The sequence below is a fragment of the Marinobacter manganoxydans MnI7-9 genome (assembly GCF_000235625.1).
Lineage (GTDB): Bacteria > Pseudomonadota > Gammaproteobacteria > Pseudomonadales > Oleiphilaceae > Marinobacter > Marinobacter manganoxydans.
On the sequence record NZ_AGTR01000065.1, the window covers coordinates 1 to 50644 of the forward strand.

46 protein-coding genes are annotated in these 50644 nt (G+C 57.0%); 35 read left to right on the plus strand and 11 right to left on the minus strand.

The window, feature by feature from the left end:
* Nucleotides 1-69 precede the first annotated feature (69 nt).
* Entirely contained in the window at nucleotides 70-1395 is a 1326-nt protein-coding gene (locus KYE_RS14930; protein ID WP_008174938.1) for an IS1182 family transposase, read from the plus strand.
* A 191-nt stretch (nucleotides 1396-1586) separates the two neighbouring features.
* Here the strand turns inward: KYE_RS14930 and KYE_RS14935 are convergent, their stop codons facing one another.
* Nucleotides 1587-2402, minus strand: a complete 816-nt coding sequence (locus KYE_RS14935; protein WP_008174940.1) for a pyruvate, water dikinase regulatory protein — start codon at nucleotides 2400-2402, stop codon at nucleotides 1587-1589.
* Between the two features lie 215 nt (nucleotides 2403-2617).
* On the opposite strand from KYE_RS14935, the gene ppsA reads away from it, so the two are divergent.
* Nucleotides 2618-4954: a phosphoenolpyruvate synthase gene (gene ppsA, locus KYE_RS14940; RefSeq protein WP_410796000.1), complete on the plus strand. Its 2337-nt coding sequence runs from the start codon at nucleotides 2618-2620 to the stop codon at nucleotides 4952-4954.
* A 30-nt stretch (nucleotides 4955-4984) separates the two neighbouring features.
* Nucleotides 4985-5464 (plus strand): ribonuclease E activity regulator RraA, encoded by a 480-nt coding sequence (gene rraA / locus KYE_RS14945; protein ID WP_008174943.1) that lies wholly within the window; start codon nucleotides 4985-4987, stop codon nucleotides 5462-5464.
* A gap of 51 nt (nucleotides 5465-5515) precedes the next feature.
* Here rraA and KYE_RS14950 read toward each other — a convergent pair whose 3' ends face one another.
* The 3 genes from KYE_RS14950 to KYE_RS14960 all read right to left on the minus strand — a co-directional run bounded on the left by KYE_RS14950 (nucleotide 5516) and on the right by KYE_RS14960 (nucleotide 6907).
* A complete protein-coding gene (locus KYE_RS14950) occupies nucleotides 5516-5806 on the minus strand; it encodes a PilZ domain-containing protein (RefSeq protein ID WP_008174945.1) in 291 nt (96 codons plus the stop codon).
* A gap of 4 nt (nucleotides 5807-5810) precedes the next feature.
* Entirely contained in the window at nucleotides 5811-6482 is a 672-nt protein-coding gene (locus tag KYE_RS14955; RefSeq protein WP_039882073.1) for a TIGR04211 family SH3 domain-containing protein, read from the minus strand.
* A gap of 125 nt (nucleotides 6483-6607) precedes the next feature.
* Nucleotides 6608-6907 (minus strand): YciI family protein, encoded by a 300-nt coding sequence (locus KYE_RS14960; protein ID WP_008174948.1) that lies wholly within the window; start codon nucleotides 6905-6907, stop codon nucleotides 6608-6610.
* Between the two features lie 131 nt (nucleotides 6908-7038).
* On the opposite strand from KYE_RS14960, the gene KYE_RS14965 reads away from it, so the two are divergent.
* On the plus strand, nucleotides 7039-7917 hold the full coding sequence (locus KYE_RS14965; protein ID WP_039882074.1) for a PHP domain-containing protein: 879 nt from the start codon (nucleotides 7039-7041) through the stop codon (nucleotides 7915-7917).
* Here the strand turns inward: KYE_RS14965 and KYE_RS14970 are convergent.
* Entirely contained in the window at nucleotides 7914-8456 is a 543-nt protein-coding gene (locus KYE_RS14970) for a YecA family protein (protein WP_008174953.1), read from the minus strand. The two genes, KYE_RS14965 and KYE_RS14970, sit on opposite strands and share 4 nt — an antisense overlap.
* A gap of 3 nt (nucleotides 8457-8459) precedes the next feature.
* Complete coding sequence (rne, locus tag KYE_RS14975; RefSeq protein WP_008174954.1) at nucleotides 8460-11681, minus strand: ribonuclease E; 3222 nt, start codon at nucleotides 11679-11681, stop codon at nucleotides 8460-8462.
* 595 nt (nucleotides 11682-12276) lie between these two features.
* Here rne and rluC point away from each other — a divergent pair.
* Genes rluC through KYE_RS14990 form a run of 3 tightly spaced genes read left to right on the plus strand, consistent with a single transcriptional unit; the run spans nucleotide 12277 to nucleotide 15062 of the window.
* Nucleotides 12277-13335, plus strand: a complete 1059-nt coding sequence (rluC, locus tag KYE_RS14980) for a 23S rRNA pseudouridine(955/2504/2580) synthase RluC (RefSeq protein ID WP_008174956.1) — start codon at nucleotides 12277-12279, stop codon at nucleotides 13333-13335.
* Nucleotides 13332-13979, plus strand: a complete 648-nt coding sequence (locus KYE_RS14985) for an HAD family hydrolase (RefSeq protein ID WP_008174958.1) — start codon at nucleotides 13332-13334, stop codon at nucleotides 13977-13979. The genes rluC and KYE_RS14985 overlap by 4 nt, the downstream gene beginning before the upstream one ends.
* A gap of 39 nt (nucleotides 13980-14018) precedes the next feature.
* Nucleotides 14019-15062: a S49 family peptidase gene (locus tag KYE_RS14990; protein WP_008174961.1), complete on the plus strand. Its 1044-nt coding sequence runs from the start codon at nucleotides 14019-14021 to the stop codon at nucleotides 15060-15062.
* 4 nt (nucleotides 15063-15066) lie between these two features.
* Here KYE_RS14990 and KYE_RS14995 read toward each other — a convergent pair whose 3' ends face one another.
* Nucleotides 15067-15675, minus strand: a complete 609-nt coding sequence (locus KYE_RS14995) for a Maf family protein (RefSeq protein ID WP_008174963.1) — start codon at nucleotides 15673-15675, stop codon at nucleotides 15067-15069.
* Nucleotides 15676-15813: 138 nt separating this feature from the next.
* Here KYE_RS14995 and KYE_RS15000 point away from each other — a divergent pair, with 138 nt between their 5' ends.
* The 16 genes from KYE_RS15000 (at nucleotide 15814) to KYE_RS15075 (ending at nucleotide 31625) form a co-directional block, all read left to right on the plus strand.
* Entirely contained in the window at nucleotides 15814-16368 is a 555-nt protein-coding gene (locus KYE_RS15000; protein ID WP_008174965.1) for a YceD family protein, read from the plus strand.
* 100 nt (nucleotides 16369-16468) lie between these two features.
* Entirely contained in the window at nucleotides 16469-16648 is a 180-nt protein-coding gene (rpmF, locus tag KYE_RS15005; protein WP_008174968.1) for a 50S ribosomal protein L32, read from the plus strand.
* 43 nt (nucleotides 16649-16691) lie between these two features.
* Complete coding sequence (gene plsX, locus KYE_RS15010; RefSeq protein ID WP_014577545.1) at nucleotides 16692-17693, plus strand: phosphate acyltransferase PlsX; 1002 nt, start codon at nucleotides 16692-16694, stop codon at nucleotides 17691-17693.
* 112 nt (nucleotides 17694-17805) lie between these two features.
* Nucleotides 17806-18744, plus strand: coding sequence for an ACP S-malonyltransferase (fabD, locus tag KYE_RS15015; RefSeq protein WP_039882075.1), 939 nt, complete (start codon nucleotides 17806-17808; stop codon nucleotides 18742-18744).
* An 18-nt stretch (nucleotides 18745-18762) separates the two neighbouring features.
* On the plus strand, nucleotides 18763-19506 hold the full coding sequence (gene fabG / locus KYE_RS15020; RefSeq protein WP_008174974.1) for a 3-oxoacyl-ACP reductase FabG: 744 nt from the start codon (nucleotides 18763-18765) through the stop codon (nucleotides 19504-19506).
* Nucleotides 19507-19639: 133 nt separating this feature from the next.
* Nucleotides 19640-19873: an acyl carrier protein gene (gene acpP, locus KYE_RS15025; RefSeq protein WP_008174976.1), complete on the plus strand. Its 234-nt coding sequence runs from the start codon at nucleotides 19640-19642 to the stop codon at nucleotides 19871-19873.
* 130 nt (nucleotides 19874-20003) lie between these two features.
* Entirely contained in the window at nucleotides 20004-21251 is a 1248-nt protein-coding gene (gene fabF, locus KYE_RS15030; RefSeq protein ID WP_008174978.1) for a beta-ketoacyl-ACP synthase II, read from the plus strand.
* A gap of 8 nt (nucleotides 21252-21259) precedes the next feature.
* Nucleotides 21260-22078, plus strand: coding sequence for an aminotransferase class IV (locus KYE_RS15035; RefSeq protein ID WP_008174980.1), 819 nt, complete (start codon nucleotides 21260-21262; stop codon nucleotides 22076-22078).
* Nucleotides 22079-22083: 5 nt separating this feature from the next.
* Nucleotides 22084-23127, plus strand: a complete 1044-nt coding sequence (mltG, locus tag KYE_RS15040) for an endolytic transglycosylase MltG (protein WP_008174981.1) — start codon at nucleotides 22084-22086, stop codon at nucleotides 23125-23127.
* Nucleotides 23124-23765, plus strand: coding sequence for a dTMP kinase (gene tmk, locus KYE_RS15045; protein ID WP_039882076.1), 642 nt, complete (start codon nucleotides 23124-23126; stop codon nucleotides 23763-23765). Before mltG ends, tmk begins: the two co-directional genes overlap by 4 nt.
* A 101-nt stretch (nucleotides 23766-23866) precedes the next feature.
* Nucleotides 23867-24646, plus strand: a complete 780-nt coding sequence (locus KYE_RS21210) for a helix-turn-helix domain-containing protein (protein ID WP_008174983.1) — start codon at nucleotides 23867-23869, stop codon at nucleotides 24644-24646.
* A gap of 300 nt (nucleotides 24647-24946) precedes the next feature.
* Nucleotides 24947-26437, plus strand: a complete 1491-nt coding sequence (gene putP, locus KYE_RS15055) for a sodium/proline symporter PutP (protein WP_008174984.1) — start codon at nucleotides 24947-24949, stop codon at nucleotides 26435-26437.
* Between the two features lie 251 nt (nucleotides 26438-26688).
* A complete protein-coding gene (locus KYE_RS15060; protein WP_008174985.1) occupies nucleotides 26689-27696 on the plus strand; it encodes a TAXI family TRAP transporter solute-binding subunit in 1008 nt (335 codons plus the stop codon).
* Between the two features lie 2 nt (nucleotides 27697-27698).
* Nucleotides 27699-29846 (plus strand): TRAP transporter permease, encoded by a 2148-nt coding sequence (locus KYE_RS15065; protein WP_008174987.1) that lies wholly within the window; start codon nucleotides 27699-27701, stop codon nucleotides 29844-29846.
* Between the two features lie 13 nt (nucleotides 29847-29859).
* Entirely contained in the window at nucleotides 29860-30606 is a 747-nt protein-coding gene (locus tag KYE_RS15070) for a sulfite exporter TauE/SafE family protein (protein ID WP_008174989.1), read from the plus strand.
* Nucleotides 30607-30632: 26 nt separating this feature from the next.
* Nucleotides 30633-31625 carry a zinc-dependent alcohol dehydrogenase family protein gene (locus KYE_RS15075; RefSeq protein WP_008174991.1) on the plus strand — a complete coding sequence of 331 codons (993 nt, stop codon included), beginning with the start codon at nucleotides 30633-30635 and terminating at the stop codon, nucleotides 31623-31625.
* Between the two features lie 74 nt (nucleotides 31626-31699).
* Here KYE_RS15075 and KYE_RS15080 read toward each other — a convergent pair whose 3' ends face one another.
* Nucleotides 31700-34294, minus strand: a complete 2595-nt coding sequence (locus KYE_RS15080) for a bifunctional aconitate hydratase 2/2-methylisocitrate dehydratase (protein WP_008174993.1) — start codon at nucleotides 34292-34294, stop codon at nucleotides 31700-31702.
* A gap of 256 nt (nucleotides 34295-34550) precedes the next feature.
* Between KYE_RS15080 and KYE_RS15085 the strand changes: the two genes are divergently transcribed.
* Nucleotides 34551-35159 carry a tRNA-(ms[2]io[6]A)-hydroxylase gene (locus KYE_RS15085; RefSeq protein WP_008174995.1) on the plus strand — a complete coding sequence of 203 codons (609 nt, stop codon included), beginning with the start codon at nucleotides 34551-34553 and terminating at the stop codon, nucleotides 35157-35159.
* On the opposite strand, the gene KYE_RS15090 is transcribed toward KYE_RS15085, so the two are convergent.
* Complete coding sequence (locus KYE_RS15090; RefSeq protein ID WP_008174997.1) at nucleotides 35151-36035, minus strand: LysR family transcriptional regulator; 885 nt, start codon at nucleotides 36033-36035, stop codon at nucleotides 35151-35153. The two genes, KYE_RS15085 and KYE_RS15090, sit on opposite strands and share 9 nt — an antisense overlap.
* Nucleotides 36036-36180: 145 nt before the next feature.
* Between KYE_RS15090 and KYE_RS15095 the strand changes: the two genes are divergently transcribed.
* The 8 genes from KYE_RS15095 (at nucleotide 36181) to KYE_RS15130 (ending at nucleotide 44487) form a co-directional block, all read left to right on the plus strand.
* Entirely contained in the window at nucleotides 36181-36951 is a 771-nt protein-coding gene (locus KYE_RS15095) for a ferredoxin--NADP reductase (protein WP_008174999.1), read from the plus strand.
* A 114-nt stretch (nucleotides 36952-37065) separates the two neighbouring features.
* Complete coding sequence (locus KYE_RS15100; protein ID WP_008175002.1) at nucleotides 37066-38646, plus strand: PQQ-dependent sugar dehydrogenase; 1581 nt, start codon at nucleotides 37066-37068, stop codon at nucleotides 38644-38646.
* Between the two features lie 68 nt (nucleotides 38647-38714).
* The gene (locus tag KYE_RS15105) at nucleotides 38715-39107 is read left to right on the plus strand and encodes an acyl-CoA thioesterase (protein ID WP_008175004.1); all 393 of its coding nucleotides are present in this window, start codon (nucleotides 38715-38717) and stop codon (nucleotides 39105-39107) included.
* Nucleotides 39108-39140: 33 nt separating this feature from the next.
* The gene (locus tag KYE_RS15110; protein ID WP_008175005.1) at nucleotides 39141-40028 is read left to right on the plus strand and encodes a hypothetical protein; all 888 of its coding nucleotides are present in this window, start codon (nucleotides 39141-39143) and stop codon (nucleotides 40026-40028) included.
* A gap of 261 nt (nucleotides 40029-40289) precedes the next feature.
* Entirely contained in the window at nucleotides 40290-41315 is a 1026-nt protein-coding gene (locus tag KYE_RS15115) for an amino acid ABC transporter substrate-binding protein (protein WP_008175006.1), read from the plus strand.
* Between the two features lie 90 nt (nucleotides 41316-41405).
* Nucleotides 41406-42593: an amino acid ABC transporter permease gene (locus KYE_RS15120; RefSeq protein WP_008175007.1), complete on the plus strand. Its 1188-nt coding sequence runs from the start codon at nucleotides 41406-41408 to the stop codon at nucleotides 42591-42593.
* Nucleotides 42593-43678, plus strand: a complete 1086-nt coding sequence (locus KYE_RS15125; RefSeq protein ID WP_008175008.1) for an amino acid ABC transporter permease — start codon at nucleotides 42593-42595, stop codon at nucleotides 43676-43678. Before KYE_RS15120 ends, KYE_RS15125 begins: the two co-directional genes overlap by 1 nt.
* A gap of 38 nt (nucleotides 43679-43716) precedes the next feature.
* Entirely contained in the window at nucleotides 43717-44487 is a 771-nt protein-coding gene (locus KYE_RS15130; RefSeq protein WP_014577526.1) for an amino acid ABC transporter ATP-binding protein, read from the plus strand.
* A gap of 38 nt (nucleotides 44488-44525) precedes the next feature.
* Here the strand turns inward: KYE_RS15130 and KYE_RS15135 are convergent, their stop codons facing one another.
* Complete coding sequence (locus KYE_RS15135) at nucleotides 44526-45251, minus strand: UDP-2,3-diacylglucosamine diphosphatase (RefSeq protein ID WP_008175010.1); 726 nt, start codon at nucleotides 45249-45251, stop codon at nucleotides 44526-44528.
* Entirely contained in the window at nucleotides 45248-45748 is a 501-nt protein-coding gene (locus KYE_RS15140; protein ID WP_008175011.1) for a peptidylprolyl isomerase, read from the minus strand. Before KYE_RS15140 ends, KYE_RS15135 begins: the two co-directional genes overlap by 4 nt.
* Nucleotides 45749-45886: 138 nt before the next feature.
* Here KYE_RS15140 and KYE_RS15145 point away from each other — a divergent pair, with 138 nt between their 5' ends.
* From KYE_RS15145 to KYE_RS15155, 3 genes are all read left to right on the plus strand, one after another.
* On the plus strand, nucleotides 45887-47566 hold the full coding sequence (locus KYE_RS15145; RefSeq protein WP_008175012.1) for a glutamine--tRNA ligase/YqeY domain fusion protein: 1680 nt from the start codon (nucleotides 45887-45889) through the stop codon (nucleotides 47564-47566).
* The gene (gene cysS, locus KYE_RS15150) at nucleotides 47563-48951 is read left to right on the plus strand and encodes a cysteine--tRNA ligase (protein WP_008175013.1); all 1389 of its coding nucleotides are present in this window, start codon (nucleotides 47563-47565) and stop codon (nucleotides 48949-48951) included. The genes KYE_RS15145 and cysS overlap by 4 nt, the downstream gene beginning before the upstream one ends.
* 150 nt (nucleotides 48952-49101) lie before the next feature.
* The coding region (locus tag KYE_RS15155; RefSeq protein ID WP_008175014.1) for a malate synthase G at nucleotides 49102-50644 on the plus strand (1543 nt) is incomplete at its 3' end.

Sequence of the window (50644 nt, forward strand, 5' to 3'; positions counted from 1 at the left end):
TAGGAGTCTGCGCGGCAGAAGCTACATTCTGGCACAATAGATCAAAATTCTTCAGCAACAGGATGACTGATGGGAACCACTTTCCGCCCGTATTCGCCTGGCCAGGAACTGCTTCTTCCCCCGAGCCTGAACGAGTGGCTGCCTGAGGGGCATCTGGCCTATTTTGTCAGTGATGTCGTCGAGGAGCTGGATTTAAGCGCGTTTTATGCCCGCTACGAAGGCAACGGCCGACGCAACTCGCCCTTCGATCCACGAATGATGCTGAAGGTTCTGATCTACGCCTACGCCACCGGCGTTTTCTCTTCACGCAAGATCGCCCGGAAGCTGGAAGAAGACGTGGCCTTCCGGGTTCTGGCGGCAGGCAACTTCCCCAGGCATCGCACGATCTGTGATTTCCGCAAACACCATTTGGTTGCCTTCAAGGCCGTGTTTATTCAGGTGGTCCGGATTGCCCGGGAAGCGGAGCTGATCACGCTGGGAACACTGGCGATTGATGGCACCAAGGTTCGGGCTAATGCCAGCAAGCACAAGGCCATGAGCTATGGCCGCATGGGCGAGGAAGACGATCGTTTATCGAAAGAGATCGATGCACTTTGTCGTCAGGCGCGTCAGACAGACCAGTCGGAAGACCGACAGTTCGGCCCGGATAACCGGGGTGATGAACTGCCTGAAGAGCTTCAGTACCGGCAGGCGCGGCTGGACAAGATTCGTGCCGCCAAAGAGAAATTGGAAGCAGACCAGAAAGAGCGGGACAAGGCCCGGGGTCGGTCCCCGGACGATGATCGGCGCTCACCTCGCGGGGGCCCGAACTTCAAGCGGGATTATGGGGTTCCGGATGACAAGGATCAGAGCAATTTTACCGATCCGCAAAGCCGGATTATGAAAATGGCGGACGGGTTCCAGCAATGCTACAACGGCCAGTTGGCCGTGGATGGTGAATTCCAGCTGATTGTCGCCAACCACCTGGGCAATAATCCCAGTGACAATGGCTGTCTGATACCACTGCTGGATCAGGCAAAAGACACTCTGGAAACCTATCCGGATCAGTGTCTGGCTGACGCGGGTTACCGTAAAGAAGAAGATCTACAGACCCTGGAAGACAAAAGCATCGACGGCTATGTCTCGCTGCGCCGGGAGGGCAAGAAGAGTTCAGAGATAGACGCGAGCCGTTATCCGGCCAGCGCCCGGATGGCCGGGAAGCTGGCCACGGCAACCGGGCGATCGGTTTACGCTCAGCGCAAGCATCTGGTTGAGGCGGTCAACGGCTGGATCAAGCATGTTCTGGGCTTCCGACAGTTCAGTCTGCGGGGCCTTCACGCCGTGCAGGGTGAATGGGATCTGGTCTGTCTGTCGCTTAATCTCAGGCGGATGAGTTCACTGATGAGGCTGAAATAGAGGGTCCGAGGGATCCTTGGGCGTACTGAGTGATCGGACTACGATAACGCATTCGCTGATAACCGTCTTGACTGACTGAATAGAGAGAATCGAGACTCTATTCGGCTGGATATTGTGGATACGTTCTCGGGCCGAACTGTGATTCGACGCGGCGGGGTCACTTGCTCAAAATACTTCTGCCGCGCAGACCCCTAGCGTTGGCGCTTCAGACCGGTTGTCACCATGATTCGGGTGGAGATCTCCTCAACCGAATAGGCGGTGGTATTCAGGTACGGAATCCGCTCACGCCGATACATCAACTCGATTTCCTCGATCTCGTGCATGCACTGCTTGATGGATGAGTAGCGAGAGTTTGGCTTGCGTTCGTTGCGGATGGTTGCCAGCCGCTCCGGCTCGATAGTCAGCCCGAAAATTTTCTCTTTATAGGGTTTCAGGGCTTTCGGGATCTGCTGGTCTGCCAGGTCTTCTTCGGTAATCGGATAGTTTGCCGCTTTCACGCCATACTGCAGCGCCAGATAGAGACAGGTGGGGGTTTTCCCGCTTCGGGAGGCGCCAACGAGGATCAGGTCTGCTTCGTCGTAATGCCGGGTGCGTGCGCCATCGTCATTATCCAGCGCGAAATTGACGGCATTGATCCGGCGTTCATAGCTGCCTTCATTGTTGATGGCATGGGATTTACCGACGGTATAGGAAGAGGAAGACTGGAGTTCCTGTTCCAGGGGGCTGAGAAACGTACCGAAGATGTCCACCATGAAACCCTCGGCGGTGGCGATGATTTCCCGGATATCGCTGTTTACAATGGTGTCGAACACCAGCGGCCGTGCGCCGTCTGTCTCGGCCGCCTTGTTGATCCGTTTGACCATTTCCCGGGCTTTTTCTTCGTCCGCAATGTAGGGAACAGTAACCCGTTCAAACTCGATCTTTTCGAACTGGGCCAGAAGGCTGTGCCCGAGAGCCTCGGCTGTCAGGCCGGTGCCATCAGAAATGAAAAAAGCAGTGCGTTTCATGCTGTATTGTCCGGTTCCTTGGTTCTTGATTCCTGGCTCGGTGGCCTAGGTAATTTCCGCAGGTTACAGTATCATACACGCCAAGTTCGAGACTCCGCAGTGGATATTGTCTGCTTTTACCGCTTGATACCGCTGGCCCGATTTTGCTCTTAGCTTCACAGACTCAAGGGAGACATGCTTTGGAAGATTACATTATCTGGTTTGATCACCTGGGAATGTCCGATGTCGATCGGGTAGGCGGCAAGAACGCCTCACTCGGCGAAATGATCAGTAATCTCGCCAACGCAGGTGTTACCGTTCCAGGTGGCTTTGCCACAACAGCGCACGCCTATCGCGAATTCCTCGCTACTGACGGACTGAAAGAGCGTATCGACAACGCTCTCGATGCTCTGGACATCAACGACGTCAACGAACTGGCCCGGGTTGGTGCCCAGATCCGTCAATGGATCATTGAAACGCCATTTCCGGATGTCCTGGAGAACGCCTTGAAGGAATCGTTCGCCACCCTGCAGGATGGCAACGAACACATGGCGGTTGCGGTACGTTCCTCTGCAACGGCGGAAGATCTCCCGGATGCCTCCTTTGCAGGCCAGCAGGAAACCTTCCTGAACGTGGTGGGGCTGCAACAGGTGCGCACCTCGGTCAAGGAAGTGTTTGCGTCGCTGTTCAATGACCGCGCTATTTCCTACCGCGTCCACCACGGCTTTGACCACAAGATGGTCGCGCTCTCAGCTGGTATCCAGAAAATGGTGCGCAGTGAGACGGCGGCCAGTGGCGTTATGTTCACCCTCGACACAGAATCCGGCTTCCGTGACGTGGTATTTGTAACTGCCTCTTACGGTCTGGGTGAGACCGTCGTTCAGGGTGCTGTAAACCCTGATGAATTCTACGTACACAAGCCTACTCTCGAAGCCAGTCGGCCGGCCGTCCTGCGTCGCAATCTGGGCAGCAAGGCCATCAAGATGGTCTACCACACCAAGCCCGGTGAAGGTGAATTCGTTGAAACAGTGAAGGTGGAGCAGGAAGACCGCAACCGCTTCTGCATCACTGACGCCGAGGTGGAAGACCTGGCACGTCAGGCGATGATTATCGAGAAGCACTACCAGCGACCGATGGACATCGAGTGGGCGAAGGACGGCGACGACGGCAAGATCTACATCGTTCAGGCGCGCCCTGAGACGGTGAAAAGCCGTGCGTCTGCCAATGTGATGGAGCGCTACCTGCTTAAAGAAACCGGCAAGGTGCTGGTGGAAGGCCGGAGCATCGGCCACAAGATCGGCAGTGGCCCGGTGAAGATCATCACCAGCATCAAGGAAATGGACCGGGTGCAGGCCGGCGATGTGTTGGTTACCGACATGACCGACCCGGATTGGGAGCCGGTGATGAAAAGGGCTTCCGCCATTGTTACCGACCGCGGTGGTCGTACCTGCCACGCGGCCATTATTGCCCGCGAGCTGGGCATTCCGGCCGTGGTCGGATGCGGCGATGCCACGGAGTTGCTGACCGACGCACAGGAAGTGACCGTCTCCTGCGCCGAGGGCGATACCGGCATGATCTACGAGGGCTCCCTGGATTTCGAGCTGCGGGAAAATACCGTGGACTCCATGCCGAACATCCCGTTCAAGATCATGATGAACGTCGGCAACCCAGACCGGGCTTTTGATTTCCAGGCGTTGCCGAATGAAGGTGTTGGTTTGGCACGGCTTGAGTTCATTATTAACCGGATGATCGGTGTTCATCCCAAGGCACTGCTGAACTTTGATGGACTGCCCCGGGATATCAAGCAGACCGTTGAGAAACGCATCTCCGGTTACAGCTCGCCGGTGGATTTCTATGTCGACAAGCTGGTTGAGGGCATCTCTACCCTGGCAGCGGCGTTCGCGCCCAAGAAAGTGATCGTGCGGTTGTCGGACTTCAAATCCAACGAATACGCCAACCTGATCGGCGGCACTCTGTACGAGCCGGATGAAGAAAACCCGATGCTCGGTTTCCGGGGTGCATCGCGCTATATCTCCGATACCTTCCGGGACTGCTTCGAGCTGGAATGCCGTGCCCTGAAAAAGGTGCGTAACGAGATGGGGCTGACCAATGTGGAAGTGATGGTCCCGTTCGTGCGTACCGTGGGTGAAGCGGAACAGGTAGTGAACCTGCTGGCGGAGAACGGGCTCAAGCGTGGTGACAACGGTCTTCGGGTCATCATGATGTGTGAGTTGCCGGCCAATGCCCTGCTGGCGGATCAGTTCCTGGAGCACTTTGACGGCTTCTCCATCGGCTCCAACGATCTGACTCAGCTGACCCTGGGTCTGGACCGGGATTCGGGCATCATCGCGCACCTCTTCGATGAGCGGAACGATGCGGTCAAGGCGCTGCTTTCCAACGCCATTCAGGCGTGCAAGAAGGCCGGCAAATACATCGGTATCTGTGGGCAGGGGCCATCGGATCATCCGGATCTCGCCAAGTGGCTGATGGATCAGGGCATTGATACGGTGTCACTGAACCCCGATTCGGTACTGGACACCTGGTTCTTCCTGGCCGACGAAAAAATCGACTGAGTTTATTTCCAGGATAAGGAGAGCGACAACGTGACGACGATAATTACCCCGGACCTGTGTGACGAATTTCCGGAAGTGCTGGTTGTAGAGCCCGGCTTCAATAACTACGGTGGCAACAAGGCATTTGGCGGTGAGATTGTGACCGTGAAGTGTTTTGAAGATAACTCTGTGGTGAAAGAGCAGGTTGGCCAGCCCGGGAACGGTCGCGTGATGGTCGTGGATGGTGGCGCTTCAAAGCGCCATGCGCTATTGGGCGACATGCTCGCGGAGAAGGCTGCGAGCAACGGCTGGGCGGGCCTGATCATCTATGGTTGCGTGCGCGACGTGGATGAGATTGGCAACACCGCCCTGGGTGTGCAGGCCCTTGGCACCCATCCGAGAAAGAGTGAAAAGCGTGGCCTGGGCGACCTGAATGTGCCGGTCACCTTCCACGGCGTTACCTTCCATCCCGGACACTACGTCTACGCCGACAACAACGGCATCATTGTTTCTGAGAAGCCTCTGGTTTGAGGCTTTTCGAGGCAGAGACAAAAACGGCGGCCAATGGCCGCCGTTTTTCGTTCAGCGAGTGACTTCGCTGATATTCGTTCCAAGGAGGAACCCGTCTCCTTCCGGTTCGCAGCGAATGACTTCGCAGACAGTCTCCAGCGGCGGAAACTGATCACTGCTGGAGTGAAGAACCGTGTGAAGTTCCTCGCCAACGTTCACGGCCTGCTCAACGTAGAGTTGCATGCCGGTCGCGCTCAGATCACGGCAGATCCCTTTGAAGCGGTTGCCCTGGCTGTCGCTGATCTCAATCTCCGAGTTCACCTGCATACGGTGGAAATCGCGTTTCTCCGAATAATCCTTCATGGCATCAGGCCCAGTTGTCGGTTTTTCTTGTTGGTTTGAGCATTGGAATGATCAGTGCCAGCAAAACGCCACCGAGAACGAGGCCCGCGCCCAGCAACATGAAATCGTATTCCTTGCTGGCTTCCAGACGTTCGTTTTCAGCCGTGAGCACTTCAAGGTCGTTGCGAATCTTCTGGTTCTCTTCCCGCAGCTCGCGGTTTCGACGTTCCAGATTGATGGAATCGGCGGCGATACTCTTGATCCGCTGAAGCTCTTCCTGGAGCTCCTGTGAACGGTCAGAAAGCGAGGCTTCGGAGCTTTCCAGCGCGTTGCGCTCAGTGACGACGTTAGACAGCTGCTCTTTTACCTGGGCGAGTTCAGCGCGCGTTTCTTCCAACTGACGGTTGGCCGTACGCAGGCGATCTGCAGCAATGGGTGTCTCGCTCAGGTATTGACTGGAAACCCAGCCCTCGGTGCCCTTGGGAGTGCGAACGAGGGTGTATCCGGAATCGGAGGCCTCGATGACTTCCAGCGGCGTGCCACTGGGAACCGCGTTTTCAATGATGCGGAACTGGGAACCTGCGCCTGACCTCACTGGCAGGTACAACTGGTCGTCAACCCAGACAGTCTTTGCCTGGGCAACAGCAATGGAGGACACTGCGAACAACACACTGATTGCTAGACGAAAAAGCGTCACTGGTTACGTTCCCTGAAATTCTGCGGTTGAAATCTGAGTCTGATTAAAAGCGCAATTTTGTCACAGATGCCCCGCCGTGCAAGCGTGCCATCATTACAATAAACTCATGGGCCCCCAAGGCCCGCTCACGGGAGGACGGCTTTGAAAGGCTTTACCACAACCTTGTCATAAACGCCTGCCTCCACATAAGGGTCGGCATCCGCCCAGGCCTGGGCCGCTTCCAGAGAGTCAAATTCCGCGATTACCAGACTACCGGTAAAGCCGGCATCGCCGGGCTCTGGAGTATCCAGCGCCGGATGAGGGCCAGCGACAAGTAATCGGCCCTCGGCTTTCAGGGCCTGAAGCCGGTCGATGTGAGCCGGACGCGCAGACTGGCGCAACGGCAGGCTGTTCTCGACATCTTCACTGATAATGGCGTAGTACATTCAGCTCTCCGAACAGGTTTTCAAAGACAGGATAGTTGATCAGACAATCAGCGGTCGTGTCGTGCAAGGGTTGGCTGGTACACTGTTAAACCCTGGCAAGCCGCCAGTTATCTGAAGATTCAGGATATTTTGTGACTATACCGCAAGACCCGCATTTGTGCATTGATCTGCATTGCCACAGCACGGCTTCCGATGGCGCGCTATCACCGGCGGCACTGGTCGAGCGCGCTGCCGGTCGGGGGGTTACCCACCTGGCCCTTACTGACCACGACACGATCGCTGGCCTTGCCGAAGCCGAGGCGGCTGCGCAGGCGCAGGGTATCATCCTGATTCCCGGGGTTGAGCTTTCCTGCCTCTGGAAAAGCCGGACCATCCACATCGTCGGTCTGGATTTTGATCCCGGGCAGGCCGGTTTCAGGCAGGCGCTGGAGCAGCAGAACGAGAATCGCTGGGCTCGTGCCCGCATGATCGCGGACCGCCTGGGTAAGCTTGGTGTTGATGGCCTTCTCGATAAGGCCTCCGAGGCTGCCGGTGGCGACGTGCCTGGACGGCCACATTTTGCACAGGTTCTGACAGAGGCTGGCGTTGTTCGTAATGCTGCCCAGGCATTCAAGCGATATCTGGGTAACGGTAAGCCCGGTGATGTAAAAGCTTTCTGGCCGGAGCTTCCAGAAGTCGTGCGCTGGATCACCGAGGCAGGTGGCGTTGCGGTTCTTGCCCATCCCCGAAAATACCAGCTTACGGCAACCAAACTCAGGGAGCTGACCGCGGATTTCCGAAGGGCAGGGGGGCAGGCAATTGAAGTGTCCACTTCAGGTCAATCCAGTGGTGATCTGGGGTTTCTTGCAGAGCTTTGTCGGAAAGAGAAATTGCTGGCATCCCAGGGCAGTGATTTTCACTTTCCCGGCGCTCCCTGGTGTGAGCTTGGCCGCATCATGAAAATGCCAGACGGGCTTGAGCCGGTCTGGCATTCGTTCAGACAACCTGTTCCGGGTGCGGCGCCGCCTTAATCCGGCGCATGGAACAGCAGGTACAGATCCGTCAGTGAGTCCGGGATGGCGTCGGCCATCTGCCGGGATAGCTTTTCACTGTTGCGAACCTTCTGGAAGTCCTCGTCATCGAACAGTCCTGAGAGTGTCAGCATAGGCACCATCAGGTCCGCCGCTTCTTCTTCGCTGGCTGCTTCGAGCCACTCTTCTTCGTGTTCCAGAAAGGTGTCCACGAACCCGGCGCACCAGTTTTCCAGCGCGTTCATGGGGTCGCCATCCTCCGGCTCCGGCAGTTCCAGAGACTGCCCCATGTCCAGGGAGTGGGCCATGTCATTGGCCAGCTGGGTCGAGCAGCGCCTGAACACCTCGGGAATCCCGGTGTCGGGCACCTGATCGGTGCCCGTGGCGAGGCGGAAGATTTCTTCCGCGCTCAGTTCAGCCGGGCCGACGACGCTGGCGCAGACCACCCCATGGAAACCGAAGAAATCCAGGGCTTCATCGCCCCAGGGCTCGGCAAAGAGGATGTCTTCCAGCGCTTCTATGTCGGAGTTCGATAGCATCAGTTAGTTACTCCCGGCCTTTTTGGCCTCTTCCGCGGCCTTCTGGCGCTTGCGGACTTCTCTTGGATCATTGTAAGCGCGGCCCGGTGTTACAGGAACGTCGACTGCCGGGGCATCGGCAGGCGTGTCCTTGGCTGTTGCCTCCGGAGCGGAAGGCGTCTCTTCCTTCACTGGCTCTGCGGTTTTGGGCTCAACTTTTTCGGGCTCGGCTTTCTTGGGCTCGGCCTTTTCGGGGCTGGCCTGCGCTGCTTCAGGCTGCTTTGGCTCCGGTTGAGCCTCGGGAGCCTTACGCTCTGGTGCTACCTTCTCCTCCGCTGGCTTTTCAGCCTTCTCGGGTTGTGGTGCCTCCTCCGGTTCTGCCTTGGCGGCTGGCGCTTCCTTGGGCTTCGCCGGCTGCTTCTTCGCCCGCGGCGCTTGTTCACCGTCGGCCGTGGCCCTGGACTCCGGCTTTGACCTCGGAGCTGCCTCTTTTTTCTCGGTAGCCTGGTCAGTCACCGGCTTTGGCTCATCAGTGGCCGCGGTGCTCTTGGCAGGCTCTTTGTCTGTGGCTGCGCCTTGCGCCTGCTCGGTAACGTTTTCGCTCTTTTCCTCAGGCTTCTCAAGGGGTTCGGAGCTTTGTTCAGCCTTGGCGGGCTCGGCTTTTTCAGGTTTCGCTTGAACAGCTTCCTGCTTTTCAACCGGGCTCTCTGCAACGGGTTTTGTTTCCGCTGCCGGTTTCGCTTCCGGCTTGCTCTCCGACGGCGCTTTGTCTGCGGATGCCTTCTCGGGCTTCTGCTCTTTCACTGGCTCTTTCTGAGCAGCTTCCGGTTTCGGTGTTTCGCTGGCCGCCGGCGCAGTCTCGGCCCTTGTTTCAGGCTTGTCAGACGCTTTGTTGACGGTTTCCTTTACCTGCTCGGTTTTCACCTCGGGCTTGGCATCGTCACGACCGTTTTCGGGCTGCGTGTCCTTCTGATGCTTCTCGCTACGAGCGGCTTTTCGATCAGCCGGAGCAGAGGCCGGTGCTTCAGACGGAGAGCCGTCGCGGTTGCGCTGGCGACGTGGCTTTCTGCGTTTCTCTTCTGAACCGGTCTTGTCCGCTGGACCGGACTTGGCTGCATTATCCTGCTGGCCCTGATCCTTCTGGTCCTTCTGCTCGCGATTATCCTTCGGGTCGCGCTGGGGCCTGTTGCGGCCGCGGCCCTGGTTGTCGCGACGGTTGTCACGACGATTTTCAGAGCCTTTGTTGTCGGCGCTCTTGTTGTCGCCTCCGCGATTATCCTGGCCTTTGTTTTCGGATGCCTGGCGATTCTGGTTGCCACGGTTCTGGTCGTCGTTGCGGTTGCGGCCGCGGCCACGGTTGTCGTCACCACGGCCCTGCTGGCCCCCCTGGCGACGTTCGTTGCCACCTGCACGCTGGTCATCGCTGCGGGCCACCCGGGATTTGCGACGGTCCTGACGGCCCTGGTTGCGACGATCTTCGCGCTGGCTCTGGCTCTGCTCGCGATTCTCGACTTTCTGTTCTTCCTCGCCACTAAAGAAGCCAGCGATCTTGCGTCCCAGCCGGCGGAAGAGGCCTTCTTCCTGCTCAGTGGTTTCATCAGCCTTCGGTGCGGCCGGGGCAGGCGCGGGTGCGGGTGCGCTCGGCCGGATTGCTTTTACCGCAGCCTGTTCGCGTACCGGCTTCTCAGGGGTCGGCGCCTCGAAGATTTCTTCTTCACGCTCGCTGTACTCCTGGGCCACCTGATGGCTGGAAATGTGCTCGGGCGTTGTTTCATCCTGACGCATCCGGATGATTTCGAAATGCGGTGTCTCCATATGCGGAACCGGCACCACGACAACGCTCACTTCCTGGCGGGCTTCAATGTCGGCCAGCTGCTTGCGCTTCTCGTTGAGCAGGAAAGTGGCGACGGAAACCGGCACAACGGCTCGTACTTCGCCGGTCTTATCCTTTGACGATTCCTCGTAGATCAGGCGCATGATGCTCAGGGCGAGGGACTCGATGCCACGAATAGTGCCCTGACCTTCACATCGGGGGCACACTTCGCTGCGTGTCTCTCCCAGGGAGGGGCGCAGGCGCTGACGGGACATTTCCAGCAGGCCGAAGCGGGAGATTTTGCCCACCTGAACCCGGGCCCGGTCGATTTCCAGGGCCTCACGAATCTTCTGTTCAACTTCCCGCTGATGCTTCGCAGGCGTCATGTCGATAAAGTCGATGACAATCAGACCGCCCATGTCACGCAGGCGCAGCTGGCGGGCGATTTCCTCTGCCGCTTCCAGGTTGGTCTGGAGCGCGGTTTCCTCGATATCCTGGCCTTTCGTGGCGCGGGAAGAGTTGATGTCGATGGAAACCAGGGCCTCGGTCGGGTCAATCACGATGGAGCCGCCGGAGGGCAGTTTCACTTCCCGCTGGAAGGCGGTCTCGATCTGGCCTTCGATCTGGTACCGGCTGAACAGCGGGATTTCATCCTTGTACAGCTTGATCTTGTTTTCGAAGGTGGGCATGACCGCACGAACGAAATTCAGGACGTCCTCATAGACGCCATTAGCGTCAATCAGAACCTCGCCGATGTCCTGGCGAAGGTAGTCACGGACCGCACGGATGATAACGTTGCTTTCCTGGTGAATCAGGAAGGGGGCCTTGCGCTCGCCGGCGGCCTGAGTGATGGCCTCCCAGAATTGCACCAGGTAGTCCAGATCCCACTGGAGTTCTTCAGTGGTACGGCCGATGCCGGCGGTACGAACGATGATGCCCATGGATTTCGGCACCTGAACATCGTTCATCGCTTCTTTGAGCTGCGCCCGCTCATCGCCCTCAATGCGACGGGAGATGCCGCCAGCACGGGGGTTGTTGGGCATGAGTACCAGATAGCGACCTGCCAGGGAGATAAACGTGGTCAGGGCTGCGCCCTTATTGCCACGCTCTTCCTTATCGACCTGCACGATGACTTCCTGGCCTTCGGAAACAACGTCCTTGATGTTGATTTTGCCTTCGATCTGGCCGGGCGACTTCTTGAAGTATTCCTTGGAAATTTCCTTCAACGGCAGAAAGCCGTGTCGCTCGGCGCCGAAATCCACAAATGCGGCCTCGAGACTGGGCTCGACCCGGGTAATGCGGCCCTTGTAGATATTGGCTTTCTTCTGCTCGCGGGAGCTGGATTCGATATCAAGGTCGAATAGACGCTGGCCGTCAACCAGGGCGACGCGCAACTCTTCGGGATGAGTTGCATTGATAAGCATTCTTTTCATGGAAAGAAAGAGTTCCTGTCGTTTAATTTGACAGAAAACCGGAGGGGATCGCATCAGCGAAGCAGGATGTGCGTGCCGCGGGCCCTGTTACATCAAGGGCGGACCGGCGGCCAGACGAATCAGACCCTTCTGGGGTTTGATCCTTTCGGTCTGAGACCAACGCCGACGATCCGGCTGCCTGTGGGCAGGGAGAGGTCGTGTAAGGTTCGTGTCTGTTGACGCATGTTATCCGTTTTCAGGTTCACTCAGGTGCCTGGGTCTCACGTCGTATTCGTATGCTGGACGGCCCGGCCCTGGGTGGCAGTGATTCTTCGCGATGTCGCCCGCGGTTTTCCGCGCGGTTTTTCTCTCTCCCGGGTACAGGATGCAGCCTTTCGAAGATCTGTCCTGGTCCTCCGGGAGCATTTCTCTCGCCGTTCCCGGTAGTGATTGGGTGCACGGCGTTCAAACTCTCGAATAGTGTCGGTATACTTCTGCCGCTCCGGCTTCTGACTTGAGTTGGTCAGGCCGTAGACAAACGGCAAAGCACGCCGGAATATAACAGTATTCATGCAGCCGTTCAATCCTGCAGTCACTCCAGTAGCCAAGGAACTTCATGTCTCGAAAGTCTGCGAGCAGAAAGCCAGCCCAACCGCGGCCCGAGAGGGCAAAAAAAACCAGCAGGGCCGGCAGTGAGAGTCAGGCTGTTCGTGGAGAAGTCCGTCAGGGCGTCCAGTGGGTTACCGTGGACGAAGACAACGATGGTCAGAGGGTGGACAACTTCCTTCTTGCCCAGCTTCGCGGTGTGCCCAAGAGCATTATTTATCGTGTCATCCGCAAGGGCGAGGTTCGGGTCAATAAAGGGCGGGTCAAGCCGGATTCCCGGGTGAGAACCGGTGATCAGGTGCGTATCCCACCGATCACCCGAAAGGAAAAGCCTGATCAGGTGGCGCCCGGCTCCCGGGTGCAGGGCGTGATGGAATCCGCGGTTGTTTTCGAGAACGAGCAGATGCTGGTGGTCAACAAACCGTCCGGTATCGCCGTACACGGCGGCAGCGGCCTGAGTTTCGGGTTGATCGAGGTGCTTCGTTCCGCACGCCCGGCGGCAAAGTTTCTGGAGCTCGTTCACCGTCTGGATCGGGATACGTCCGGACTGATCATGGTGGCCAAGAAGCGGTCGGCGCTTCGGTACCTGCAGGATGAGCTGCGCCAGAAACGAATCCGCAAGCATTACCATGCGCTGGTCGCCGGCGACTGGCCGGCCAGCGTTGACCGGGTGGATGTGCCTCTGCTGCGCTACGAGATGCCCAATGGCGAGCGTCGGGTGAAGGTTGACGCTGCCGGCAAGGCCTCGCTGACGACATTCCGCTGCCTCGAGCATTACGCGGGCTACAGCCTTGTCGAGGCGTCGCCAATTACCGGTCGTACGCACCAGATCCGCGTGCACAGCGCCTGGGCCGGTCATCCGATTGCGGGTGACGACAAGTATATGGATGATGTCAGCCTCAAGGCGTTCCGGTCCATTGGCGGGCAACGGCTGATGCTGCATGCGCGGGCCCTGGAGTTTACCTTGCCGGTCTCGGGTGAGGCTATGCGCCTTGAGGCGCCTTACGACGATGCATTCAATGACGTGCTCAGGAAACTTTCCGGGCGTCTTAAAGGAAACGATCAATGAACGTCAGAGTAGTAATTTTTGACTGGGACGGGACCCTGGTGGACTCGGTTGAGCATATTGCTGACAGCCTGCATCAGGCGGCAACCGAGCTGGGCTTTCCGGCCCTGGAGCGTGAGGCGTACCGGGATATTATCGGGCTTGGCATGGTCGAGGCGTTGGAGAAGCTTTATCCCGGTATCAGTCGGGAAGAAATGAACAGGATTCGCGACGGGTACGGGCGCTATTTCTTCAGCAAGGTGACAACGCCGCAAAACGTGTTTGACGGTATGGCCGATGTGGTCGCAGATCTGCGAGGATCCGGTCGCAGTTGTTCTGTGGCAACCGGCAAGAGTCGGCGCGGCCTGGACTTTGCGCTGGCTTCCAGCGGTCTTGGCGACCACTTCGAGATCACCCGTTGTGCCGATGAGACGCGCTCCAAGCCCGACCCGGCCATGCTTGAGGAGATTCTTCGTTTCTATCGCATTGAGCCCGAAGAGGCGGTGATGATTGGCGATACCCGATACGATCTTGATATGGCCCGGCGTATCGGCATGCCCTCCATCGGCGTTGAATGGGGTGTGCACAAGCGGGATGTGTTGGGTGATTATTCGCCCCATGCCATTGTTGAATCCGTGCCAGACCTCCGGCGGGTGCTGGGGCTGTAAACAGACCGAATTCATTGACGTTGCTGACAGGATGCGCACATGAGTGACTGGGAATCTGACAAGTCTGCCGATTGGGGTGACCAACCGGTGGAGCCTGAAAAAGAAAGTAAGCCGTTTTTCGGGCGAAAGTCGCCGAAGCTTCCGCCCGAGTCCGGACGTGACTGGAAGCTCATCGAAAAACTCGTCATGTCACTGCAGTCTGAGCAGCGCAAGAGCCGGCGCTGGGGTATCTTTTTCAAGTTCCTGACGTTTGGTTATCTGATTGCCTTGCTGTTTTTGATCAAGTTTCCCCTGGGCGATTCACTGGAGGGTGTAACCGGCAAGCACACGGCTCTGGTAGAAATAAACGGTCCGATCGCTGCCGACGAACTGGCCAGTGCAGACAATATTGTAGGTTCTCTGCGAACAGCCTTCGAAGAGCCAAACTCGGTAGCTGTGATTCTGCGCATCAACAGCCCGGGTGGCAGCCCGGTGCAGTCCGGGTATGTCTACGATGAGATCAAGCGCCTGCGGGAGGAATATCCCGAGAAAAAGGTCTACGCCGTGATCTCGGACATCGGCGCTTCCGGAGCCTATTACATTGCGGCGGCCGCGGATGAGATCTATGCCAACCGGGCCAGCCTTGTCGGCTCGATTGGGGTGGTGGCTGGCGGGTTCGGCTTTACCGAGGTTATGGAGAAGATCGGCGTGGATCGCCGTCTCTACACGGCCGGTGAGAACAAGGCGTTCCTTGATCCGTTTTCGCCGGAGCAGGAAGAGGAAGTCACTTTCTGGCAGAGTGTCCTGGAAAACACCCACCAACAGTTTATCGAAGCGGTCAAGCAAGGGCGTGGTGATCGCCTGGCGGATGATGAGCGCCTGTTCAGCGGGCTGGTCTGGAGTGGCGAGCAGGCCGTTGAGCTTGGCCTGGCTGATGGGCTCGGCAGCGCATCACACGTTGCTCGGCAGATCATAGGTCAGGAGGAACTGGTGGACTACAGCCGTCGCAAATCACCGTTCCAGGATATTGTTGATCAGCTTGGTGTCGCCTTTGGCGAGGGTTTCGCCAGTCAACTGGTCGAGTCCCGGCTCGAGCTTCGGTAATGCCTTATGAGGCAGGCCGGTTTTCCAGCAGGGGATTCCGGCCCCATTGCCTCAGCAGAGCGTTCAGGGCAATAAGGGGGAGGCCCACCAGGCTGTTCGGGTCCCGGCCCTCAAGGGCCTCGAACAGAGTAATGCCGAGGCCTTCCATCTTGAAGCTGCCGGCGCAGTCGTAAGGTTTCTCCCGCAATAGGTAGGCCTCTATCTCCTCATCAGCCAGTTCCCGGAACCTGACGTTAAACGGCTCGCAAAGGCTGTCGATTTTGCCGGAATCGGAGTCGAGCAGCGCCAGGCCTGTAAGAAACAGTACCCTGTGACCACTGCTCTGGCGTAACTGCTCTGTCGCCATTTCGTGGTTGCCGGGCTTGCTCAGTACCGAGCCGTCGGGCAGGCAGGCGACCTGGTCCGAGCCGATGATCCAGTGGCCGGGGAACCGGTCCGCCAATTCGCGGGCCTTGCTCTCGGCCAGACGTGTCGCCAGGGCCTCGCCGGTCTCGCCTTCATGGGGTGATTCGTCGATATCCGGGCTTGCGCAGGTGAACGGCAAGCCAAGCCGCTCCAGGAGCTCTCTCCGGTACGGTGATGAAGACGCCAGTAAAAGCGGTTTTGGGGGCATTGATCGAGTCCTTTAAGTACCTGGCCGGTGCATCTGCTGTGCGATTATCGTAAATTACACCTATCTGCACTGGAACCCCCGTGAAAAAGCAACGAAGTCTTTGACAGCGGCCGGCTGCGCCCCTAAAATTGCGCGCCTATGTCAAACGCGTCCAACGCCGAGTTGCCCAAATCTGTTGATCCTTACCGGTTAGCGGAACATAACAGCACACTGGAGGGAGTGATTCCCATCAGCGGGCTTGGCCGTTTTCGGGAATCCGTTCTCGGGTTTTCGGAAGGCGCTGCGTGCCGGGTCAAACTGTCTTTTTTTATGGATGGTGAGCGTCGTCGAGTTGTTTCGGGCGAGCTGGCGGCCCCGGTTGATCTGGAGTGTCAGCGGTGCATGGGCGCCATGAGCGTGACTCTGGTCTCCGAGTTCAAGCTGGGTCTTGTTACCAGTGACGAGCAGGCGCAACAGCTGCCGAAAGAACTCGAGCCGTTTTTGACCGATGATTTTACGGCGGACCTCTGGTCGATGGTGGAAGACGAGCTGTTGCTGGTTTTGCCACCTTTTCCGCTTCACGAACGGGACCAGTGTCCTGCCCGGGAAGATCTGGAAGCCTACGAGCCTGACAGCTCCGGGGCAGAGCCGGTGAGAAAGTCGGGTGAGAATCCGTTCAGTGTCCTGGCGGATCTCAAGAAGACAAAGCATTAACCGGGCGTGGGTCGTCCCTCGGGAGACCGGCGCACATTTAACGAACAGACGTTACTTATTCAGCAATTCAAGTTTACGTTAACAGGTCAGGAGCATAATCATGGCTGTACAGCAAAACCGTAAGACCCGTTCCAAGCGTGGCATGCGCCGTTCACACGACGCCCTGAGCGCCGCTGCTCTGAGCACCGATGCGACTACTGGTGAAGTTCATCGTCGTCACCACGTGTCTCCGGACGGCTTCTACCGCGGCAAGCAGGTAATCGAAGCACGCGACGAGTAATCTCGTTGCCGCTATGCACCGTCCCGAATCGGATGGCAGAACGGTGAAGCCGGTCACCATCACGATTGATGCAATGAGTGGCGACCGCGGGGCTGCCGTCGTGGTTGCCGCATCGCTGCGGGCGGTGCGTGAAAACGAAGCCTTGAGCATCGTTCTGGTGGGAATCCGGAGCGAGCTCGAGGCTTTGTTGCGTGAGGGGCACGCCCGAATTCGCATTGTCGAGGCGGCAGACGTTGTTCGGATGAACGAGCGCCCCTCCCACGCTCTCCGCCACAAGAAAAACTCTTCCATGGCCATCGCCCTGAGTCTTGTTCGCGATGGCGAGGCCCAGGGCTGTGTCAGTGCCGGTAACACCGGTGCATTGATGGCATTTGGGCGCACCATTATCCGCATGTATCCGGGTATCGAGCGCCCGGCTATTGCCAAACTGATTCCCTCGCTCAGGGGGCGCTGTCACGTCCTTGATCTCGGCGCCAATGTCGACTCAACCGCCGAAAATCTCTATCAGTATGCCCTGATGGGGTCCCTGATGGCCTCTGCGATCTGCAGCCAGGCGGAACCAAGGGTCGCTCTTCTGAACGTCGGTGAGGAAGAGATAAAGGGCAATGAACAGGTCCGGCTGGCGTCTCATATGCTGGCCCAGTGCGATACCATCAACTACATCGGTTATGTGGAAGGTAGCGATCTGTTCCGGGACGTCGCAGATGTGGTCGTCTGTGATGGCTTTGTCGGCAATATAGCCCTGAAAACCGGCGAGGGTGTTGCCGGTCTCCTCATAGAGCTGATGGAACAGGCCTTCACACGAAATCTCTACGGCCGACTGGTCGGCCTGCTGGCCCGTCCGATTATCGGTCGGCTTCTGCAATTGATGGATCCTTCCCGACACAACGGTGCCAGTTTGCTCGGTCTCCAGGGCGTGGTGATCAAAAGTCATGGCAACGCCAATGAGCGGGCCATGTTGTCGGCCATTCGACAGGCCGTTCGGGAAGTTGAGCTGGAAGTACCCCGCCGTATCAACGAGCGTCTCGACGATCTCATGCTTTGAGTGCCTGAGACTAAAGTCTGTCCCGGTTTGGCCACGCATTCGCGGATAATTGGCCTAACTTGTACTATTGGCTAATCTCACGTAACCACCCAATGACGATAAGATCCCGCTTATGAAATCAGCCTTTATTTTTCCAGGACAAGGGTCGCAATCGGTGGGCATGCTTTCGGCTGCCGCTGAAGCCTGGCCCATCATCGACAGAACCTTTTCCGAAGCCTCCAATGTTCTCGGCTATGACCTCTGGGATCTCTGCCAGAAGGGGCCGGCGGAGGAATTGAATAAAACCATGGTGACGCAGCCTGCGCTCCTGACGGCCAGTATTGCCCTCTGGCGGCAGTGGTTTGTTGCCGGCGGTTCTTCTCCCGATTTTCTCGCCGGTCACAGTCTGGGAGAGTACAGCGCCCTGGTGGCGGCAGAGAGCCTCGATTTTGTTGAAGCGGTCAAGCTGGTTCGCCTGCGTGGTGAGCTCATGCAGGACGCTGTGCCGGCTGGAGAAGGGAAGATGGCAGCCATCCTTGGTCTTGAGGATGATGCCGTTGTGGCAGCCTGTCAGGATGCGGCACAGGGCGATGTGGTATCTGCGGTAAACTTCAATGCCCCTGGTCAGGTGGTTATTGCTGGCTCGGCAGCCGCAGTTGAACGGGCTATTGAAGCCTGCAAGGAAAAAGGCGCGAAGAAGGCCATGCCATTGCCTGTAAGCGTGCCATCGCATTGCGCACTTATGAAAGGCGCCGCGGAGGAGCTGGCGAAAGCGTTGGAGGATGTTCGCTTTAATGATGCTGTCATCCCGGTTATACAAAATGTTAACGCTGCCGCCGAGACCGAATCCGCTACACTGAAGGCCAACCTTCTCAAGCAGCTTTATTCTCCGGTGCTCTGGACGGACTCTGTGCGTGCCCTCGTTTCCAATGATGTCGAAGTTGCAGTCGAGTGCGGCACTGGAAAAGTGTTGGCAGGGCTGGCCAAACGTATCGACCGGGCTTTGGCCGTTCACAGTATCGAAGACCCGGATTCGCTGGCGAAGGCGCTGGACGCTTTCGGTCAGTCCTGAAACGAAAGGGAGTTATTCATGTCTCTGGAAGGTAAAACCGCACTGGTCACCGGTGCTACCCGCGGTATTGGTCAGGCCATTGCCCGTGCGCTGGCCGCGCAGGGTGCCGAAGTTGTCGGAACAGCAACCAGTGAAGCCGGTGCAGAATCCATCACCAACGATCTCCAGTCGGCCGGTTACAAGGGTTACGGCATGGTCATGAACGTTGCAGACCCTGCCAGCATTGAAGCCGGTTTGAAGGAGCTGACGGAGAAATCGGGGGCTCCCCTGATTCTGGTCAACAATGCCGGCATTACCCGTGATAACCTCCTGATGCGGTTGAAAGATGATGACTGGGCCTCGGTTCTGGAAACCAATCTGTCCAGCGTCTATCGGACCAGCAAGGCCGTGCTTCGTGGCATGGCCAAGGCCAAATGGGGCCGGATTATCAATATCAGCTCCGTGGTTGCCGGTATGGGCAATGCGGGGCAGGGCAATTACTGCGCCGCCAAGGCCGGGGTTGAAGGGTTTACCCGAAGCCTGGCCAAGGAAATGTCGAACCGCGGTATCACTGCAAATTGCGTGGCTCCCGGATTTATTGACACGGATATGACAAAAAAACTGGACGACAAGCAGCGTGGGGCTATGCTGGAAATCATACCCGCGGGTCGTCTGGGTGAGCCGGAAGAAGTGGCAGCCGTGGTTGCCTTCCTGGCATCAGATGCAGCCGGATACGTGACGGGTGAAACCATCAACGTGAACGGCGGAATGTACATGGGATAAGCCCCTTTCGGGGTCTGTGCGCAACCCCTTGTCGCACAACATGTTTATCAGAATCCCTGCTTGTTTGCAGGTAGGGTTTAAACTAAACTGGCAGCACTAGAGTTGCTTGGTTGACACACAAAGTGAGGACATTATGAGTACAGTTGAAGAGCGCGTGAAGAAGATCGTTTGTGAACAGTTGGGCGTTAAAGAGTCCGAAGTTCAGAACTCATCTTCTTTTGTAGAGGATCTTGGCGCTGACTCACTGGACACCGTTGAGCTGGTTATGGCACTTGAAGAGGAGTTTGAAACCGAGATTCCTGACGAGGAAGCCGAGAAGCTGACAAGTGTTCAGGACGCGATCGACTACATCGTCGCGCACACCTGATACTCTGCATTTAAGAAAGCCAGGCAAAAAGCCGTCCTTGTGAAATAGCGAGGGACGGCTTTTTTATTGGCCGAAAATCAGGTTCAATCGGCGTTCAGATTCATTCGGACAAGATCAGGTGCAACAGGTTATGACTAAACGGCGAGTTGTCATCACAGGTATGGGCATGCTGTCGCCAGTCGGCAATAGCGTGGAGTCGTCCTGGGAAGCGATTCAGGCCGGGCGCAGCGGGATCGGTATGATCGACCGCTTTGACGCGTCTGCCTATAACACCAGAATTGGTGGGGCCATTCGGGATCTGGACATGGAGTCCTACCTGTCCCCGAAGGATGCCAGAAAGCTTGATGCCTTTATCCATTATGGCCTGATTGCTGCGCAGCAGGCAGTTGACAGCAGTGGGCTGGAGTCGTTTGAGAAGCTTGATCGGGAGCGAGTAGGTATTGCAATCGGCTCCGGGATTGGCGGCCTTGAGTACATAGAGAAGAGCGTCCTGACCATGGACAAGTCGGGGCCCCGAAAGGTTTCCCCGTTTTTCGTGCCTGCTTCTGTCATCAACATGATCTCCGGCAATGCCGCGATCCGTTTCGGATACCGTGGCCCCAACATTGCGATCGTGACAGCCTGCACTACCGGCACCCACAACATTGGTTACGCGGCCCGCACGATTGCCTATGGCGACGCCGATGTCATGCTGGCAGGTGGCTCGGAAATGGCGACGACGCGTACCGGTATGGCTGCGTTTTCGGCTGCGCGGGCTCTGTCTACCCGTAACGATGAACCGGAAAAGGCCAGCCGCCCCTGGGATAAAGACCGGGACGGCTTTGTGCTCAGCGATGGCGCCGGTGTCGTTGTGCTTGAAGAGCTTGAACACGCAAAGGAGCGGGGCGCCACCATATACGGTGAAGTTGTCGGTTTTGGTATGAGCGACGACGCCCACCACATTACAGCGCCGCCCGAAGATGGCGAGGGCGCCGCCCGATCCATGGCGAACGCAGTTCGTGATGCTGGCCTTGATCTGGAAGAAATCGACTACATCAACGCCCATGGAACCTCCACCCAGGTTGGTGACGTGGCCGAAGTGGCTGCAGTTCGTCGGGTGTTCGGCGCGCATGCCGAAAAGCTGGCCATGAGCAGCACCAAGTCCATGACAGGTCACCTGCTTGGAGCTGCTGGTGCTGTGGAAGCGATCTTCTCGGTTCTGGCCATTCGGGATGGGGTCCTGCCGCCCACCATCAATCTGGACAATCCGGATGAGGGTTGCGATCTGGACCTTGTGGCACACACGAGCCGTAAGGCGGATGTGCGGGTAGCCCTATCCAACTCCTTCGGGTTCGGTGGTACCAACGGCACCCTGATTTTCCGTCGCTACGAAGGCTGACCCCCGCCGTGTTTCGTCTTTTCTGGGCTGACGACGGTGGCTTGCCCGCCAATGACCGCGGTTTGGCCTACGGCGACGGGCTGTTTGAAACGATCCGCATGGTTGAGCAGAAAGGAGTCCTGCTTTCGCGACACCTTGAGCGCATGGTTCGTGATGCCGGTCGGTTGGGCATCGAGGTTTCGCGAAGGGATCTGGCGAACGTTTGTGTCCAGGCGGCGCAGCGCTTTGCCGGTCGATTCAGGGGGGAAGGCTGGATTCTCAAACTGACCCTGACCAGGGGCAGCGGTGGGCGGGGTTACCGGCCTGCTCCCGGGATGGAGCCAAACCTGCTGGTGTCGGCTTCACCGTTGCCTCCGATGCCGGATATTGCCGGAGAGGCCGTTGACTTCTCGAAAGTCCCCCTGTCTGTTAATCCTGTCTTGGCAGGTATCAAGTCTCTGAACCGGATCGAGCAGGTATTGGCCGCCGCTGAACTGGGGCCATCCCTTTTCGAGGTCATCATGGCTGATCACGGCGGCAATCTGGTGGAGGGTACCCGCACCAATCTTCTGCTCCGGCAAAGCGATGGCTGGGTGACACCGCCGGCATCCAGCCTTGCGGTTGCCGGCGTTCTCAGGCAATGGGTGCTTGAACGGCTGAGGCAACAGGGGGAAAGGGTGTCGGAGCGTCCGGTTGCTGTAGACGATGTCCTCGGTCCGGATTGCCATGGGCTATTTCTTCTGAATAGCGTTCTTGGGTTTGTTCCGGTTCGCACTATTGCCGGTCATGATTTGCCTGTCGATGGTGGACTTGCGACAATCTTCAATCCTCTCGAAACACTGGAATAAATCGTTTGTTCAAGAAGTTATTGCTTGCGTGTGTTTGTGCTGCTGTCCTGATCTCAGCGGGAACCGGTCTGTGGGTGTGGCAAGGCTTGAAAGGCCTTGAAAAGCCAGTCGAGTTCGAAGAGCCGCTGCTTTTTCAGGTTCCCCAGGGTGCGTCTTTCACGGAAGTGGCGGGTCGCCTTGAAGATGAAGGATTGGTCTCGGACCGGCTGTGGCTCAGGCTATATGGTCGCCTTGACCCTGGGCAGACCCGGATCAAGGCTGGCGAGTATGAATTCCTTGATGGCATGAGTCCCGTCGACATGATTGGCATCATGGTCTCCGGCGATACCAAGCACTGGTATGTGCAATTTATCGAGGGATGGACTTTTCAGGATATGAGGGCAGCACTGGCAAACGCCGAGCGATTGCAAAAGCTCACAGGCGAGTGGTCCAGTGAAAAGATCATGGCGGCTGTCGGTGCGGAAGGGGAGCATCCTGAGGGGCGGTTTTTCCCGGATACCTACGCCTTTACCAGCACCGAGTCCGATCTGGATCTTCTGAGGCGTGCCTTCAGCCGTATGGAATCAGTGCTGGCTGAGGAGTGGGCAGCACGGGAAGATGGGTTGCCCTATGAAAACCCCTATGAAGCTCTGATCATGGCCTCTATTGTGGAGCGCGAAACTGGCGCCCCGGAAGAGCGCGACCAGGTTGCAGGGGTATTTGTTCGCCGCCTCCAGAAGGGAATGCGCCTGCAAACCGATCCCACGGTTATTTATGGTATGGGCGATAGTTATCAGGGCCGTATCGGCCGTAAGGATCTGCGCACCTACACGCCCTACAACACATACAGAATCAATGGACTGCCCCCAACGCCCATCGCCCTGCCTGGCCGTGAATCCATTCACGCGACCCTGCATCCGGATGATGGAGATGCGCTCTATTTCGTTGCCCGTGGCGATGGTACCCACAAATTTTCACGCACACTGGCGGAACACCAGAAGGCTGTGCGTGAGTTTCAGCTTAACCGACGTGAGGATTACCGCTCCTCGGTTAAGCAGGGTGGAGAATGAGCATGAGAGGGCAATTCATTACGTTTGAAGGTACAGAAGGCGTTGGCAAGTCCACTCAGTTGGCGAATGCCGCCAGTACCCTCGAGAACCTCGGTGTGGATGTGTTGGTAACCCGTGAGCCTGGCGGCACCCCCATGGCCGAGCACATTCGCGAGCTGCTGCTGGCAACCCGGGATGAGGTGGTTCACGAAACCACGGAACTGCTGTTGATGTTTGCAGCCCGCGCCCAGCACTTACATACGAGAATCCTGCCGGCACTCGACGCTGGTCAGTGGGTGCTGTGCGACCGGTTCACCGATGCCACATTTGCCTATCAGGGAGGTGGGCGCGGTGTGTCGCAGGAGCGGATTGCATTGCTGGAAAACCTGGTTCAGGGTAACGTCCGTCCTGATCACGTGATATTGTTCGATGCGCCAGTGGAAACCGGAATGGCCAGAGCAAGGCGTCGGGGTGAACTGGACCGGTTTGAGCAGGAAGATCTGGAGTTTTTTCAGCGAATCAGAAATACCTACCTCGACCGTGCCAATGAGGCCCCGGATAGATATCATATTATCAACGCGGCGCGCCCACTGAATCAGGTTTCCGAGGAGGTTGTCCAGCTGCTTACCGGTTTATTGAGCCCGACTGGTCATGGCTGAGGCCAGCTTGGTAGTTTTGGAGGTTTAGCCTTCATTCGTGCACTTTTTGTAAGGTTCTGCTTTAATTGATGTACATTCTCAATTAAAGACTGGCAGTCTTGATGGTCGACGCAAAACTTCTAAAACTCCCCAGCGCAGCGCATCAGCACCGCCACGAACATCATCAGATCGTGATCGGTGTCAGAGGGGAAGCCGAACTGAGTGTCGACGGGACAGGGGCTCGTCTGGATACCTGGAGAGCCTGTTTCGTGCCCACGGAAGCCCAGCACGATTTTTGTGGCAGTCACTCCAACCATGTTCTGGTCATTAATCTTGATCCACTGACTCCCGCGTTTAACACTCCGGCCCATGCGGATTACGAGCGGATGATGCGAGTCTTTGAGAAGCCGCGCACCCTGCAAATGGACAGTCGTTTGCAGGGCTTTGTCCAGTTCACCGCTACCGAATTTGATCGCGCGCCAGAGAACGCAACGCTCCAGCAGCACCTGGCTACCAGTATTCTCTACTGCATGGCCGACAGGATAGCCGGCGGGCAGACGCAATCTCCCGATCGGAACCCCGTAAGCCCGGAAGTCGTTCGATCGTACATCCTCAATAACCTGCACCGAAAAATCACCGTTGAGGAAATGGCGGGGAAGGCCTGTCTCAGTGTCAGCCGCTTTCACGAGGTATTCAGGGATGCCGCTGGTATAACGCCCCATCAATTCCTTCTTCAGACGCGTCTGGAGCAGGCCTCTGAACTTCTTGTCTCAACGTCACTCTCGGTATCTGAAATCAGTTACAGAACCGGCTTCTCATCTCAGAGCGCTTTGACCAACGCGTTACGAAAATACAAGGGAACCACGCCGTCCAGGCTACAGGCGGGTGCTTACGCTGCCTGATTCCGTGTTCTGAGCCCTACAACCGTAGGATTGTGCAAAAGAATCGTAGGATTTCGTAAGCCTGGCGTCCGTAGTAATACTAACTTATAGCGGTTGGGAGCCTGGCTTGAATGGCTGACTGCATTGGCGTCAAGAACCCGAGATGAGGATCACGCCGCGCAGGTGAGTCACTGAACAATCCCGTTCCGATAAGGAACAATTTTCGTGTGAACAAGAAGAACAGTGCAGCGCGTTGTCGGCAGGTCAGTTCTGTGCTTCGCGAGCGAACCTGATTCCGACTCATTAAACCGGAGGAGCCCTATGGCTATTGGTGTTTGGATAAGTCTCTTTGCATATTTTGCGCTCATGATTGCCATTGGCATATTCGCGATGCGCAGATCTACCTCATCATCTGAGGATTACATGCTAGGCGGACGGGCGCTCAGTCCGAAAGTGGCCGCCCTTTCGGCGGGTGCCTCGGATATGAGTGGTTGGCTGCTTCTGGGTCTTCCCGGAGCTTTGTATGTATCTGGCCTGGGTTCCGCGTGGATCGGTATTGGCCTCTTTGTCGGTGCGTTTTTCAACTGGACGCTGGTTGCACCGCGCCTTCGGGAACAGACGGTTCACTATGGGAATGCCATTACCATTCCGTCTTTCCTTGCTAACCGCTTCCCGACTCAGGCGTTATCGCTGAGAACGGTATCCGCTATCGTTATCGTCATCTTTTTTGCGGTTTACACTGCGTCCGGTCTGGTTGCTGGCGGCAAACTGTTTGAAAGTGCGTTTTCCGGTATTTTCAACTTTGGTGGCTTGAGTGATTACGCGGTGGGTATTGTCATTACGCTGGGCGTGGTGCTGGCCTACACCGTTGTGGGTGGTTTCCTGGCAGTAAGCATGACGGACTTCGTGCAGGGCTGCATCATGATGCTGGCACTGGTGATCATGCCCGCGGTTGTGCTATTCGGAGAAGGCGGTGGCGGTTTTGGCCAGGCTGCTGAAACTCTGAACTCGGTCGATCCCACGCTTCTGTCATGGACGGAAGGCCTGACCTTCATCGGTTGGTTGTCTGCGGTTACCTGGGGCCTGGGGTATTTCGGTCAGCCTCACATTATCGTGCGCTTTATGGCCATCCGTACCCTGAAGGATGTTCCGATTGCCCGTAATATTGGCATGGGCTGGATGGGTATCTCCCTGATTGGTGCGATCTCGCTGGGTGTTTTCGGCCGGGCGTATGCCGTTCGTAACGGTATGGATATTGCGGATCCGGAAACGATCTTCATCATTCTGTCCGATCTGCTGTTCCATCCGCTGATCACCGGTTTCCTGTATGCAGCTCTGCTTGCGGCAGTTATGAGCACCATCTCGAGTCAGTTGCTGGTGTCTTCATCTTCTTTGACTGAAGATTTCTATCGACTGTTCCTGCGCAAGGAAGCAACCGATAAGGAGTGCGTCAATATTGGCCGGGTGTGTGTGGTGCTGGTTGGCCTGGTTGCCGCGGTCATTGCATCCGATCCGAATTCACAGGTTCTGGCCCTTGTCAGTAATGCCTGGGCCGGCTTCGGTGCAGCTTTTGGTCCGCTGATTATCCTGTCGCTGATGTGGCCGCGCACGAATGGTGCCGGTGCCATTGCTGGCATGGTAGTGGGTGCAGCTACGGTTATGATCTGGATTTCTCTGGGTTGGAACGGTGAGTTTATGGGTGGTCCTGGTGTTTATGAGATCATTCCTGGCTTTATTGCTGCTTTCATCGCCATTGTTGCGGTGAGTATGGCTACCGAAGACGCAAACGAGTATCAGCACATTACACGCTAGGGCGCTAGCAGCTGGGCGCCGGAACTTCAGGTTTGGCGCTTATGCGAGTCGTGCTGATGTCAACAAACCCTCGCCTCAAGGGCGGGGGTTTGTTGTATCTGACGCCGGAGGCCTGTTGGTGGAAGCTGGAATGACTTAGACCATAGGCGATGGTTCATGATTTGAGCTGGTAGATCTCTGTCCGAGCCGCTACATTAATTAAGGTCAGATTCCAGCTTGAGAAAACAATAATCGCGAAAGGACAAAGGGTTATGAGAAACAATCGATATCTGAAATCAACACTGAGCCTGCTTGCGGCGGCTATGGTTTCTTTTTCCTCGGGGGTGCACGCCGAGGGTAATTATGTAATGGGCACTGCGACTACGGGTGGCACCTACTATCCGGTTGGCGTCGCTATTTCCACGTTGGTTAAGGTAAAACTGGAACCAACGACCAATATTTCCGTGTCCGCCATCAGTTCAGCCGGATCAGGCGAAAATCTGAAGTTGATGGACGAGGGGCAGATCCAGTTCGGTATTTTGCAGGGGCTATACGGCGCCTACGCCTGGAACGGCACAGGGCCAGTACCACAGGCCTATAAAAATCTGCGCTCGGTTTCCATGCTTTGGCAGAACGTTGAGCATTTTGTGGTCCGTAACAACGTGGTTGAGACCGGTACTATTTCGGATATGACCAACCTTTACGATGAGAGCTTCTCTATTGGAGCCCGGAATTCCGGTACTGAAGGTTCCGGTCGTTTTATCCTGGGCAAGGTCGGAATTGATCTGGAGCAGGTGGACATCGCCTATCTCGGCTATGGTCCCAGCGCTGACGCCATGCAGAATGGAAACATCGATGGTATGAACATTCCGGCCGGTGTCCCCGCATCTGCGGTTACCCGTGCCTACGCCAACCTCGGTGGCGAAATAACAACACTGGACTTTACCGAGGCGCAGCTGGCCGAGGTGAACAGTGATTTTGAGCTCTGGACGCCCTACCTGATCCCGGCTGGTACCTATCCGAACCAGGACAAGGACATCAATACTATCGCCCAGCCGAACATCATGGCGGCCCGAGCGGATGTCCCGGAAGAGGACGTGTATCAAATCACCAAGACAATTTATGCCAACCTGGCGTTTCTGAATAACATTCATCCGGCAACCAAGGCCATGGCGCTGGAGAAAGCGATTGCCGGTCTGCCGATGCCGCTGCATCCCGGGGCTGCGCGTTTTTACCGTGAGCAGGGAATTGAGATTCCAGAACGGCTGATTGCGGAGTAGTTGTGGCAGACCAATCAACAGGCGGGCCTCTCAGCGAGGTCCGTGATGAAAGTGCCAGCGAAGCTGGCGAACGCCTTGATCACCGGCTCTTCGGGCCGGTGATTTTTGGCCTCGCGATTCTCACCTCACTGATACACCTCTATTTCAACACGGTTTCTACGCTGTCAGAGCTCTGGACCTCAGCTTTGCACTTTGGTCTTTTCGGACTGATCTGTGCGTTGACCACCCCCATGTTCAAGGCTCGCTCAGTGGCTGGTAAGCGGGCTGTGCTTGGCATCGATGTTTTTCTTGGTCTGGCGGCGATGGCCTGTGCCGCTTACCTGATTCTGTTCGAGAACGCGCTCTATGAGCGAGGCGTTAATTTCAGTACCGGTGACTGGATCGTCTCGATTGCAGCGGTATTGCTGATCCTTGAATTTGGCCGCAGAACAGTGGGTTGGTTTATCCCGGTACTGTGCATTCTGGCGTTATCCTATGTCGCCTGGTGGGGCCAGTATGTTGACGGCATTTTTAATTTCCCGGGGCTCACCTGGGAGACTGTGCTGTTTCGCTCCTACATTGGCGGGCAGGGTATGCTTGGGTCGATTGCCCGGATCTCCTGGACCTATGTCTTCATGTTTATTCTGTTTGGGGCCTTCCTGGTAAAGTCCGGTGCCGGAGACTTTATCATTGAGCTTGCTCGCTGCGCTGCGGGGCGCTTCGTTGGCGGCCCGGGATTCGTTGCCGTATTTTCTTCAGGACTGATGGGTTCGGTGTCTGGCTCAAGTGTCGCTAATACTGTATCTACCGGTGTGATCACGATTCCGCTGATGCGTAAGGCCGGTTTCCCTGCCCGTTTTGCTGCAGGGGTTGAGGCAGCGGCCTCGACGGGTGGTCAGCTGATGCCACCGGTGATGGGCGCGGGGGCCTTTATTATGGCCTCTTATACGCAGGTGTCCTATCTCACGATCATTTCTGTCGCCGCATTGCCGGCGCTGCTCTACTTCCTTTCGGTGGCCATGTTTGTCCGTATTGAAGCCAAACGCAGCCACGCCACCCGGCTGGAGGATGCTGAAGCGCCTACGTTGAAAGAGGTGCTGAAAGATGGCTGGCATTTTCTGATGCCCTTGGTGGTGTTGGTTGCAGCGCTGGTTTATGGATTCACGCCTACCTACGCGGCCGGAATAGCCATCCTCTCCGTGATCGTCGCCTCGTGGCTGTCGAAGCATCCCATGGGGCCTCGGGACATTCTGGACGCCCTGGTGATGGGTGCCCGCAATATCACCACAACAGCGATTCTGCTGATCACTGTGGGGCTGATAGTGATGGTGGTGTCCACTACCGGGATCGGCAATACTTTTTCAATAATGATTACTGACTGGGCCGGTGGCAGCCTGTTGATCACCATCCTGCTGGTCGCCCTGGCGTCGCTCATCCTTGGTATGGGCCTGCCGGTAACGGCAGCTTATATCGTGCTCGCCACACTCTCCGCGCCGGCTATCTACAACCTGATTGCACAGAGTCAGCTGCTGGACCTGCTTGTGAGTGGCAACCTCCCGGAGCAGGCCAAGTCCATCTTCATGCTGGTAGCACCCGATAAAATGGAGTTGCTGAATGCGCCCATGGACACGGCTACGGCGCAGCAACTGCTGGCCTCCGTTCCGGACACCTTCAGCAGTCAGCTGCTTGAGCAGGCACTGTCACCGGCAACCCTGTCGATAACCCTGGTGGCGGCGCATATGGTGATCTTCTGGTTATCCCAGGACTCCAACGTGACACCGCCGGTCTGTCTCACGGCCTTCGCCGCGGCGGCGATTGCCGGCACACCACAGATGCGGACCGGCTTTACCGCCTGGAAGTTGGCCAAGGGCCTTTACATAGTGCCGCTACTGTTCGCCTACTCACCGTTGATTACCGGGAACTTCACCGAAATGATTCAGGTGTTCTGCTTCGCGTTATTCGGCGTTTACGCCATCGTAGCGGGGCTTGAAGGATACCTTGAGCATCCGCTGAATCCAGTGGTGCGTCTGCTGATGTTCCCCATCGGTTTGTTGATGCTCTGGCCCCATGGCCAGGTGCTGCTGGATGGCGCTGGCCTGGTGATCTTTGTCTTTGCGTTCGTGTGGAGTAGCCGCCAGGGCCGCCGGATGGCCACGCCAGCAGCTGCATGACAGGACCCTGACGATGACACTGTTTGAGATCCTGGCTCTGTTAGCGCTGGGTGGCATTGCCGGCTTCATTAACGTGTTGTCCGCGGGAGGGTCCATGCTGACCCTCCCGTTGCTTATGTTCCTGGGGTTGCCGCCGCAGGTGGCCAACGGTACCAATCGGGTGGCCATTACGTTGCAGAGCATCACTGCGGTGGGCAGTTTCTACCGCATGGGGCATGGCAACCTGATGGTCAGTCTGCACCTTGCTGTGCCGGCAATTCTCGGTTCGCTCCTGGGCGCCTGGGTTGCGACCTGGGTGTCAGACGCGGTGTTCGAGGTCGTCCTGGTGTCGGCCATGATCGGTGCCTCGGTATTCATGCTGTTACCTCAGCCCTCACTGAATACCCGCCCCCTGACCACAGACCGGCTGAGTCCGGGCATCTACCTGGCGATGTTTGTGGTTGGCATGTACGGCGGGTTTATACAGGTCGGCGTTGGTGTGCTGTTCATCGTGGTGCTTTACCACATGCTGAAAATCGACCTGAGGCAGGTGAACGTGCTCAAGGTTTCCATCGTGCTGCCCTTTACCTTTGCCGCGCTGGTGGTATTCGCTATCAACGATCAGGTGCGCTGGAGTGTCGGGCTGACCCTGGCTCTTGGCAATGTCACCGGTGCCTTTATAGCAACCCGGGTAAACATGAGCAAGCAGGGCGCGCGCTGGGTCAAGGGAATAACCCTGATAATGGTGGCGGCTATTCTGGTTCGACTGATCCTGTACTGATCATGATTTGAGGAGGTATAGAAAAAATGAAAGCAATGGTCATTGAAGAGTTTGGCGGGCCGGATGTGTTCGTTGAGCGGGAAGTGGACACACCAGAGCCTGATGAAGGTCAGGTTCGCATCAGGGTGGTGGCTTCCAGTGTGAACCCGCTCGAAACCAAAATTCGTTCAGGGCTGGTGAAAACCGGCCCGGCAATGCCCGCGATCCTGAATGGTGACGTCTCGGGAGTGGTGGATAAGGTTGGCCCCGGTGTGGCCGGCTTTGCCGAAGGCGATGAAGTGTTTGGATGCGCCGGTGGCGTCGGGGGCTGGCAGGGCGCGCTGGCAGATTTCATGATCGCCGATGTTCGATTGCTGGGTAAGCGTACTCCGGCCATGGAATTGCCTCTGGCTGATTGTGCGGCATTGCCGCTGGTGTTCCTGACTGCCTGGAGCGCCCTGGTCGATCGGGCGGGGATTCAGCCCGGTGAGCATGTGCTGATTCATGCCGGCACCGGTGGCGTCGGCCACGTTGCCATCCAGATTGCCAAATACCTGGGTGCCCGGGTCGCCACCACCGTCTCAAACGAAGCGAAAGCGGAGCAGGCGCGGGCACTGGGTGCCGACGACATTATCTTTTACCGGGATGAGTCGGTAGAGGACTACAAGCAGCGCCTGACAAACGGCAAGGGCTTCAGCCTGGTGTTCGATACCGTCGGTGGTGGAAACGTGGACAAGTCCATTGAGGCCGCGGCAGTGAATGGTCGCCTGTGCTCAATCAATACCCGGTCAACCCATGATCTCAGTCAGATGCACGCCAAGAGTCTGACCCTGCACGTGATCTTCCGTTCGATTTCGCTATTACACGGGATCGGCATGGACGATCAGCCACGATTGGTGAAGGCATTGTGTGACATGCTGGAGCAGGGCAAGGTCAAACCGTTGCTGGATACTCAACGCTACAAGTTCACCCAGATCAGTGACGCGCATCGTCGTATTGAGTCGGGTGAGGCTGTCGGCAAAATCCTGCTTGAGCGATAAGCTTTTCGGGGCATAAAAAAACGCCAGCCCGAGGGCTGGCGTTTTTCGTGGAGATTACCGTAAAGGCTTGATGCTCAGGCGACATTCGCCTCAGCAGCCTTCTTGGTGTAGTTCTCCATCTGGTCGAAGTTGAGATACTTGTAGATCTCTTTCGACATGCTGTTCAGGTCCTTCGCGTACTCCATGTACTCCGCAGGGGAGGGGAGTTTGCCCAGAACCGCACCCACAGCCGCCAGTTCCGCAGACGTCAGGTACACGTTGGCACCATCGCCGAGGCGGTTCGGGAAGTTACGGGTGGAAGTGGACAGTACCGTCGACTTCGGAGCTACGCGTGCCTGGTTACCCATGCACAGGGAGCAGCCCGGCATCTCGGTGCGAACACCGGCGGTGCCGTAGGTGTTGAAGTAACCTTCTTCCATCAGCTGCGCCTGATCCATCTTGGTCGGCGGCGACATCCACAGACGCGTGCTCAGCGGGCCTTTGTGCTGCTCAAGCAGTTTGCCGGCGGCGCGGAAGTGACCGATGTTGGTCATGCAGGAGCCAATGAATACTTCGTCAACCTTGTCGCCAGCCACTTCGGACAGGAACTTGGCATCGTCCGGATCATTCGGGCAGCATACGATCGGCTCTTTGATGTCAGCCAGATCGATTTCGATGACGTGTGCATACTCGGCATCTTTGTCGGCACGCATGAGCTTCGGATCAGCCAGCCACTCTTCCATCTGCTGGGCACGACGCTCCAGGGTACGCGGATCGCCGTAACCCTCGGCAATCATCCAGCGCAACATGGTGATGTTGGAACGCAGGTACTCGGCCACGGAGTCTTCAGACAGGTTGATGGTACAACCCGCGGCGGAACGCTCGGCGGAAGCGTCAGACAACTCGAACGCCTGCTCAACGGTCAGGTGCTCAAGGCCTTCAATTTCCAGGATGCGGCCGGAGAATTCGTTGATCTTGCCTTTCTTCTCAACGGTCAGCATGCCTTGCTTGATGCCGTACAGCGGGATGGCGTGTACCAGATCGCGCAGGGTGATGCCGGGCTGCATTTCGCCCTTGAAGCGAACCAGAACGGATTCCGGCATGTCCAGAGGCATAACGCCGGTCGCCGCGGCAAACGCTACCAGACCGGAACCGGCCGGGAAGGAGATGCCCATCGGGAAACGGGTGTGGGAGTCACCACCGGTGCCCACGGTGTCCGGCAGCAGCATGCGGTTCAGCCAGGAGTGGATGATGCCGTCGCCCGGGCGCAGTGAAACACCGCCGCGGGTACGGATAAAGTCCGGCATGGTGTGCTGCATTTCCACGTCAACCGGCTTCGGGTAGGCAGCGGTGTGGCAGAAAGACTGCATAACCAGGTCAGCCTGGAAGCCAAGACACGCCAAGTCTTTGAGTTCGTCCCGGGTCATCGGACCGGTGGTGTCCTGGGAGCCTACGGTGGTCATGTGCGGCTCGCAGTAGGTGTTCGGACGAACGCCTTTGCCTTCTTCCAGGCCACAGGCCTTGCCAACCATCTTCTGGGCCAGGGTGAAGCCTTTGGTGCCGGCTTCGGGATCTTTTGGCAAGCGGAACAGGTCGGTCGCGCCCATGCCCAGTGCTGTGCGGGCCTTGGCAGTCAGGCCACGGCCGATGATCAGCGGGATACGGCCGCCGGCCTGAACTTCGTCCAGGATCACATCAGACTTGAACTTGAACTCGGAGATAGTCTCGCCGGCCTCGTTCAGGATCTTGCCGTCATACGGGCGGATCTCGATAACATCGCCCATGTTCATGTCGTCGACGGGGGCTTCGAACACCAGGGCACCGGCATCTTCCATGGTGTTGAAGAAGATGGGAGCGACCTTGTTACCGATGCAGACACCGCCGGCACGCTTGTTCGGCACGCCCGGAATGTCGTCACCGAAGAACCACAGAACGGAGTTGGTGGCCGACTTACGGGAGGAACCGGTACCGACAACATCACCTACGAAGGCTACAGGCAGGCCTTTGGACTTGATCTCGTCGATCTGGCTCATGGGACCGGTAACGCCGGGCTCTTCCGGCTTCAGGCCGTCGCGTTCCATTTTGTAGGCAGCGCGGGCATGCAGCGGGATGTCCGGACGGGACCAGGCATCCGGAGCCGGAGACAGGTCGTCGGTGTTGGTTTCGCCAGTGACCTTGAACACCACCATCTTGGTGCTCTCTGGTACCTTCTTCTTATTGGTGAACCACTCGCCGTTGGCCCAGGATTCGATAACTGCCTTGGCAACCGGATTGCCAGCGTCCATCTTTTCCTTCACGTCGTTGAAGGCGTCGAACATCAGCAGGGTGCGCTTCAGCTGCTCACCGGCCAGCTCAGCCAGCTCGGAGTCGTCCAGAAGATCAACCAGGGTCGCAATGTTATAGCCACCCTGCATCATGCCCAGCAGCTTGACTGCTGTCGGCTTGTCCAGCAGCGGAGAGGAGGCTTCGCCTTTTACGATAGCAGTCAGGAACGCGGCCTTTACGTAGGCGGCTTCGTCGACACCCGGCGGTACGCGGTTTTCCAGGAGATACACCAGGGTGTCTTCCTCGCCGGCCGGCGGGTTTTTCAGCAGATCGACCAGAGCAGCAGTCTGCTCGGCGTTCAGGGGCTTGGGAGGAATACCCAGGGCTTCACGTTCGGCAACGTGTTCACGATAGGCTTCTAACACGATATGGACCCTCATCAGTTGGAATGTCCCGCGCCGTTGGCTTCATGCCTTGGCGGGAGGTTTTGGCGGAAAGGCCGCAGGAGCCTCTGAATAATGCCTCAAATCACCGATGGGGTTTCAGGGTTTATTCAGAGACTCCTTTATCTGGCGCTGCATTCTATAGGAAACCCCTTATAAAGTTAAGTTGGACAGAGGTCGGAGGAATCTGTTAAGTGCGCTATACTCGCCGCCCGCAAATCAACAACTGTATTCAACCATGAACGACGCCCTGCAAGAGATTCACAACTTCCTGCCGTGCCGGACCCCTCAGCAATGGATCGACAATGCCCTGGCGAACCAGGACCTGATGCTGATCGATCACGCCCATTGCGAAAAGAAGGCCGCCTCCACCGCGCTCAGCCTGATGTACCGGTACGTTGACAACACCGACCTGCTGAACAAGATGTCCCGGCTGGCCCGTGAGGAGCTCCGGCATTTCGAGCAGGTGCTCGCGATTATGAAAAAGCGCGGCGTGGACTATTGCCATCTTACCCCGGCCCGATACGCGGCAGGATTAAGACAGGAAGTCCGGTCAGAAGATCCTGGCCGCCTGGTGGATGTGTTGATTGTGGGCGCCATTATCGAGGCGCGCTCCTGTGAACGGTTTGCCGCGCTCGCTCCGTTCCTGGATGAGAAGCTGGCGGATTTCTACACCAGTTTGCTGAAGTCCGAAGCCCGGCATTACCAGGACTACTTGACTCTGGCCGAGCAGGCCGCTGGTGAACCGATCGCGGCCCGTGCGGAGGATTTTCTGGCCCTGGAGCGGGCGTTGATTGAAGATCCGGATCAGGAGTTTCGCTTTCACAGCGGGCCCATCTCAGCGTAACTGCCGACAAAGCTCTATCCAGGCATCAATTCCGGCGCTACGGTATTTCTGCTTGTGCAGGATGAAATAGAACTGCCGATCAAACTGACGGTGTTCCGGTACCGTCAGTGGCACCAGACTTCCGCGCTTGAACGCGTCGGCCAGCACCACTTCCGAAAGGCAGCCAATGCCCAGGTCGGCTTCCACTGCCCGTTTTATGGCCTCGGTGTGTTCCAGCTCCAGCAGCACATTCAGATCCGGCAACAGGCCGTGCATGCCCCGCTCAAAACTCTGGCGGGTTCCTGACCCCTGCTCACGCATGATCCAGGTGGCGGTGCGCAGGTCTTCATCCGTCAGTGATGTTTTTTGGGCCAGTGGATGGGTGGGTGAACAGAACACCACCAACTCATCTCCCCGCCAGGGCAATACATCCAGTTCTGAAGACTGCAATTCCCCCTCGATCAAACCAATATCCAGCTCGAAGTCCCTCACTCGTCTTGCGATGGTGCTGGTATTGGCGACTTCGAGGGAGACTCTGGGATGGGTAGGGGTATTCATGTATTGGGCCATGACCCCCACGGCCAAATAGTTCCCGATAGTCAGGGTGGCCCCGACTTTCAGGGCGCCCACCTCCGTGTGTTTGCTGAAGGCCTGTTCCAGCTCATTGGCCTGGGCAAGGACGGCCTCCACCTTGGGGCGGTAAAGCCGCCCCAGCTCGTTTAACTGGAGCCGTTTGCCAACGCGGTCGAACAGCTGGATGTCGAACTGGTTTTCCAGTTCTTTCAGCGCACTGCTGGCTGCCGATTGCGACATGGCCAGCGATTCGGCAGCACGGGTAATGTTCTGGAAATGGGCGGCTGCCAGGAAAACTTCCAGCTGTCGAAAACTGTACTTCATAACTTTTCGCTCTTAATCGGCTCACTCGAATAAGGTTATGAGAATATCCCATTTTCCCGATAGGTTAGTGTCGGGTTAGACTTAGCGCAATCCAAAATTGAATCATTCGCCGTAAGAAAGCGTAACGAACAGGCAAGAGGTTTACATGAGCAACCTGATTAAAGAGAAAGTTACCAGCGTCCATCACTGGAACGATACCCTGTTCAGCTTTACCACAAGCCGTGATCCGGGCTTCCGTTTCAAGAACGGGCACTTTGTCATGATCGGCCTGGAGACCGAGGGTAAGCCTTTGATGCGCGCTTACAGTATCGCCAGTGCCAATTACGAGGAAGAGCTTGAGTTCTTCTCGATCAAGGTCCAGGACGGCCCACTGACCTCCCGCCTTCAGAAAATCCAGGTAGGTGACGAAATTCTGGTGAGCCGCAAGCCGACAGGGACGCTGATTCTGGACAACCTTCTGCCCGGAAAGAATCTGTGGCTGATCAGCACCGGCACCGGTTTGGCGCCCTTCATGAGCATCATCAAGGATCCGGAAGTTTACGAAGCGTTCGACAAGGTTATTCTGACCCATGGCGTGCGTTACGTCTCCGAGCTGGCTTATCAGAAGGAGATCGAAGAGCTGCCGGAGAACGAATACTTCGGCGAAATGGTCCAGGGCAAGCTGGTTTACTATCCGACTGTGACGCGGGAAGACTTCCGCAACCAGGGGAGGCTGACCGATGCCATGGAGACCGGCAAAATCACCCGTGATCTGGACCTGCCGGATTTTGACCCGGAGAATGACCGGTTCATGATCTGCGGCAGCCCAAGCATGCTGAAGGACACCTGCGCCATCCTGAACAACATGGGCTTCAAGGAAGCCCGGGGCGGCGATATGGGTCATTACGTGATTGAGCGGGCGTTCGTGGAGCAGTGAGCTCGCGGGCTGAATCCGCCTCGAAAAAAGCCGGAGCGTGATGCTCCGGCTTTTTTGTGTTTGTATCTGACAGAATGGGTCGTATAAACGGCAAAGGGCTTTGGAGGCGGAGCAATGGCAGGACGGCAGTTAACGAAGAGAAACGTCATCAGCTTTTTGGTGGCACTGGCGGTCGGGGTAATTCTTGGCACCGTAGTTCAGACCCAGCTAAATCTGTGGGCCCTTCAGGCTATGGGTGTAGCGGTTGGGCTTGAAGCTCGCATTTCTGCCACCGGGCATGATCTGGTCTCTTTTGCGCCGCTCTACCTGCTCCTCTTTGGACTCAGTTTCCTTATTTCCCAGGGCGCTGCGGCGGTCGTTTCCCGTTTCGTGGGGCGCGGACTTCGGGTGCCACTGTTCGCCCTGGCCGGGGCATCCGGGCTGTGGGTTGCACTAGTGTTGGTTAATGCCCTGGCTCCCATGCCAACCCTGATTGCGGCGACCCGAACCGGGGGAGGTCTGCTTGCCATGCTGTTAACCGCCGCATTTGCCGGAGCCCTGTTCGCCAGACTTACTGCCAGGCCTGCCACCGGGGTCAGTAGCCACGCCTCAGGAACCCTGCTGGCCATTTGCCTGGCGGTTGGCCTCGGGGCGCTGCCAGGTCCGACACAGGCCCAGTCCTTGAGCGACTACACCGTCGAGACGTTGACTTCCGGGCTGGAGCATCCCTGGTCCCTGGCGTTTCTTCCCGGTGGTGGCGCCCTTGTGACGGAGCGGGCAGGGCGGTTGCGGATGATTTCAGAGGAGTGGGAGCTCGGCCAGGCGCCGATTACCGGAGTTCCGCCGGTTTTCAATGATGCTCAGGCAGGTCTGTTCGGTGTGCTGTTGTCGCCGGACTTTGAGAATAACCAACTGGTCTTTCTCGCCTACGCTTGCGGGACGGCCTCTGCGAATCACCTGTGCGTGGCCCGTGGTCAGTTGCAGGCGGAGGCCTTGACGGAGGTTGTCGAGATATTCCGTGCCAAGCCGGCCAAGGAAGGCAGCGCCCACTACGGTGGCCGAATGGCCTGGCTTCCGGATGGTACGCTGATCGTGACGCTGGGAGACGGATTTGACTATCGGGAGCAGGCGCAGAACCTGTCCAGTCATCTGGGCAAGATCGTGAGGCTGAACCCGGATGGCAGTGTTCCCGCCGACAACCCCTTCGTTGGCAGGGAAGGCGCTCTGCCGGAAATATACAGTTACGGGCACCGGAACGTTCAGGGGCTGGTGTTTGATTCCGTCGAAAACGTCTTGATTGCTCATGAACATGGCCCCCGCGGCGGTGATGAGATAAATATTATCGAGCCGGGACACAACTATGGCTGGCCCGTGATCACGCACGGCATCGATTACACCGGCGCCATGATCACGCCCTTTGTTGAGCGGGAAGGTATGGAGCAACCGTTGTTGCACTGGACCCCTTCAATTGCCCCTTCAGGCATGACCCGCTATCGGGGTGAGCTGTTTCCGGACTGGCAGGGAAACCTCCTGGTCGGCGCCCTTGCTGATAAAAGCGTTCACCGCGTCACGCTGGAAGCTGGCCATGCAAGCGACGTAGAGAGTCTGTTCGAAGCAATGGGCGAACGGATCCGGGACGTGGCTACCGGGCCTGATGGGGCGGTGTATCTGCTCACTGACAGTGCGGATGGACGGATTCTGCGTATCCTGCCTTAGTCTCGGCTCTGGGGTCTTTAGGCCCGGCCGGTGTATAGTAGGCGGTTTTCAGAAAGAGGGAAGCCGCTATGTTTTATCTGGAACTGGAACCACGTTTCAGCGATACCGATGCCCTCGGGCATATCAGCAATACCACTCTACCGGTCTGGTTCGAGCAGGCCAGGACGCCGGTTTTCCGTATTTTTCACCCGACCCTTGAAGCCGAGACCTGGCCGCTGATCATTGCACGACTTGAGATTGATCTGATGGCACAGAGCTACTGGCATATTCCGGTCAAGATCAAAACAGGCATCGGTAAGATCGGCAATTCCTCGTTTCATGTGATTCAGGAAGCCTGGCAGGGCGACAAGCAGATTGCCCGGGGTGTTGCAGTGTTAATTCACTTTGATTACGAAATCGAGAAGGCACTGCCGATTCCGGATGACATAAAAGCCAGGCTGGCAGAACATGCGGTAGCGTGATCGCGCACAATTCTGACTTTCCCGGAGGCGCTGGTGTTTGGTAAATACCTTGTATTGATCTCTCTGATGAGTGTTTTGGTGGTAACTGGTTGTGATTCCACTAATGTGGATAACGCGCCCGAATCCGATGGCCAACAACTTACTTCACCGACTGGCCCGGATGTCGATGTCTCGCTGGCACTGACCTCCGCTCAGCTGGACTGGGTAGGCCAACAGATTTTCCGGAACGAGTGCGCAGGGCGTTTTCAGTGTCTGGTCCACTGGAACGACGGCGAGGCGTTTCCGTCATTGGGTATCGGTCACTTCATCTGGTATCCGGAGGGCGTTGAAGGGCGATTCGTGGAAAGTTTTCCGGCCCTTATGGAATACATGGAACAGCGTCAGGTCAATATTCCCGAATGGTTGAGAGCGCTCGAGCCTTTTGACGCTCCCTGGCGCGAAAAAGCAGACTTTCTGGCTGTAGACGATTCACCACGAGTAGCAGAGCTGCGAGAGTTTCTGGCGGGTACCCAGGGGATCCAGGCTGAATTCATATTCCGTCGCGCCAGGAAATCGCTTGGAAAGATTATTGAGGCAGCCCCGGATGATCAAAAGCCAGAGATCGCTGCCAGGCTGGAGTCCTTGAGCCAGACGCCCGGTGGCGTTTACGCCATCATCGACTATGTGAATTTCAAGGGCGAGGGGCTTTCGCCTACGGAGCGCTATGAGGGCCAGGGCTGGGGGCTGCTGCAGGTGCTTTTGGAAATGTCTGAATCACCAGATCAGAGCGCCCTTGTTAAATTCAGGGAAGCAGCTGACACCGTTCTGACGCGACGGGCAGCAAACGCGGAGAATCCCATCGAGCGGGAGCGCTGGCTGCCGGGGTGGCGGAAGCGCCTCGAGACCTACGCAGAGCCCCCAGTCTTCAAAATTTCGAAATAATTTTGCATAAAAACTAGTTCATTTCCCGAACCTTGTTCTACTTTTAATAGGCGCGGCCCTTGGTCTGCCTTTTTTTGGCGCATGGGGTTGGAGCGAAAGCGCCGAACTGGTGCATGAAATGGTATTACTTCGTTCCAGATTCGCCTGAAACGCACCGGTGATTGATAAAAATAATATAAATCATCGGCTTACGCCGAGTGGCTTGCAAATTGCTGATTACACTCGTCGCGATAAAACCAACTGATGTTCGGAGAAAAGACAATGAGAAAGACGAAATCGATTGCCCTGGGGATTGCTCTGGCCGTAGGTACGTTCTCGGCCACTGGTGCCATGGCAGCTACAACTCTGGAGAACGTCAAGGAGAAAGGTCACCTCCAGTGCGGCGTGACCAGCGGTTTGCCTGGCTTCTCGCAGCCTGATGAAAAAGGTAACTGGACCGGTATCGACGTGGATACCTGCCGCGCGGTTGCTGCAGCCATCTTCGGTGACGCAAACGCGGTTGAGTTTACTCCACTGACTGCAAAGGAGCGTTTCACCGCCCTGCAGTCGGGTGAAATCGACATGCTCTCCCGTAACACCACCTGGACACTGACCCGCGATGCGTCCCTGGGCCTGAACTTTGCCGGCGTGAATTATTACGATGGTCAGGGCTTTTTGATCAACAAGGGTATCGGTGTGGACGATGCCACCCAGCTGGACGGTGCCACCATCTGTATCCAGGCCGGTACTACCACCGAGCTGAACCTGTCGGATTACTTCCGCGCCAAGGGCATGGAATTCAAGCCGATCGTGTTCGACACCTCCGAGCAAACCGTTCAGGGCTTTGCGGCGGGTCGTTGCGACGTTCTGACCTCCGACCGTTCGCAGCTGGCGGCGCTCCGCTCAAAGCTGTCCGATCCGAGTTCAGCCAAGATCCTGCCGAACACCATTTCCAAGGAGCCCCTGGGCCCGGTTGTTCGCCAGGGTGACGATCAGTGGTTCAACATCGTCAAGTGGGTGCTCTCCGTGCAGATCAATGCCGAAGAGCTGGGCGTGACCAGCGCCAACGCCGACGACATGCTGAAGTCCGACAACCCGAATATCCAGCGCCTGCTGGGTACCGATGGCGACATGGGTGCCAAGCTTGGACTGCCGGATGACTTCGGTTATCAGGCCGTGAAACTGGTTGGCAACTACGGTGAAATGTATGACCGCAACGTAGGACCGGATACCCCGCTGGGACTGGATCGCGGAATCAACGCGCTCTGGACTGAAGGCGGTATCATGTATGCGCCGCCGGTCCGTTAAGACCTGAAGGCATACGGCGAAGTCTCCTGTGGGAGGCTTCGCCGTTATCTCTGATGCTGTAAACCACAGGGAAGCTCTTCAGGACAATCCATGAAAAAACAAACAATCGATACCCGACCTGCAGGGCCCAAGCCCTGGTACGACCCCCGGGTCCGCTCACTCTTCTTTCAGGCGATAGCCATTGCCCTCGTGTTCTGGGGCGGATGGATTCTCGTCGATAACACGCTTTCCAACATGGAAAGCCGTGGCATCAGCACCGGTTTCGGTTTTCTCGGTGAAACCGCCGGGTTCGGCATCATCATGAATCTGGTGCCTTATGATGCAACCATGTCTTATGGCCGAACCTTCTGGGTTGGTCTAACCAATACATTGCTTGTTTCCGCGATGGGTGTCGTTGCCGCCACCATTCTCGGTTTCATCATTGGTGTTGCGCGACTCTCGAGTAACTGGCTTGTGGCCAAAATGGCGCTGGTTTACATCGAAGTGATCCGCAACATACCGCTGCTTCTGCAGATTTTCTTCTGGTACTTTGCCGTACTCAGCAATCTTCCGTCACCACGCCAGAGTGTTGATGTCGGTGGAGCGCTGTTCCTGAACAACCGGGGCCTTTACCTGCCAGATCCAGTGACCCAGGAGGGTTTCGGAATTGTCTGGGGCGGTATTCTGCTTGCCATCGCTGCTGTCGTCGGGATTCGGATATGGGCGAAAAAACGCCAGTTGGCGACCGGACAGATCTTCCCGACCTTCAAGGTCGGCGTGGCAATTCTGGTGCTGGTACCGATAATCTCTTATCTCGTGGCCGGTCGGCCTCTTGAGTGGGATTTGCCAGCGCTCAGGGGCTTCAACTTTGGCGGGGGAATTACCATCATTCCGGAGTTGGCGGCTCTGTGGATTGCACTGTCGCTGTACACCGCCAGCTTCATCGCTGAAATCGTGCGCTCCGGTATTCTGTCGGTCAGCAAGGGACAAACCGAGGCCTCCAAGGCTTTGGGGCTGCCCAATGGTCTTACCCTCAGGTTGGTGGTGATACCGCAGGCCATGCGGGTCATCATTCCGCCGCTCACCAGTCAGTATCTGAATCTGGTGAAAAACTCCTCCCTGGCAACGGCCATCGGTTACCCGGATCTCGTGGCGGTCTTCATGGGCACCACGCTGAATCAGACGGGGCAGGCCGTCGAGGTTGTCGCCATTACCATGGCGGTATATCTGACCATCAGTCTGCTGATCTCGTTGTTCATGAATATTTACAACCGAGCTGTGGCCATTAAGGAGCGATGATGACCGAGTCAACCATGAAAGCACCCAAGAAGGCGCTCCGTCCGGTCAAGTGGATGCGGGAGAACCTGTTCTCCGGCTGGTTCAACACGGTATTGACGCTGGGTGTGGCCTATCTGCTGGTGACCAGTGTAGGGCCTTTGCTCAACTGGTTTTTCCTCGACGCCAACTTTGTTGGCAGTGATCCGAGCGCCTGTACGGGAGTGGGTGCCTGCTGGCTGTTTATCAGCCAGCGTCTGAATTTCTTTATCTACGGATTCTACCCGGATGAACTGCAGTGGCGGGTCGACGTGATGTTCCTGCTGCTGGCGGTTTCCTTTGTACCCCAGTTCATCGAGCGGTTCCCCGGCCGCAAGTGGCTCGGGCTGTTCGGTATCTTTGGTTTGCCCATTGTTGGCTACTTCCTGATTCCCGGAGGCAGTTTCGGCCTGGAAGAAGTGCAGAGCTCGAAATGGGGCGGCCTGATGCTGACCCTGATCCTGGCTTACATCGGGATTATTGCGTCGTTGCCCATTGGCATATTGCTGGCGCTGGGTCGTCGCTCCGAGATGCCGATCATCCGCGGGATCTGTGTGGTCTTTATCGAGGTATGGCGGGCGGTTCCGTTGATCACGGTTCTGTTCATGGCTTCGGTGATGCTGCCGCTGTTTCTCCCGGAAGGTGTGAACTTCGAGAAACTGGCCCGGGCGCTGATTGGTATAACCCTGTGGCAGTCCGCTTACATGGCGGAAGTGATTCGCGGTGGCCTGCAGGCCATTCCCCGGGGCCAGTATGAGGCTGCCGATGCTCTGGGGCTGGGATACTGGCGCAAAATGGGGCTGGTCATCCTGCCGCAGGCTCTGAAGATGGTTATTCCGGGTATCGTGAACACCTTCATTTCCCTGTTCAAGGACACCACGCTGGTGTTGATTATCGGCCTCTTCGATATCCTCGGCACAGTCCAGTCCACGGTTACCGATCCGGCCTGGCAGAATGTTGCCATTGAGGGCTATGTATTTGTGGCGTTCTGTTTCTGGGTCTTCTGCTTCGGCATCTCCAGATACAGCCAGAACCTTGAACGAAAACTAGACACTGGTCATAAGACCTGACGGGTAATCCTATGACAGACCAAACACAAACCTCAGAAATGCAGACCCCGCCGAAGGACCAGCCGGGAAAAAAACCGGGGATTATCCGGGTTGAGGGCATGCACAAGTGGTACGGGGACTTCCATGTTCTCAAAGATCTCAACCTGACCGTTGATCAGGGCGAGAGAATTGTCATCTGTGGGCCATCCGGCTCGGGAAAATCCACCTTCATCCGTTGCATCAACCGGCTGGAGGAGCATCAGCAGGGCAAAATCATTGTTGATGGTATCGAGCTGACCGATGATGTCCGCCACATTGATACGGTTCGGCGGGAAGTCGGCATGGTGTTTCAGCACTTCAACCTCTTCCCGCACCTGACCGTCCTGGAAAACTGCTGCCTGTCGCCGATCTGGGTGCGAAAAACGCCCCGAAAGGAAGCGGAGGCATCTGCGATGGAGTACCTTGAGCGGGTCAAGATCCCGGATCAGGCTAACAAATTCCCGGGGCAGCTTTCGGGCGGCCAGCAACAGCGTGTGGCGATTGCCAGGGCCCTGTGCATGAAGCCCAAGATCATGCTGTTCGACGAGCCAACCTCGGCCTTGGATCCGGAGATGATCAAGGAAGTGCTGGACGTAATGATTGAATTGGCGGGAAGCGGTATGACCATGCTCTGCGTAACCCATGAGATGGGTTTTGCCAAGACGGTGGCGGACCGTGTGATTTTCATGGACGGTGGCGAGATTGTGGAGCAGGCACCTCCCCACGAGTTCTTTACCAACCCACAGGAAGCCAGAACTCAGAAGTTCCTCCAGCAGATACTCGCGCACTGAAACCAAGACTAAAAAAGCCGGGCATTTGCCCGGCTTTTTTACAACGGCTCCTTGAATAGCTCGGGCTCCTTGCCTGGCTCTGCCTCAAGCCACCAAACGTTCTTGTCCCAGTCTCCCAGTACAATACGCTTTGCCGGCGACCCGTTGGCCGTCAGTTCATGAACCGCGGGGCGATGGGTGTGGCCATGGATCATTCGCTGGACACCGTGCGTTTCCAAGTCCTTGACCACTTCCTCGGGCGTTACGTCCATGATGAACTCCTCCTTGCCCTGATTTTTCGCCATGCTGATTTCCCGTAGCTGGCGGGCCATTTGCTGGCGGTCTTTCAGGGGGCGCTGGAGTATCATCTGCTGCCACTGCGGGTTACGCATGTTGGCCCGGAACTTCTGGTATTCCACATCGGCGGTGCACAGGCTGTCGCCATGCATCAGCAGGGTAGGGGTACCGTACAGATCAATCACCGTCGGATCGTCCAGCAGCGTTGCGCCGGCCCGGTCGCAGAAGTCCTGGCCGATCAGAAAGTCCCGGTTGCCGTGCATCAGGAAAATCCTGGTGCCGCTGTCCCGCAGTTTTCGAAGGGCAGTCGCAATCTGCTCCTGGAGCGGCGTGCGTTCGTCATCTCCTATCCACGCCTCAAAGAAATCACCGAGAATATACAGCTGATCAACACCACTGGCTTTCCCGTCGAGAAAGCCCAGAAATGCCTCAGTAATATCCGGACGGGATTCCTCGAGGTGAAGATCTGAAATAAACAGCGTGGTCACGCGTCCTCCAGAACCTCGGCTTTTTCGATTACCACGTCATCGGCAGGCACATCCTGGTGGCCTGCACGCATGGTGGTGCGCACTGCTCGAATCGCGTTTACCGTGTCCATGCCGTCGGCCACTTTGCCGAACACGCAGTAGCCCCAGCCTTCCGCGTTTTTGGCGGTGTGGTCCAGGAAGCCGTTATTCTCAACGTTAATAAAGAACTGGGCTGTGGCAGAGTGCGGGTCCATGGTGCGTGCCATGGCAATGGTTCCCTGCATGTTGCTCAGTCCGTTATCGGCTTCGTTCTGAATCGAATCGCGGGTTTTACGTGGGGTCATGCCCGGCTCGAAGCCGCCGCCCTGAATCATGAAATTGCTGATCACACGGTGAAAAATCAGGCCATCGTAAAAACCGTCGCGAACGTACTGTTCAAAGTTTTTGGCGGTTTCCGGTGCCTTGTCGTAGTCCAGTTCTAGCTTGATGTCACCGTAGTTGGTTTTCAGCAGAATCATCAGGTTTTCCTGTTCAGAAAGGTTAGGTACGTTAACGGCCCCATTGTACTCAAGACTTTCCCGCTATGCATGAGTCCGGAAAGGATTTGTGAGTATAATACGCGGTTTAAGATTCACTCCCCTTTTAACAGAGATTGTATGAGCGCCGAGTCGAAGAAAGCCCACAACTTTATCCAGAGCCTGATCGAAGACGCCATCGCCAGCGGAGAGCACACCGGCAAGGTGGTCACCCGATTCCCGCCGGAGCCCAATGGCTACCTGCATATTGGTCACGCCAAATCGATCTGCCTGAACTTTGGCATCGCCGAGACCTTTTCCGGCGACTGTAACCTTCGGTTTGACGACACCAACCCGGAAAAGGAAAACCAGGAATACATCGACGCCATCAAGCAGGATGTGGAATGGCTTGGTTACGAGTGGGCCGGGGACGTGCTTTATGCCTCGGATTACTTTGATGCGCTTTATGAATTTGCCGAGGAACTGATTACCCGGGACAAGGCTTACGTCTGCGCCCTGACGGCAGATGAAATGGCCGAGTATCGCGGTAGTCTCAAAGAGCCGGGCAGGAACAGCCCTTACCGGGATCGGCCGGTGGAAGAAAGTCTGCAACTGTTCCGCGATATGCGGGACGGCAAGTATCAGAACGGCGAACTGGTGCTGCGGGCCAAGATCGATATGTCTTCTCCGAACATCAACATGCGGGATCCGATTCTTTATCGCATCCGCTACGCCGAACATCACCAGACCGGGAACAAGTGGTGCATCTACCCGATGTATGACTTCACCCATCCCATTTCGGATGCCTTGGAGGGGATTACCCACTCCCTGTGCACGCTGGAATTCGAGGACCACCGGCCGCTGTATGACTGGGTTCTGGATAACATCTCCGGCCCCTGCCACCCGCGCCAGATCGAGTTTGCGCGGCTGAATCTGAACTACACCATCACCTCCAAGCGGAAGCTCAAGCGTCTGGTGGATGAGAATGTAGTTGATGGCTGGAACGATCCGCGTATGCCAACCATTTCCGGTATGCGCCGGCGTGGCTACACGCCGGAGTCCATCCGCACCTTCTGCGACATGATCGGGGTGAACAAGGCCGGCGGCACTGTGGATGTGGGCATGCTTGAGCACGCCATTCGCGAAGACCTCAACACCCGGGCCCCGAGAGCCATGTGTGTGATGCGCCCGTTGAAAGTCACGCTGACCAATTACCCGGCGGATCAAAGCGAAACGCTCACCTTGCCAGTGCACCCGCAAAATCCGGATATGGGCGAGCGGGAAGTGCCCTGGACCCAGACTCTGTATATCGACCGGGAAGATTTCGAAATGGAGCCGCCGCGTAAATGGAAGCGGCTGGCCCCGGACCAGGCAGTACGCCTCCGTGGCGGCTATGTGATGACCTGCCGGGAAGTGATTCGTGACGACAGTGGCCAGATTGTCGAGCTCAAGTGTGAGTACGATCCCAACACCCTGGGCGTCAATCCCGAGGGCTACAAACCGAACGGCGTGATTCACTGGGTTTCGGCGAGTGACAGTGTAGAGGCAGACATCAATCTGTATGACCGCCTGTTTAACCACGAGTCGCCGGACAGTGACAAGGAAGGCGATCTGATGGATCACCTGAATCCGGAATCGCTGGTGGTTCTCAAAGGCGCGCGCGTCGAAAAGAGTCTTGTCGCGCCCCGTATGGATCTTCCATACCAGTTCGAGCGGGAAGGCTACTTCTTCTGTGATCAGGCCCATACCGAGGCTGCCGGTCGGCCGGTATTCAACCGCACTGTTACGCTCAGGGATTCCTGGGGCAAGGGGGGCAAGTGATCCGCATCTACAATACTCTGACCCAACAGAAGGAAGAGTTTCGGCCAATTGAGCCTGGCAAGGTCCGGATGTACGTCTGCGGTATGACAGTCTATGACTACTGCCACCTGGGGCATGCCCGGGTGCTGGTAGCCTTTGATGTGATTACCCGTTACCTGCGTCATCGCGGTTACGACGTGAACTATGTTCGCAATATCACCGATATTGACGACAAGATCCTGCGCCGTGCGGATGAAAACGGTGAGCCCTATGACGAACTCACGGACCGGATGATCAAAGCCATGCACGAAGACGAAGCCCGTCTCGGCGTGCTGTCACCGGATGAAGAGCCCCGAGCTACCGCGTATATCGACGAAATTATCGCGATGATCCACAAACTGATTGCCGGCGGCCACGCCTACGCAGCGGACAATGGTGACGTCTACTTTTCGGTCGATTCCTTCGATGACTACGGCAAGCTCAGCAAGAAAAAGCTGGAGGATCTTCTGGCGGGCGCGCGGGTGGATGTTCAGGAAGCCAAGCGAAGCCCTGCAGATTTCGCGTTGTGGAAAGCGGCAAAGGCAGGGGAGGTCAGCTGGCCGTCGCCCTGGGGCGATGGTCGTCCTGGCTGGCACATCGAGTGCTCTGCGATGTCCACCTGCTGTCTCGGCGACACATTCGATATTCACGGCGGTGGCCCGGATCTGTTGTTCCCGCACCATGAGAACGAGATTGCCCAGTCAGAATGTGCCACTGGCCACACTTTTGTGAACACCTGGATGCACGCGGGTGCCATCCGGGTGAACAAAGAAAAGATGTCCAAGTCCCTGGGTAACTTCTTCACCATCCGCGAGATCATGGAGAAGTACCCGGCAGAAGTGGTCCGTTACTTCCTGGTTTCCAGCCACTATCGTAGCCAGGTGGATTACTCTGAGGAAAATCTGGCTGAGGCCGGCCGAACTCTGACCCGTTTGTACCATGCGCTCAGAGGCATCGTGCCCGCCAAGGCCGCCGATGTGCCGGAATCCGAGCACGACGAGCGGTTTGCCGAGGCGATGGACGATGACTTCAACACCGCGGGTGCAATTGCCGTCCTGCACGCTGTTGCCAACGAAATCAATCAGCATCGTCGCGATGGTCGTGAAGACGATGCCAAGCAAAGTGCGGCGATTCTGGTAAGGCTTGGTGGTGTTCTGGGGCTGCTGCAGCAGGATCCCGAGGCGTTCTTCCAGGCAGACACGGGTGGTGAGCTTAGCGCCGAAGACATTGAAGCAATGATCCAGGCCAGGGCTGATGCCCGCAAGGCAAAGAATTTTGCCGAGGCCGACCGGATCCGCGACGAGCTCCTCGAGAAAGGTATTATTCTGGACGATTCCCGAGAGGGGACGACCTGGCGTAAAGCCTGAATTTCCGGGAGCTGCCGGTTGGTCAGACCAGTTTTGCGCCTGCAGGAATGATCTTGTAAGGATTTTCCCTTACAATGCGGCGCTCAAATTAGAATGCCCCCTCAAGATGAAGGGGGAGTCGGGAAACGTAACCCACTGAGGCAGACAACGATGACAGAACGCGTACAAGTCGGCGGCATTCAGGTCGCAAAGAATCTGTATGATTTCGTGAACAACGAAGCGATCCCGGGCACCGGAATCGATGCCGATAAATTCTGGGCAGAATTTGACAAGATCGTGAACGAGCTGGCGCCACGCAACCGTGAATTGCTGGCCAAGCGTGATGCTATCCAGGAAAAAATGGACAGCTGGAACCGGGATCACAAGGGCCAGAAGCTCGACATGGGCGAATACAAGTCTTTCCTGAAAGACATTGGTTACCTGGTTGACGAGCCTTCCGAGTTCAAGATCTCCACCTCCAATGTCGACCCGGAAGTGGCAACCATGGCCGGCCCTCAGCTGGTGGTGCCGATCATGAACGCCCGTTTTGCTCTGAACGCTGCGAACGCGCGTTGGGGTAGCCTGTACGATGCGCTGTACGGTACCGACGCGATTTCCGAGGAAGACGGCGCTGAAAAAGGCCGTGGCTACAATCCGGTTCGCGGTGCCAAAGTTATCGAGTGGGCCCGCAACCTGCTCGACAGCTCGGCACCGCTGGCCTCTGGCAGTCACAAAGATGCTGCCAAGTATGTAGTTGAAGGTGGCAAACTGGTCGTCAAGCTGCAGAACGGTGACTCCACGGGCCTGAAAGACGAAGCCGGCTTTGTTGGCTACACCGGTGCTGCTGATGCGCCCACCGGCGTGCTGCTGGTCAAGAACGGCATGCACTTCGAGATCCAGATTGACGCCAGCCACCCGATTGGCAAAGACGACGGTGCCCACGTCAAAGACGTGCTGATGGAGTCTGCACTGACCACCATCATGGATTGCGAAGACTCGGTAGCTGCCGTAGACGCCGACGACAAGGCACTTGCGTACCGCAACTGGCTGGGCCTGATGAAGGGCGATCTGCAGGAAACCTTCGAGAAAGGTGGCGAGCAGTTGACCCGCAAGATGAATGCGGATCGCACCTACACCGCGGCAGATGGCAGCGAGCTGAGCCTGAAAGGCCGCAGCCTGATGTTTATCCGTAACGTCGGCCACCTGATGACCAACCCGGCCATCCTGCTGAAAGACGGTAACGAAGTGCCGGAAGGTCTGATGGACGGTCTGATCACCTCACTGATCGCCATTCACGACATGAAGGGCAATGGCAAGTTCCAGAACAGCACCAAAGGCTCCATGTATATCGTGAAGCCTAAGATGCACGGGCCGGAAGAGGTTGCATTCACCAACGAATTTTTCGGTCGTGTCGAGGATGCATTGAGCCTGCCGCGCTTCAGCCTGAAGGTCGGCATCATGGACGAGGAGCGTCGCACCACAGTTAACCTGAAAGCCTGTATCCACGCCGCGAAAGAGCGGGCTGTGTTTATTAACACCGGTTTCCTGGATCGCACCGGGGATGAGATCCATACCTCCATGGAGCTGGGTCCGTTTATCCGCAAGGGTGCGATGAAGCAGGCGACCTGGATCAATGCCTACGAGCAGTGGAACGTGGACATCGGCCTGGAAACCGGTTTCCGTGGCGTTGCCCAGATTGGTAAGGGCATGTGGG

Excerpts from the sequence above, each read along its gene's own strand:
- KYE_RS14930 (WP_008174938.1), top strand. The coding sequence starts at position 70 with ATGGGAACCACTTTCCGCCCGTATTCGCCTGGCCAGGAACTGCTTCTT.
- KYE_RS14935 (WP_008174940.1), bottom strand. The coding sequence starts at position 2,402 with ATGAAACGCACTGCTTTTTTCATTTCTGATGGCACCGGCCTGACAGCC.
- ppsA (WP_410796000.1), top strand. The coding sequence starts at position 2,618 with ATGTCCGATGTCGATCGGGTAGGCGGCAAGAACGCCTCACTCGGCGAA.
- KYE_RS14950 (WP_008174945.1), bottom strand. The coding sequence starts at position 5,806 with ATGAAGGATTATTCGGAGAAACGCGATTTCCACCGTATGCAGGTGAAC.
- KYE_RS14960 (WP_008174948.1), bottom strand. The coding sequence starts at position 6,907 with ATGTACTACGCCATTATCAGTGAAGATGTCGAGAACAGCCTGCCGTTG.
- KYE_RS14970 (WP_008174953.1), bottom strand. The coding sequence starts at position 8,456 with ATGCTATCGAACTCCGACATAGAAGCGCTGGAAGACATCCTCTTTGCC.
- rne (WP_008174954.1), bottom strand. The coding sequence starts at position 11,681 with ATGAAAAGAATGCTTATCAATGCAACTCATCCCGAAGAGTTGCGCGTC.
- rluC (WP_008174956.1), top strand. The coding sequence starts at position 12,277 with ATGTCTCGAAAGTCTGCGAGCAGAAAGCCAGCCCAACCGCGGCCCGAG.
- KYE_RS14985 (WP_008174958.1), top strand. The coding sequence starts at position 13,332 with ATGAACGTCAGAGTAGTAATTTTTGACTGGGACGGGACCCTGGTGGAC.
- KYE_RS14990 (WP_008174961.1), top strand. The coding sequence starts at position 14,019 with ATGAGTGACTGGGAATCTGACAAGTCTGCCGATTGGGGTGACCAACCG.
- KYE_RS14995 (WP_008174963.1), bottom strand. The coding sequence starts at position 15,675 with ATGCCCCCAAAACCGCTTTTACTGGCGTCTTCATCACCGTACCGGAGA.
- KYE_RS15000 (WP_008174965.1), top strand. The coding sequence starts at position 15,814 with ATGTCAAACGCGTCCAACGCCGAGTTGCCCAAATCTGTTGATCCTTAC.
- rpmF (WP_008174968.1), top strand. The coding sequence starts at position 16,469 with ATGGCTGTACAGCAAAACCGTAAGACCCGTTCCAAGCGTGGCATGCGC.
- fabD (WP_039882075.1), top strand. The coding sequence starts at position 17,806 with ATGAAATCAGCCTTTATTTTTCCAGGACAAGGGTCGCAATCGGTGGGC.
- fabG (WP_008174974.1), top strand. The coding sequence starts at position 18,763 with ATGTCTCTGGAAGGTAAAACCGCACTGGTCACCGGTGCTACCCGCGGT.
- acpP (WP_008174976.1), top strand. The coding sequence starts at position 19,640 with ATGAGTACAGTTGAAGAGCGCGTGAAGAAGATCGTTTGTGAACAGTTG.
- fabF (WP_008174978.1), top strand. The coding sequence starts at position 20,004 with ATGACTAAACGGCGAGTTGTCATCACAGGTATGGGCATGCTGTCGCCA.
- tmk (WP_039882076.1), top strand. The coding sequence starts at position 23,124 with ATGAGCATGAGAGGGCAATTCATTACGTTTGAAGGTACAGAAGGCGTT.
- KYE_RS21210 (WP_008174983.1), top strand. The coding sequence starts at position 23,867 with ATGGTCGACGCAAAACTTCTAAAACTCCCCAGCGCAGCGCATCAGCAC.
- putP (WP_008174984.1), top strand. The coding sequence starts at position 24,947 with ATGGCTATTGGTGTTTGGATAAGTCTCTTTGCATATTTTGCGCTCATG.
- KYE_RS15060 (WP_008174985.1), top strand. The coding sequence starts at position 26,689 with ATGAGAAACAATCGATATCTGAAATCAACACTGAGCCTGCTTGCGGCG.
- KYE_RS15070 (WP_008174989.1), top strand. The coding sequence starts at position 29,860 with ATGACACTGTTTGAGATCCTGGCTCTGTTAGCGCTGGGTGGCATTGCC.
- KYE_RS15075 (WP_008174991.1), top strand. The coding sequence starts at position 30,633 with ATGAAAGCAATGGTCATTGAAGAGTTTGGCGGGCCGGATGTGTTCGTT.
- KYE_RS15085 (WP_008174995.1), top strand. The coding sequence starts at position 34,551 with ATGAACGACGCCCTGCAAGAGATTCACAACTTCCTGCCGTGCCGGACC.
- KYE_RS15090 (WP_008174997.1), bottom strand. The coding sequence starts at position 36,035 with ATGAAGTACAGTTTTCGACAGCTGGAAGTTTTCCTGGCAGCCGCCCAT.
- KYE_RS15095 (WP_008174999.1), top strand. The coding sequence starts at position 36,181 with ATGAGCAACCTGATTAAAGAGAAAGTTACCAGCGTCCATCACTGGAAC.
- KYE_RS15100 (WP_008175002.1), top strand. The coding sequence starts at position 37,066 with ATGGCAGGACGGCAGTTAACGAAGAGAAACGTCATCAGCTTTTTGGTG.
- KYE_RS15105 (WP_008175004.1), top strand. The coding sequence starts at position 38,715 with ATGTTTTATCTGGAACTGGAACCACGTTTCAGCGATACCGATGCCCTC.
- KYE_RS15115 (WP_008175006.1), top strand. The coding sequence starts at position 40,290 with ATGAGAAAGACGAAATCGATTGCCCTGGGGATTGCTCTGGCCGTAGGT.
- KYE_RS15120 (WP_008175007.1), top strand. The coding sequence starts at position 41,406 with ATGAAAAAACAAACAATCGATACCCGACCTGCAGGGCCCAAGCCCTGG.
- KYE_RS15125 (WP_008175008.1), top strand. The coding sequence starts at position 42,593 with ATGACCGAGTCAACCATGAAAGCACCCAAGAAGGCGCTCCGTCCGGTC.
- KYE_RS15130 (WP_014577526.1), top strand. The coding sequence starts at position 43,717 with ATGCAGACCCCGCCGAAGGACCAGCCGGGAAAAAAACCGGGGATTATC.
- KYE_RS15140 (WP_008175011.1), bottom strand. The coding sequence starts at position 45,748 with ATGATTCTGCTGAAAACCAACTACGGTGACATCAAGCTAGAACTGGAC.
- KYE_RS15145 (WP_008175012.1), top strand. The coding sequence starts at position 45,887 with ATGAGCGCCGAGTCGAAGAAAGCCCACAACTTTATCCAGAGCCTGATC.